This window comes from Agromyces sp. NPDC056965 (genome assembly GCF_042673425.1).
GTDB lineage: Bacteria > Actinomycetota > Actinomycetes > Actinomycetales > Microbacteriaceae > Agromyces.
In genome coordinates, this window is record NZ_JBHURI010000033.1 from 1 (window position 1) to 44,869 (window position 44,869).

General features: G+C 69.7%; 37 protein-coding genes. 8 read left to right on the plus strand and 29 right to left on the minus strand.

Features of this window, described 5'->3' with window-relative positions; translation table 11 throughout:
* Positions 1-21 precede the first annotated feature (21 nt).
* The 12 genes from ACFTQE_RS10225 to ACFTQE_RS10280 form a co-directional block, all read right to left on the minus strand.
* The gene (locus tag ACFTQE_RS10225) at positions 22-1,008 is read right to left on the minus strand and encodes an ABC transporter substrate-binding protein (RefSeq protein WP_376924957.1); all 987 of its coding nucleotides are present in this window, start codon (positions 1,006-1,008) and stop codon (positions 22-24) included.
* 302 nt (positions 1,009-1,310) lie between these two features.
* Positions 1,311-2,252: a type IV toxin-antitoxin system AbiEi family antitoxin domain-containing protein gene (locus ACFTQE_RS10230; protein WP_376924958.1), complete on the minus strand. Its 942-nt coding sequence runs from the start codon at positions 2,250-2,252 to the stop codon at positions 1,311-1,313.
* A gap of 168 nt (positions 2,253-2,420) precedes the next feature.
* Complete coding sequence (locus ACFTQE_RS10235; RefSeq protein ID WP_376924959.1) at positions 2,421-3,527, minus strand: LacI family DNA-binding transcriptional regulator; 1,107 nt, start codon at positions 3,525-3,527, stop codon at positions 2,421-2,423.
* Between the two features lie 12 nt (positions 3,528-3,539).
* Positions 3,540-5,063 (minus strand): L-arabinose isomerase, encoded by a 1,524-nt coding sequence (araA, locus tag ACFTQE_RS10240; protein WP_376924960.1) that lies wholly within the window; start codon positions 5,061-5,063, stop codon positions 3,540-3,542.
* 45 nt (positions 5,064-5,108) lie between these two features.
* On the minus strand, positions 5,109-6,725 hold the full coding sequence (locus ACFTQE_RS10245; RefSeq protein WP_376924961.1) for a xylulokinase: 1,617 nt from the start codon (positions 6,723-6,725) through the stop codon (positions 5,109-5,111).
* Positions 6,722-7,426, minus strand: a complete 705-nt coding sequence (locus ACFTQE_RS10250; RefSeq protein WP_376924962.1) for an L-ribulose-5-phosphate 4-epimerase — start codon at positions 7,424-7,426, stop codon at positions 6,722-6,724. Before ACFTQE_RS10250 ends, ACFTQE_RS10245 begins: the two co-directional genes overlap by 4 nt.
* A gap of 172 nt (positions 7,427-7,598) precedes the next feature.
* Positions 7,599-8,717, minus strand: coding sequence for a substrate-binding domain-containing protein (locus ACFTQE_RS10255; protein ID WP_376924963.1), 1,119 nt, complete (start codon positions 8,715-8,717; stop codon positions 7,599-7,601).
* 76 nt (positions 8,718-8,793) lie between these two features.
* On the minus strand, positions 8,794-10,149 hold the full coding sequence (mmsB, locus tag ACFTQE_RS10260; protein WP_376924964.1) for a multiple monosaccharide ABC transporter permease: 1,356 nt from the start codon (positions 10,147-10,149) through the stop codon (positions 8,794-8,796).
* Positions 10,146-11,690: a multiple monosaccharide ABC transporter ATP-binding protein gene (mmsA, locus tag ACFTQE_RS10265; protein WP_376924965.1), complete on the minus strand. Its 1,545-nt coding sequence runs from the start codon at positions 11,688-11,690 to the stop codon at positions 10,146-10,148. The genes mmsB and mmsA overlap by 4 nt, the downstream gene beginning before the upstream one ends.
* A 207-nt stretch (positions 11,691-11,897) precedes the next feature.
* Complete coding sequence (locus ACFTQE_RS10270; RefSeq protein WP_376924966.1) at positions 11,898-12,953, minus strand: LacI family DNA-binding transcriptional regulator; 1,056 nt, start codon at positions 12,951-12,953, stop codon at positions 11,898-11,900.
* A gap of 129 nt (positions 12,954-13,082) precedes the next feature.
* Positions 13,083-14,546 (minus strand): MFS transporter, encoded by a 1,464-nt coding sequence (locus ACFTQE_RS10275; RefSeq protein ID WP_376924967.1) that lies wholly within the window; start codon positions 14,544-14,546, stop codon positions 13,083-13,085.
* A gap of 60 nt (positions 14,547-14,606) precedes the next feature.
* Positions 14,607-15,437: an aldo/keto reductase gene (locus tag ACFTQE_RS10280; RefSeq protein ID WP_375837971.1), complete on the minus strand. Its 831-nt coding sequence runs from the start codon at positions 15,435-15,437 to the stop codon at positions 14,607-14,609.
* A 117-nt stretch (positions 15,438-15,554) separates the two neighbouring features.
* Here ACFTQE_RS10280 and ACFTQE_RS10285 point away from each other — a divergent pair, with 117 nt between their 5' ends.
* Positions 15,555-16,235: a LysE family translocator gene (locus tag ACFTQE_RS10285; RefSeq protein ID WP_376924968.1), complete on the plus strand. Its 681-nt coding sequence runs from the start codon at positions 15,555-15,557 to the stop codon at positions 16,233-16,235.
* Between the two features lie 47 nt (positions 16,236-16,282).
* Here ACFTQE_RS10285 and ACFTQE_RS10290 read toward each other — a convergent pair whose 3' ends face one another.
* The 5 genes from ACFTQE_RS10290 to ACFTQE_RS10310 all read right to left on the minus strand — a co-directional run bounded on the left by ACFTQE_RS10290 (position 16,283) and on the right by ACFTQE_RS10310 (position 22,217).
* Positions 16,283-17,227 (minus strand): cyclase family protein, encoded by a 945-nt coding sequence (locus tag ACFTQE_RS10290; RefSeq protein ID WP_376924969.1) that lies wholly within the window; start codon positions 17,225-17,227, stop codon positions 16,283-16,285.
* Entirely contained in the window at positions 17,224-18,615 is a 1,392-nt protein-coding gene (locus ACFTQE_RS10295) for an APC family permease (RefSeq protein WP_376924970.1), read from the minus strand. Before ACFTQE_RS10295 ends, ACFTQE_RS10290 begins: the two co-directional genes overlap by 4 nt.
* 76 nt (positions 18,616-18,691) lie before the next feature.
* On the minus strand, positions 18,692-19,483 hold the full coding sequence (locus ACFTQE_RS10300; RefSeq protein ID WP_376924971.1) for a slipin family protein: 792 nt from the start codon (positions 19,481-19,483) through the stop codon (positions 18,692-18,694).
* Between the two features lie 133 nt (positions 19,484-19,616).
* Positions 19,617-20,807: a cystathionine gamma-synthase gene (locus ACFTQE_RS10305; protein ID WP_376924972.1), complete on the minus strand. Its 1,191-nt coding sequence runs from the start codon at positions 20,805-20,807 to the stop codon at positions 19,617-19,619.
* Between the two features lie 42 nt (positions 20,808-20,849).
* The gene (locus ACFTQE_RS10310; RefSeq protein ID WP_376924973.1) at positions 20,850-22,217 is read right to left on the minus strand and encodes a cystathionine beta-synthase; all 1,368 of its coding nucleotides are present in this window, start codon (positions 22,215-22,217) and stop codon (positions 20,850-20,852) included.
* 251 nt (positions 22,218-22,468) lie between these two features.
* On the opposite strand from ACFTQE_RS10310, the gene ACFTQE_RS10315 reads away from it, so the two are divergent.
* The gene (locus ACFTQE_RS10315) at positions 22,469-23,152 is read left to right on the plus strand and encodes a DUF3105 domain-containing protein (RefSeq protein WP_376924974.1); all 684 of its coding nucleotides are present in this window, start codon (positions 22,469-22,471) and stop codon (positions 23,150-23,152) included.
* Positions 23,149-23,901, plus strand: coding sequence for a DUF305 domain-containing protein (locus tag ACFTQE_RS10320; RefSeq protein ID WP_376924975.1), 753 nt, complete (start codon positions 23,149-23,151; stop codon positions 23,899-23,901). Before ACFTQE_RS10315 ends, ACFTQE_RS10320 begins: the two co-directional genes overlap by 4 nt.
* 22 nt (positions 23,902-23,923) lie before the next feature.
* On the opposite strand, the gene ACFTQE_RS10325 is transcribed toward ACFTQE_RS10320, so the two are convergent.
* The 6 genes from ACFTQE_RS10325 to ACFTQE_RS10350 form a co-directional block, all read right to left on the minus strand.
* A complete protein-coding gene (locus tag ACFTQE_RS10325; RefSeq protein WP_376924976.1) occupies positions 23,924-25,348 on the minus strand; it encodes a mechanosensitive ion channel domain-containing protein in 1,425 nt (474 codons plus the stop codon).
* Positions 25,349-25,351: 3 nt separating this feature from the next.
* On the minus strand, positions 25,352-27,592 hold the full coding sequence (locus tag ACFTQE_RS10330) for an adenylate/guanylate cyclase domain-containing protein (protein WP_376924977.1): 2,241 nt from the start codon (positions 27,590-27,592) through the stop codon (positions 25,352-25,354).
* Between the two features lie 111 nt (positions 27,593-27,703).
* Positions 27,704-29,641 (minus strand): ABC transporter ATP-binding protein, encoded by a 1,938-nt coding sequence (locus ACFTQE_RS10335; protein WP_376924992.1) that lies wholly within the window; start codon positions 29,639-29,641, stop codon positions 27,704-27,706.
* Between the two features lie 114 nt (positions 29,642-29,755).
* Positions 29,756-30,745, minus strand: a complete 990-nt coding sequence (locus tag ACFTQE_RS10340; RefSeq protein WP_376924978.1) for a carbohydrate ABC transporter permease — start codon at positions 30,743-30,745, stop codon at positions 29,756-29,758.
* Positions 30,742-31,710 (minus strand): carbohydrate ABC transporter permease, encoded by a 969-nt coding sequence (locus ACFTQE_RS10345; RefSeq protein ID WP_376924979.1) that lies wholly within the window; start codon positions 31,708-31,710, stop codon positions 30,742-30,744. The genes ACFTQE_RS10340 and ACFTQE_RS10345 overlap by 4 nt, the downstream gene beginning before the upstream one ends.
* A gap of 116 nt (positions 31,711-31,826) precedes the next feature.
* On the minus strand, positions 31,827-33,185 hold the full coding sequence (locus ACFTQE_RS10350) for an ABC transporter substrate-binding protein (RefSeq protein WP_376924980.1): 1,359 nt from the start codon (positions 33,183-33,185) through the stop codon (positions 31,827-31,829).
* Between the two features lie 268 nt (positions 33,186-33,453).
* Between ACFTQE_RS10350 and ACFTQE_RS10355 the strand changes: the two genes are divergently transcribed.
* Complete coding sequence (locus tag ACFTQE_RS10355; RefSeq protein WP_376924981.1) at positions 33,454-34,476, plus strand: LacI family DNA-binding transcriptional regulator; 1,023 nt, start codon at positions 33,454-33,456, stop codon at positions 34,474-34,476.
* 60 nt (positions 34,477-34,536) lie between these two features.
* On the opposite strand, the gene ACFTQE_RS10360 is transcribed toward ACFTQE_RS10355, so the two are convergent.
* From ACFTQE_RS10360 to rplJ, 4 genes are all read right to left on the minus strand, one after another.
* On the minus strand, positions 34,537-35,814 hold the full coding sequence (locus ACFTQE_RS10360; RefSeq protein ID WP_376924982.1) for an MFS transporter: 1,278 nt from the start codon (positions 35,812-35,814) through the stop codon (positions 34,537-34,539).
* A complete protein-coding gene (locus tag ACFTQE_RS10365) occupies positions 35,811-36,284 on the minus strand; it encodes a MarR family winged helix-turn-helix transcriptional regulator (RefSeq protein ID WP_376924983.1) in 474 nt (157 codons plus the stop codon). Before ACFTQE_RS10365 ends, ACFTQE_RS10360 begins: the two co-directional genes overlap by 4 nt.
* Positions 36,285-36,435: 151 nt before the next feature.
* Positions 36,436-36,813 (minus strand): 50S ribosomal protein L7/L12, encoded by a 378-nt coding sequence (gene rplL / locus ACFTQE_RS10370; protein WP_376924984.1) that lies wholly within the window; start codon positions 36,811-36,813, stop codon positions 36,436-36,438.
* Between the two features lie 49 nt (positions 36,814-36,862).
* Positions 36,863-37,348 (minus strand): 50S ribosomal protein L10, encoded by a 486-nt coding sequence (gene rplJ / locus ACFTQE_RS10375; RefSeq protein ID WP_376924985.1) that lies wholly within the window; start codon positions 37,346-37,348, stop codon positions 36,863-36,865.
* 389 nt (positions 37,349-37,737) lie between these two features.
* Between rplJ and ACFTQE_RS10380 the strand changes: the two genes are divergently transcribed.
* Both ACFTQE_RS10380 and ACFTQE_RS10385 read left to right on the plus strand, forming a co-directional pair.
* Positions 37,738-39,483 carry an MDR family MFS transporter gene (locus ACFTQE_RS10380; protein ID WP_376924986.1) on the plus strand — a complete coding sequence of 582 codons (1,746 nt, stop codon included), beginning with the start codon at positions 37,738-37,740 and terminating at the stop codon, positions 39,481-39,483.
* A 1-nt stretch (position 39,484) separates the two neighbouring features.
* The gene (locus tag ACFTQE_RS10385; protein WP_376924987.1) at positions 39,485-39,937 is read left to right on the plus strand and encodes a MarR family winged helix-turn-helix transcriptional regulator; all 453 of its coding nucleotides are present in this window, start codon (positions 39,485-39,487) and stop codon (positions 39,935-39,937) included.
* 58 nt (positions 39,938-39,995) lie between these two features.
* On the opposite strand, the gene ACFTQE_RS10390 is transcribed toward ACFTQE_RS10385, so the two are convergent.
* A complete protein-coding gene (locus tag ACFTQE_RS10390; protein ID WP_376924988.1) occupies positions 39,996-41,630 on the minus strand; it encodes a sensor histidine kinase in 1,635 nt (544 codons plus the stop codon).
* Complete coding sequence (locus ACFTQE_RS10395; RefSeq protein ID WP_376924989.1) at positions 41,627-42,376, minus strand: response regulator transcription factor; 750 nt, start codon at positions 42,374-42,376, stop codon at positions 41,627-41,629. The genes ACFTQE_RS10390 and ACFTQE_RS10395 overlap by 4 nt, the downstream gene beginning before the upstream one ends.
* Before the next feature lie 212 nt (positions 42,377-42,588).
* Here ACFTQE_RS10395 and ACFTQE_RS10400 point away from each other — a divergent pair, with 212 nt between their 5' ends.
* Complete coding sequence (locus ACFTQE_RS10400; protein ID WP_376924990.1) at positions 42,589-44,091, plus strand: ABC transporter permease; 1,503 nt, start codon at positions 42,589-42,591, stop codon at positions 44,089-44,091.
* A 29-nt stretch (positions 44,092-44,120) separates the two neighbouring features.
* Entirely contained in the window at positions 44,121-44,789 is a 669-nt protein-coding gene (locus tag ACFTQE_RS10405; RefSeq protein WP_376924991.1) for an ABC transporter ATP-binding protein, read from the plus strand.
* Positions 44,790-44,869: the final 80 nt, after the last annotated feature.

The window sequence follows — 44,869 nt, forward strand, 5'->3', positions numbered from 1 at the left end:
GGCATCCGCTCGCTCGGGAACTCAGTACTGACGGTCGGGCAGTGCCTCGATGGCCTGCTCCTGGTCGAACGTCGTCTCCTCGGTGATGATGCGCTGCTCCACCGTGCCGCCGTCGTTCAGGGTGGTGATGATGTCGACGAGCTGCTTGCCGAGCAGGGGCGAGCACTCCACGATGAAGTTGATCTTGCCGTCGGCGAGGGCCTGCATGCCGTCCTTCACGGCGTCGACCGTGACGATCTTGATGTCTTGCCCGGGAACGAGCCCGGCCGCCTCGATCGCTTCGATCGCCCCGAGGCCCATGTCGTCGTTGTGGGCGTACACGAGGTCGATGTCGGGGTTCGACTTCAGCATCGCCTCCATGACCTGCTTGCCACCCGCACGGGTGAAGTCGCCGGTCTGGCTGGCCACGACCTCGAGGTTCGGGTTCTGGCGGATCGTGTCGGCGAAGCCCTCGGCACGGTCGATCGCCGGAGCGGCACCCGTCGTGCCCTCGAGCTGGACGATGTTGACCTTCTCGGCGGAGTCCTTGTACTCGTCGAGCACCCAGAGGCCGGCCTTCTTGCCCTCCTCGATGAAGTCGGAGCCGAGGAACGAGACGTACAGCGACGTGTCTTCGCTGTCGACGGCGCGGTCGGTCAGCACGACCGGGATGCCGGCGGCCTTGGCCTCGTTGAGCACCGCGTCCCAGCCGGTCTCGACGACGGGCGAGAAGGCGATGTAGTCGACGTCCTGCTGGATGTACGACCGGATCGCCTTGATCTGGTTCTCCTGCTTCTGCTGGGCATCGGAGAACTTGAGCTCGATGCCGGCTTCTTCGAACGACGCCTGGATGTCCTTGGTGTTGGCGGTGCGCCAGCCCGACTCGGCGCCGACCTGGGCGAAGCCGACGACGAGCTCGTCGAGCGCCTTGGGGCCCTCGGCCGCGCCGGTGCCGCCGTCGCCGCCCGCGCAACCGGCGAGTACGAGAGCGAGGGATGCCGCTGCGGCGATGCCGATCAGCTTCTTCATCGTGAACCTCCTTGTTCAGTGATCCGGCTGGATGTGCTGCGAGCTCCTGGTTGCCGGTCGGCCAGATCGTTCTGGCCGTGGTGAGATGTTAGCGCTCACTTGTGAGCGCTCACAAGTGGCGACTTCATAACGTATTGGTTACGGCGACGGCCACGCACCAGCTGACCGTCACGCCCGCGCCATGCGTCGGCGGCCGTGCGGTTGTGAGCGCTCATATCCGGGCACATTACCTGGTCGGGACCACTCGTATCGCACCGGACGCACGACATCCACGGTCCTGTGCGACATGAGTGGTCCCGACGTCAGCGCCGCGGGACGCCGAACTCGGTGAGCAGCCGATGCAGGTCGCGCGGCGACCATGCCGTCGACCAGCCCCATCGCACCATCCGCTCACCGCGGCGGCGGAGCGCATCCTCGCGGAGCTTCTCCTCGTAGACGACCTGCGCGGGGTCGAGCCCGCTGACCGAGCGACTGCGCGAGTACTTCAGGCGGCCGTCGAACTCGCCGATCAGGCGGATGCCCCGCCAGTAGAAGTCGACGAGCGCGAACGATCCCAGGATGTCGTCGAACCTCATCTGCAGCTCGGGCGCGATGAAGCCCAGTTCGTGGATGCGCACCCGGCTGACGGATTCGCCGGGGCTGCCCGAACGCCCATCGGCGAACTCGATGGCATGCGCTGCCTTCGCCCTGCCCCGCACCGGGTCGATGAGTTCGAGCTCGAGCTTCAGCGCGCCCCGCGTGACCCCGGGCCGCATCAGACCGGCGTCGAGCATCGGGACGGAGCACACCCACGGCTCACGGACGGCGACGTCGATGAGCGTCCGCAGCAACGAGGTGCATGCCACTCCGTCGATCGTCTCGGCCGTTGGCACGGGACCGGCGCGTCGCGCGACGACGTGCGCGGTGCGCCGACCTCCGTCGCGGTGCTGGGCGGCAGCCTCCACGTGCGTCGGCGAGCGGCCGAGCATCGGAAGGCGGTGCATGGCGGCAGCGGCGCGATGCGAGACCACGAGCGGATGCCGCGCGGCGTCGGCCGTCGCAACGACGAGCCGCCGGTAGCGGTCATCGGGACTGAGTGCCCGCCAGTCATCGTGCTTCGCGTAGACGCCGGAGCGCACGCGAACGAGTGCGCCCTGGCGCTCGAGGCGCTGCACCGCCGATGGATGCACCCCCAGCTCTCGCAGGTCACAGGCGCGGATGAGGCCGTCGCCGATCGCAGCGGCGAGTTCGAATCGTTCGTCCATGGCGCGATGATCGTGCGCTGCGGCCGCAGGGCGTGCGCGGATCTCGATCGGGTGGCCGGGGCGCGGTCGCCGGGGTGCTGTGGAGGACGGGTCGGGACCACCCGTGTCGCACCGGACGCACGACATCCACGGTCCTGTGCGATACGAGTGGTCCCGTACGCGAAGCGGTCAGCGGCGCGCCGGCGGCGCCGTGCTCGCCCGCACGACGAGCTCGGGGACGCGTGCCGTGCGATCCACGGCATCCGCCTCGCCGCGCAGCACCTCGAGCAGGGTCGCGACGACGTCACGTCCGAGCGCGTCGAAGTCCTGCCGCACGGTCGTGAGCGGCGGTGCGAAGTGGGCGGCCTCCGGCACGTCGTCGAACCCGATGACGCTGACGTCGTCGGGCACGCGAACGCCCAGCTCCCGATAGGCGTGCAGCAGGCCGAGCGACATCTGGTCGTTGGAGCTGAAGACGGCGGTCGCCTCGCGATCGTCGGCGAGGCGAAGACCGGCAGCGTACCCGGATGCCGCGAGCCAGTCGCCCTCGATCGGCTCCGGTGCCCGGAGCCCGTGTTCTCGCATGACGTCGCCCCAACCGCGACGTCGCTCGGCGGCATCCATCGATTCGGCCGGTCCGGCGAGGTGCCGGATCTCCCGGTGCCCGAGTTCGATCAGGTGGCCGGTCGCGAGTCGAGCTCCCTCGTACTGGTCCATCGACACGCGGTGCAGCGAGGGCGCCGGCTCCGACGCGACGACGACGAGCGGCACGCCCGCGTCGATGCCGCCGAGCACGGCGACGCCCTCGCGCTCGCCCGAGATGAGCACGATCGCCTCGACGCGCTGCAGCGCCAGGCGATGCACCGCCTGGCGCAGCACGTCGGCGTGGAGCGAGCGCATGCTCGCCTGGCTGACGGTGTAGCCGGCCTCGCGGGCGGCCTCGTTGAATCCGAGGGCGGCGTTCGATGGGCCGTAGTCGGGCCGACCGGCCTGGATCAGTCCGATGACGCCCGATCGTCGCTTCGCCATCGCGCGGGCCGCGGGAGACGGCGTGTAGTCGAGCTCGGCGATCGCCTGCTCGACGCGGAGCCGGGTCGACGCCGCGACCCCGCTCAGGTCGTTGAGCACCCGCGACACGGTCTGGTGCGAGACGCCGGCGCGACGCGCGACGTCGAACATCGTCGGCACCCCCGTGCCGGTCGGCGCGGCAGCGGCACCGGCGAGCACGCCGCCGCCGGGCGTTTCAGCGCCGTGCGCGCCCGTCGCCTCGTCGTCGCGCGATGCGTGCCCGCCCATGTGCCACCCCGATCAGAGGCCTTGCGCCAAGCGGTAGTAGGCCTGGTTCCAGCGTACTTCGCGCTGGAACCCGGGCAGCGTCGTCTCACCGTCGATGACGAGCAGCTCGGCCTTCGCCATCTCGGCGAAGTCGCGGAACACCTCGACGCCGACGGCGGTGGACATGACCGTGTGGTGCGCGGCGCCCGCCGTCAGCCAGGCGGCGGCGCTCGTGCGGAAGTCGGGGGCCGGCTTCCACACGGCACGCCCCACCGGCAGCTTCGGCAGCGGATGCCGCAGCTCGACGTTCTCGACTGCGTTGGCCGTGAGGCGGAACCGGTCGCGCAGGTCGGACAGCGCCACGACGACCGCGGGGCCCGGATCGGCCGTGAAGACGAGGCGCACGGGGTCGCCCTTGCCGCCGATGCCGAGGGGGTGGATCTCGAGCGTCGGCTTCGAGGTGGTGAGCGACGGTGAGACCTCGAGCATGTGCGCGCCGAGGATGAGTTCGTCGCCGGGCGTCATGTCGTAGGTGTAGTCCTCCATGAGCGAGGCACCGCCCGGAAGCCCCGCGCCCATGACGTTCGCCACGCGCACGAGGATCGCGGTCTTCCAGTCGCCCTCCGCGCCGAAACCGTACCCCTCGGCCATGAGCCGCTGCACCGCCAGGCCGGGCAGCTGCTTCAGCGCGCCGAGGTCTTCGAAGCTCGTCGTGAAGGCGCCGAAGCCGCCCTCCTCGAGGAATGAGCGGAGGCCCAGCTCGATCGCCGCGCCGTCGCGCAGCGACTCGTGCCGCTCACCGCCGGCGCGCAGCTCGGGAACGACCTCGTACAGCTCCTCGTACTCGGCGACGAGCGCGTCGACGTCGGCATCGGATGCCGCGGCCACCGCCTCGGCGAGCTCGTTGACGCCCCAGGTGTTGACCTGCACGCCGAAGCGCAGCTCGGCCTCGGTCTTGTCGCCCTCGGTCACCGCCACGTAGCGCATGTTGTCGCCGAACCGGGCGAGCCTCAGGCTGCGGGATGCCGCGAGGCCGGCGGCCGCACGCTGCCACGTGCCGAACTCGGCCTGCACGCGCGGGTCGCTCGCATGGCCGACGATCGTCTTGCGCGGCACGCCGAGGCGGGTCTGGATGTACCCGAACTCGCGGTCTCCGTGCGCCGCCTGGTTGAGGTTCATGAAGTCGAAGTCGATGTCGGCCCACGGCAGCTCGACGTTCGCCTGCGTGTGCAGGTGCGCGAGCGGCTTCTGCAGTGCATCGAGGCCCCCGATCCACATCTTCGCGGGACTGAACGTGTGCATCCACGCGACGAGACCGATGACGTGGTCGGCGGCATTCGCCTCGAGCGCCGTGCGCCGGATCGCGTCGGAGTCGGTGAGCACGGGCTTCCATACGAGCCTCACGGGCACAGCGGATGCCGCGGCGAGCGTCTCGACCACCTGTCGCGACTGCGCGGCGACCTGCGCGAGCGTCTCGGGTCCGTAGAGGTGCTGGCTGCCGGTGAGGAACCAGACCTCGTAACCGTCGAGCGAGGTGGCGAGCGGGGTGCGGGTCATGCGGGTCTCCTGGGTTCGAGGGGTGAGTGGATCGGGCCGCGCCGGTCAGAGCGCTTCGACGGCGGCGGCCTCCACGGCCAGGCCCGCCCGATAGCGGTCGAGGAAGACAGAGAAGCCCGCGACGTCGTCGGGCACCGGGGCGACGGTGTCGACCGCGGCGCCGGCGAACACGCGATCGCGCAGGTAGGTGCCGAGATCCTGGTCGGCGGCGGCCGACAGATAGGAGGCGAGCACGGCGATGCCCCACGCCCCGCCCTCCGACGCGGTCTCCGCGACGGTGACGGGCGTGTCGAGCGCCCCGGCGAGGAAGCGCTGCGCGACGCCCGCGGTGCGGAAGATCCCGCCGTGCGCGTACATCCGGTCGAGCTCGACGCCCTCCGCGGCGAGCACGCCCATGCCGAGCGCGAGGGTGCCGAAGACGCCGTAGAGCTGTGCGCGCATGAAGTTCGCGAGGGTCAGTCGACTGTCGGGCATGCGCACGATGAGCGGGCGGCCTTCGGAGAGGCCCGCGATGGGCTCACCCGCGAGGTGGTTGTATGCGAGCACGCCGCCCGCGTCGGCCTCGCCCTCGAGTGCCGAACGGAGGAGTGCGTCGTATGCGGCATCCGCACCGACCGGGGTGCCGGCCACGACGGCGAACTCGGAGAACAGGCCGACCCAGGCGGCGAGCTCGCTGGCGCCGTTGTTGCAGTGCACCATCGCGACCGGGTCGCCGGCGGGAGTGGCGACGAGGTCGAGCTCGTGGTGCGCGTGCGCGAGCGAGCGCTCGAGCACGACCATCGCGAAGATCGACGTGCCCGCGCTGACATTGCCGGTGCGGGGCGCCACCGAGTTCGTGGCGACCATGCCGGTGCCGGCATCGCCTTCGGGCGGACAGAACCGGGCACCCGGCCGCAGCGCCCCCGACGGATCGAGCAGCGCGGCCCCTGCCGCGGTGAGCGAGCCGGCGTCCTCCCCCGCCTGCAGCACCTCGGGCAGCAGTTCGGCGAGGCGCAGCCCGGGCGCGCGGTCGGTCACGAGCGCGTCGTACGCGGCGACGAGCCCTGCGTCGTAGTCGCCGGTCGCCGAGTCGATGGGGAACATCCCCGACGCATCGCCGATACCGAGCACCCTGCGCCCGGTCAGGCGCCAGTGCACGTACCCCGCGAGGGTCGTGACGAAGCCGAGGTCGGGAACGTGCGGCTCCCCGTCGAGGATCGCCTGGTGCAGGTGGGCGATCGACCATCGCAGCGGGATGTTGCGGTCGAACCGATGGCCGAGCTCGGCAGCGGCAGGGCCGGTCGAGGTGTTCCGCCACGTGCGGAACGGCACGAGCTGCTCGTCGTCCGCGTCGAACGCGAGGTAGCCGTGCATCATCGCCGAGACGCCGATCGCGCCGAACCCCTGCGGCGCCACGTCGTGGCGCCGCAGCGCGTCGGCGACGAGGTCGGCGTAGGCGGCCTGCAGCCCCGACCACACGTCGGCCAGCGAGTAGGTCCAGACGCGATCCTCGAACCGGTTCTCCCATTCGTGGCTGCCGACCGCGAGCACTTCGGTCGGATCCTCGCCGATGAGGCACGCCTTGATGCGCGTCGAGCCGAACTCGATGCCGAGCGACGTGCGCCCGTCGATGATCGCCGTGCGTGCGTCATCCGGATGCCGCGGAGTGCCGGAGGCCGTCACCGCTGCGCCTCCCCGGTCTGGCCGTACACGTTCTGGTACCGGTCGAAGAGCGAATCGATCGCATGCTGCGGCATCGGCACGAGCGGTCCTCCCTCGCGGGCGTAGTGCACGCTGCGGGCGACGTCCTCGAGCATGACGGCCGCCTTCACCGCGTCCGCGGCATCCGCGCCGATCGTGAACGGCCCGTGGTTGCGCATCAGCACCGCGCGCGACCGGTGGCCGCGCAGCGTCTCGACGATGCCGCGGCCGATGGAGTCGTCGCCGATGACCGCGAACGGGCCGACCGGGATCGGCCCGCCGAACTCGTCGGCCATCGCCGTGATGACGCACGGGATCTCCTCGCCGCGCGCCGCCCACGCGACGGCGAAGGTCGAGTGCGTATGCACGACTCCGCCGACCTCTGGCATGTTCCGGTACACGTAGGCGTGCGCCGCGGTGTCGCTCGACGGGCTCCGATCGGAACCGGGCGAGCCAGGGACCACCTCGCCGTCGAGGGTGCAGAGGATCATGTTGCCGGGTGCCAGGTCGTCGTAGGAGACGCCCGAGGGCTTGATCACGAAGAGCTCGGCGCCGGGCACGCGGCTCGAGACGTTGCCGCCCGTCCAGACGACGAGCCCGTTGCGGGCCAGCTCTGCGTGCAGCCTCACGACCTCGTCGCGCACGTGCGCGATCGCCGCCTCGACCTCGGGCTCGAACTCCATGTCGACTCCTTCGTCCGCCACGCTCCGTTAGCGCTAACGAAGCCATGTTAGCGCTAACGAAGCCCGACGCAACCCCGCTCGCCACGGCAGTGGAACGAGGCATCCGCTCGCCGTCGTGACACGACGAAGGCCCCCGCTCCCGAAGGAGCGAGGGCCGACGTGCCGTGGGTGACTAGCCCGCCGAGTTCACGATGTCGAGGAGGTTCGGGTTGTTGGCGTACGCCTCAGCCGCGTTCTCCTTCGTCACGATGACCGGAGCGAGCAGGTACGCGGGAACGACCTTCACGCCGTTGTCGTACTGCTCGGTGTCGTTGACCTCGACCTCTTCGCCCTTCTGGAGCTGCTGGATCATCTTGATCGTCTGCTCCACGAGGAGGGTGGTGTCCTTGTTGATCGTCGAGAACTGCTCGCCGGCCATGATCGACTTGACCGACTCGACCTCGGAGTCCTGACCGGTGACGGTCACCGTCGAGATGTCCTTGCCGGCCTGCTTCGTCGACGTGATGATCGCACGGGCGAGGTTGTCGTTCGGCGAGAGCACGCCGTCGATGTTCTTGTCGGCGTAGTTCGCGGCGAGCAGCGAGTCCATGCGGCTCTGGGCGTTCTCAGCTTCCCAGCCCTGGGTCGCGGTCTGGCCGATCTCGGTCTGGCCCGAGGCGACGACGAGCGTGCCGTCGTCGATCTTCGGCTGGAGGACCTCCATGGCGCCGTTGAAGAACACGGCCGAGTTGGCGTCGTCGGGCGAGCCCGAGAAGAGCTCGATGTTCCACGGAGCGCCGTGACCCGAGCGCTGCTCGAGGCCGTCGAGGAGTGCCTCACCCTGCAGCTGGCCGACCTTGAAGTTGTCGAACGCGACGTAGTAGTCGACGTTCGGCGTGTTCTCGATCAGGCGGTCGTAGGCGATGATCTTGACGCCGGCGTCAGCAGCCTGCTGCAGCTGCGTGCCGAGCTGCTTGCCGTCCTTCGCGCCGATGACGATGACCTTCGCACCGTTCGTCACCATCGCCGAGATCTGGTTCTGCTGCTCGGCGACCGTGTTCGAGGCGGGTGCGTACTGCACGTCGGCCTTGAAGCCAGCCTCGGACAGGCCGTCCTCGAAGAGGCCGCCGGCGAGAACCCAGTTCTCCGACGTCTTGTCGGGCAGCGCGACGCCGATCGTCGAGTCGGCCGCGAAGCCGGCCGCGCCGGTCTCGCCGCCGCCCGAGTCTCCACCTCGGTCGGAGGAGCAGCCGGCCAGCGCGAGGGCTGCGACCGCTGCGACCGCGGTGGCCGCAAGAGTGATTTTCTTCATTGATCTTTCACTTTCTCGATGGGAATTGCAGGACTTCTCGGATGGTGACGATTGGGCGCACGCCGCTCCGGGCGGCTCAGCGCCGAGTGAGGTCCTCAGGCTGCGAGGACACGTTGGACTGGCTCGTCGGCGCGATGGTGGGCGCCTCGTCGGGAGCCTGGGTCTCGAGGCGGGCCTTGCGGCGACCGGACCACAGGCCGACGATCGACGGGCGACCCTGGCGCTTGCTCCAGACGTCGACGCCGACGGCGAGCAGCAGCACGAGGCCCTTGATGATCTGCACCACGTCGGCGCCGGCGCCGATGAGCTGCAGGCCGTTGTTCAGGAAGGCCATCACGAGACCACCGACGATCGAGCCGATGACCGTGCCGATGCCGCCCGAGACCGCCGCGCCGCCGATGAAGACGGCCGCGATCGCGTCGAGCTCCCAGCCGTTGCCGTCCTGCGGGCCCGAGGCGGTGGCGCGTGCCACGTAGATCATGCCGGCGACGGAGGCGAGCACCGACATGTTCATCATCACGAAGAAGTCGACCCGGCGGTCCTTCACGCCCGAGAGCGTGGCGGCGAGGCGGTTGCCGCCGACCGCGTAGATGTGACGGCCGAAGATCGTGTTGCGCGTGATGAACGAGTAGAGGATGACCAGCACCACGAGGATGATGCCCGAGATCGGGAAGCTCGTGCCCGGTCGGCCGGTGGCGAAGAGCCACGCCGCCCACAGGATGACGCCCGCGAGCACGACGACCTTGACGACGCTCACCCAGACGGGCGCCGAGTCGGAGCCCATCTTCTTCTGCTGGCGACGCAGGTGGAGCTCGTTCCAGACGATCCACCCGGCGCCGACCACGCCGAGCAGCATCGTCAGCACGTTGAAGTTGAACGGCAGGGCGAGCTCGGGCAGGTATCCGGCGCCGATGATGCCGAACTCCTGCGGCACGGGCGTGGTGGTCGACTGCCCGATGAACTGGTTGCCGCCGCGGAAGATGAGCATGCCGGCCAGCGTCACGATGAACGCCGGCACGCCGATGACCGCGACCCAGAAGCCCTGCCAGGCGCCGATGGCGACGCCGACCGCGATGCCGAGCAGGATCGCGAGCGGCCACGGGAAGTTCCACTCCGCCATCGACTTCGCCACGATGATGCCCGTGAACGCCGCGACCGAGCCGACCGACAGGTCGATGTGGCCCATGATGATGACCATCACCATGCCGATCGCGAGGATCAGGATGTAGGAGTACTGGTTGACCACGTTGATCAGGTTCGTCGGCGAGAGGGTCAGGCCGTTCGTCCAGATCTGGAAGATCACGATGATGACGATGAGGCTGCCGAGGATGCCGAACTGGCGGAGGCTGGACTGGCCGCCTCCGAAGATCTTGCGGATGTCGGAGAGTCCGCCCTTCTTCTGGGCGGCCGGGTCGTTCGCCGTCGTGCTCATGCGTTCGCCTTCTTCTTGGCGGAGGTCATGCTGCGCATGAGCGCCTCCGGGTTCGCTTCGGATGCTGGGATGTTGTCGGTGATCTGGCCTTCGAACACCGTGTAGATGCGGTCGGCGATGCCGAGCAGTTCGGGCAGCTCGCTCGAGATGAGGATCACGCCCTTGCCCTGCGCAGCGAGCGACTGGATGATCGTGTAGATCTCGTACTTGGCGCCGACGTCGATGCCGCGGGTGGGTTCGTCGAGGATGAGCAGGTCGGGGTCGGTGAACATCCACTTCGCCAGCACGACCTTCTGCTGGTTGCCGCCCGAGAGCTTCGAGACGCCGGCATCGACGCTCGGCGTCTTGATGCGCAGCTGCTTGCGGTAGTCGTCGGCGATGCCGAACTCCCGCGAGTCGTCGACGACGCCGCGCTTGGCGATCTTCGAGAGCTTCGCCGAGACGATCGATCGCTTGATCGTGTCGAGCAGGTTCAGGCCGAGCTGCTTGCGGTCTTCGCTGACGTAGGCGAGGCCGTGCTCGATCGCCGACTCGACGTCCTTCAGCACGATCTCCTGGCCGTCCTTCACGATCGTGCCCGAGAGGTAGTTGCCGTAGCTGCGCCCGAAGATGCTCATCGCGAGCTCGGTGCGCCCGGCGCCCATGAGCCCGGCGAGGCCGACGATCTCGCCGCGTCGCACGTTGAGGCTCGACCCCTTGACGACGAGTCGCTCGGGCACCTGCGGGTGCTGGATCGTCCAGTCCTTCACCTCGAAGAAGACGTCACCGATGTGCGGCGTGCGGTCGGGGAAGCGGCTCTCGAGCGAGCGGCCGACCATGCCGCGGATGATGCGGTCCTCATCGACGCCGCCCGCGTGCACGTCGAGCGTCTCGATCGTGTGGCCGTCGCGGATGATCGTGATCTCGTCGGCGACGGCCTCGATCTCGTTGAGCTTGTGCGAGATCATGATCGACGCGATGCCCTTGCCCTTCAGGCCGCGGATCAGGTCGAGCAGGTGCTGCGAGTCGTCTTCGTTGAGGGCCGCCGTGGGCTCGTCGAGGATCAGGAGCTTCACGTCTTTGACGAGCGCCTTCGCGATCTCGACGAGCTGCTGCTTGCCGACGCCGAGGTGCTTGATCTGCGTGTCGGGGTCCTCGTCGAGGCCGACGCGGGCGAGCAGGTCGATGGCCCGGATCTTCGCCGCGCTCCAGTCGATGCGACCGCCGCGGTTGATCTCGTTGCCGAGGAAGATGTTCTCGGTGATCGAGAGCTCGGGGATCAGCGCGAGCTCCTGGTGGATGATCGCGATGCCGGCGTTCTCGCTCTGGCGGATGTCGCGGAACTGCACCTCCTCGCCGCGGAAGATGATCTGCCCGGTGTAGGTGCCGTGCGGGTAGACCCCCGAGAGCACCTTCATGAGGGTCGACTTGCCGGCGCCGTTCTCGCCGCAGATCGCGTGGATCTCGGCGGGCATCACCGTGAGCGAGACATCCGACAGCGCCTTGACGCCGGGGAACTCCTTGGTGATCGAGCGCATCTCGAGAATGGGCTGGGGGCTCATCGGATGCCTCCTGCGACGCTGCTGCGCCGGTCGTGCCGGCGCAGGGGCATGGTGGACACCGATCCCGACCTGCGGGAGTCCGCAAGGGGTGTCGTCGGCGACTGGTTCACGTGCGACCTCGATGTCATTCGTTCGGGGCGGTTCCTGTGTGCGGTCTCGTGTGACCGTTCACATCGAGACCAATGGTGCATCCGAGATGCGGCGCTGTCAAGCCGAGTCAGTCACGCTTAGATAACGGCGACGGCGATCGGATGCCGCAGCCGACGATCCGCGCACGACGAGCCGCGGCACGATCTCCTCGACCTCGAGCACCTCTCGCCCGTGCACCTGGTTCAGGAGCAGCGCCACCGCGCGGCGGCCGACCTCGCGGAAATCCTGGTGCACCGTCGTGAGCGGCGGCCACACGTGCTGCGCCACCGGGATGTCGTCGAACCCGACCACGCTGATGTCGCCGGGCACGTCGAGGCCGGCGTCGCGGAACGCGTGCATGAGGCCGATCGCCATCTGGTCGTTCGCCGCGAACACGGCGGTGAAGTCGAGGCTGCGGCTGAGCTCGCGCCCGGCGAAGTAGCCGAAGTCGGCGCTCCAGTCGCCGAGGATCGGCGGGTGCAGCGAGAGGTCGGCGTCGTCGATCGCGTCGAGGAATCCGCGCATGCGCGCCTCGGCCTCGATCCAGTCCTGCGGGCCGGCCAGGTGCACGATCTCGCGGTGCCCGAGGCTCACGAGGTGCTGCGTGGCGCGGCGCGCGCCCGTCACCTGGTCGACCGAGAGCGCGAGGTGATCGCTGCGCCCGGTGGACTGCAGGCTCACGAACGGCACGCCGATGGGCGCCGCGGCGAGCACGTCGAAGACCCGCACCTGCGGGGCGATGACGACGAGCCCCTCGATCGCCTGCAGCATCAGGTGCTCGAGCGCGTCGGTGATGGCCTCGGGCGTGACCGACGCCAGGTTCGCGGTGTTGACGTAGTACCCGTGCTCGCGCGCCGCGTCCTCGATCGAGGCGATGCTCGTCGCGGGGCCGTACTCCGAGCTCCGCGCCGCGAGCACCCCGATCGTGTGCGATCGGCTCGTGACGAGGGCGCGCGCCGCGCGGTTCGGCCGGTACTGCAGCGTCTCCATGGCCTGGAGCACGCGCTCCTTGGTCTCGGGCCGGATGCTCGGATGCTCGTTCAGCACCCGCGAGACGGTCTGGTGCGACACCTCGGCGAGGCGCGCGACATCGCGGATGCTGGGCGCCCGCCCTTTGGGAGTCTCAGGATTCACTGCCAACCCGTTCACCCCGATGTGCACGTTCACATCAGCGGCGCTTCCATTATGCATGCGGAGGTCGATTCCCGCGCCATCGAGACGTGTGACAGTCACATGGCGGGCATCCGCACGGCACCCAGCGGGTCAGCTCGCGGTCGACCCCTCGCCGAGCGGGCGCACGCGGCTCGCGAGCAGCACGGCCACGAGTGCGATCGCCACGGTCACGGCGAAGTCCGCGGCGAACATGCCGGAGCCGAGCGCGCTCGAGACGAGGGCCGTGACCGCGAGCGCGATGGCGGCGCCGAGCGACTCGGAGATCGTCAGCGCCGCACTGTTGAAGCCCTGTGCGGAGACGGGTGACAGCGCGAGCACCGCGACCGAGAACCGCGGGTACATGAAGCCCATGGCACCGCCCGCGAGGGTCCACGCCGTGAAGGCGATCGCCGGGGCGAGCGTGAAGAGGGCGACGACGAGCACGACCGCGAGCGAGATCGCGAGGAGGATCGTGCCGATCACGACGGCCTGCGTGTTCGACACCCGAGTGAGCCGGCCCTGCAGCCACGACGCGACCGCCCACGAGACGCCGGCACCGGTCAGCACCGCGCCGGCGAGGCTCGGCGAGAACTCGTAGCGCTCGATGAAGAGGTACGGCAGGTAGATCTCGCTGCCGAAGAAGGCGCCGGCCACGATGAGCTTCAGGAGCACCGTCGCGGGCATGCCGCGGGCGGCGCGCAGGGTGCCCTGCGGCAGCAGGGGCCGGGCGGCGAAGGCGGCCAGCGCGATCGCGGCGATCGCGACGACCCAGCGCCACGGGTCGCCGAGTTCCTTCGAGAGCGACACCCCGAGAGCCGCGGCCGCGGTGAGCACGGCCCAGCCCACGCGGCTGATGCTCCACTCCACCGAGGGGTCGCCCTGCACCTGGTCGCGCACGCGCAGCACGGGCGGCAGCATCATGGCTGCGGCCGGCACGACGAGCGCGATGACGCCGAGGAAGACCCAGTGCCAGCTGATCGTCTCGGCGACGACGCCGGCGAGCGCGGGGCCGATGATCGACGGGATCACCCAGGCGGCGGCGAAGCCCGCGAACACCCGGGCCCGAAGGTCGGCCGGGTAGACGCGGCCGACGATCACGTAGAGCGGCACGATGACGGCGGCGCCCGAGAGCCCGTGCACGAACCGGCCGACGATGAACACCTCCATGTTCACCGCGGTGCCGGCGATCACGAGTCCGACGACGAACAGCGCGGCCGACACGAGCAGCGACGGCAGCGGACCGGAACGGTCGGTCCAGTTGCCGGCGATGACCATGCCGATGATGCCCGCCGCGAGCGGCACCGCGAAGGCCAGGGCGAAGAGCGACTCGCCGTCGAGCTGTTCGGCCACGAGCGGCATGATCGTCGTGACGGCCATGGCCTCGAACGCGGCGAGGAAGATGAGCGAGAACATGCCGATCGAGAGCCACCGGTAGGGCTTCGACAGCGGCCCCGATGCGGGCACCGGCGCGACCGGCGCAGCAGCGGATGCCTCGGCGCGCGGCGTGTTCGAGACGGTCGTCGACTCGTGATCGGTCGAGGGCGGCGCGGGCGTCGGAGCGGTGGGTTCGGTCACCCTGTCGAGCCTACGACTTCAAGCGGACTTGAACTCAAGCGGATGCCGCGGCGCCGGAGCTCAGAACTCCTCGTGCGTGTCGGGGTCGCCGCCCCAGATGCGACCGCGCGACAACGCGGAGATGGCATCGACCTCTTCGGTCGTGAGCGAGAACCCGAAGACGTCGAGGTTCTCGCGGCGGCGCGCGGCATCCGACGACTTCGGAATCGGCACCGCCTCGAGTTCGACGTGCCAGCGCAGCACCGCTTGCGCCGGCGTGACACCGTGGGCTGCGGCGACCTCCGCGACGACCGGCTCCTGCAGCAGTTCGGTGCGCTTCGCGAGCGGACTCCAGCTCATGGTGCGGATGTCGTGCTCGTCGTGGAAGGCGCGCAGCTCCTCTTGCGGGAAGTAGGGGTGCAGTTCCACCTGGTTCACGACCGGCACGATGCCCGTGGTGTCGATGAGCCGGGTCAGCATCTCCTGCGTGAAGTTCGAGACGCCGATCGAACGCACGAGCCCCTTCTCGCGCAGCGAGATCATCGCCCGCCAGCTGTCGAGGTACTTGCCGAGGCGCGGCAGCGGCCAATGGATGAGATAGAGGTCGACCCAGTCGAGGTCGAGGCGCACCCGCGACTGCTCGAAGCTCGCGATCGTCTCGTCGAAGCCATGGTGCTTGCCCGGCAGCTTCGTGGCGATCACGAGGTCGCTGCGGTCGACGTCGGTTCGACGGATCGCCTCGCCCACGGCCTCTTCGTTGCCGTAGTTGAAGGCCGTGTCGATGAGTCGGTAGCCGTCGGCGATGCCCGCCGTGATCGCGTCGATGCCCACCTGGTCGTCGAGCCCGTACGTGCCGAGTCCGATCGCGGGAATCGTGTTGCCGTCGCGGAGTGCGTACGCGGGTGCGATCATCTGTCCATCCTCACGCACGCGGGCGCCGGAAGCCAGAAGCGACGCCCCCCGGCTCCGGACTTTGTTCCGCACCCGCCCATGTCATAGCTTGGGCCGGGAGACCGCGCGTCGAAGGAGATGCCCGAAGAATCCGAACACGAAGGGGCCCAATTGATCTCGCTCGCCGCCGCCTCGGGCATCGCGCTCGTCGAGCTGGGCATGGCGCTCACGCCCGGCCCCAACATGGTCTACCTGGTCTCCCGCAGCATCAGCCAGGGCTGGCGCGCCGGCATGATGTCGCTGGCCGGCACCGCCGTCGGATTCGCCGTGTACATGACGATGGCGAACCTCGGGCTCGCCGCGGTCTTCATCATCGTCCCCTGGCTCTACACCGCGCTGAAGGTCGCGGGTGCGGCCTACCTGATCTGGATGGCGTACCGGACGCTCCGCCCAGGCGGCATGTCGCTGTTCGAGACACGGGACCTGCCCCGTGATTCCGGCGGCAAGCTCTTCCGCATGGGACTCGTGACGAACCTCCTGAATCCGAAGGCGGCGCTCATGTACCTGGCGCTGATACCCCAGTTCATCGATCACGGCGCCGGTGACATCGTCGCTCAGGGATTCCAGCTGGGAGCCATCCAGATCGCGGTGGCGGTGGCCGTGAACGGGGCGATCATCCTCGCGGCGGGCTCGGTCGCGGTGTTCCTCCAGCGCAGGCCCACGTGGATCCGGTGGCAACGGTGGGTCACCGGAACCCTGCTCGGCGCGGTCGGCGTGAAGCTCGCGATCGATGCACCGGCGCCGGCGGTGACCACCTAGTCGGCTTGCGCCCGCTGCCGGTGGCCGCGCACCGGCGCGGCTCCGCGTCAGCCGGCGGCCGGAACCTCGGCGAACGCGCGCACCGGGAAGGTGCCGAATCCGGCGACCCGCGGCGGCACCGCCGTGAAGCGGGCGCCGCGCACCGGCACCTCGTCGAGCGCCGTGAGGTGCTCGACGACGTGGATGCCCGCCGCGAGCAGGATGGAGTGCGCCGGACGCTCGCCGGCCGACTCGGCGTCGTCGATGTTGAGCGAGTCGATGCCGACGATCGCGACGCCGGCGTCGGCGAGGTGCCGGGCGCCCGCCTCGGTGAGGAACGGCGCGCCGTGCAGGTACTCCGGGCGCCCGAAGTGACGGCTCCAGTCCGTGTGCAGCAGCACCGCAGTGCCCGCGAGCTGGCGATCGAAGAAGACCTCTGCGGGGATGCCGCGCTCCGCGGCATCCGTCAGCCTGAAGACCTCGGCCGGGATGCCGACGAGCGTCTCGAGCGACAGGCTCGCGAGGTCGCCGCCGTCGGCGTAGCGGTGGAACGGGCTGTCGAGGTAGGTGCCGGTGTTGCCCGCCAGGTGGATGACGTCGATCTCGAACTCGGTGCCGGGCGCGTAGTGCTCGCGGGACGCCTCGCGCGTGAGATGCGGCGTGATCACCGGCGCCGGGATGCCCGGGTAGGTCACGAGCCCCTCGCTGATCACGTGGCTGAGATCGACGAGGCGCCCGCGCTGCGCGTCGCCTGACGCAGCGGATGCCTCGGCGGCCGCGCCCGTCTCGGCGCCCACGCCCCGCGAGCCCTTGTGCGCCTCCTCGACGATCTCGAGGTTCGAGAGCTCGACGCTGCCGACGAGGGCGAGCCCGAGATGGCGCACGAGCAGCTCGCCGATCTCGGCCTCGGTGAGCTGCTGCGACGGCAGGTCGAGCCGGAACGCCTCGGCGCGCAGCCCTCCCCCGTTGACGAAGGCGATGTCGGCGTCGAAATGGGCGCGGTACTCGGTCATGCGGTCTCCTCGGCGGCGGCGGGGCGGGCGGTCGTCGCTGCGATCTGGCGGGCCCTGCGGGCGCGCACTCGGCGCACGATCGTCACGAGCACGGCGGCTGCGGCGAGCACGAGCGGCACGATGAGGTTCGCCCACGCGAGCACGAGGAGCCCAACGGTCATGATCGTCGCGACGACGGCGAGCCACCACCCGAACGACCAGCGCCGCAGCAGCAGCGTCGCGGCGAGCATGCCCACCGCATAGATCGCGACCATGTTGCTCGTGTGGATCAGGATGAACCCCGTGAGGTCGAGGTCGTTCAGGAGCATGAGGCCGAAGTAGCCGATGATCAGCACGCCGGTGAGGGCGAGCGCCCGGCGGGGCACCTCGCCGTCGGCTGCACCCTTCGCGAAGAACCGGGGCAGGTCGCCGTCACGGCCGAGCGCGGCGCCGAGCTTGCCGAACGCCGGAAGGTAGGCGTTCATCACGCCGAGCGTGACGATCGCCGCGACGATCGCGACGAGCACCGGGCCGATGCCGGGGGCGGTCGTCTCGACGAGGTCGAGCAGCGGTACTTGGCCCTCGCCCGCCCGGTCGCCGAGCACCGCGACGGTGACGAACTGCAGTGCGAGGTAGCCGGCACCGACCACGACGACGGCGATGCCGGTCGCGAGCGGGATGATCTTGCGCGGGTTCTTGAACTCGCCGGCGATGTGGGTGCCGACCTCCCACCCGGCGAAGGCCCAGACGAAGAGGCTGATCGCGACGCCCACCCCGCCCCAGCCGTTCGGCAGGAACGGCGTGAAGTTGGATGCCTCGGCGGCCGGGAACGTGACGGCGACGACACCGACGACCACGGAGATGAGCAGTCCCGTGAGCACGAACTGCACCCACCCGGCGACCCGCACGCCGAACCAGTTGACGATGAACGGGGGCACGAAGACCGCGAAGCCGATGATCGGCACCGCCGAGCGGTCGATGCCGAGCACCGCGACGACGTACTCGCCGCCGAGCACGGCGAGCACCGGGGCGCCGATGCAGACGCCGAAGTAGAACCAGTAGCCGGCCATGCGCGCCGCCGTGTCGCCGAGCGCGCGCCGCGCGTAGCTCGCGACGCCTCCCGCGTCGGGGTAGCGCGAGGCGAGCGCGGCGAAGGTGCCGGCGAGCGGGATCGACAGCACGAGCACCACGGCGACGGCGACGATCGAGGCCGGGCCCGCGGCCGAGGCGGCGAGGCCGGGCAGCACGAGGATGCCGGTGCCGAGCACGCTCGCGATGTAGAGGGCCGTGCCCTGCACGAGGCCGAGGCTGCCGCGGTGCGCCCCGGAATCGGCGGTCGGCGCGCTGCCGGATGCCGCGTGCACGGCGGATGCTGCGCCGGGGGCCACGGCGGTCTGGTTCGAAGTCACCCGCTCATTCTGGAGCATCCCACCGACGCGCGCCGCTGGCAGGAATGACACACTTCATCGAAATACTGCCAGCCGCTCAACCGTGTCGAACCTGGGCGACCGCCGCCTCCCGATCGATGAAGTTCGTGAGGTCGCCGATCGACGCCATGAGCGGCGCCGGGAAGAGGACGAGCGTGTTCTTGTCGACCCCCACCTCGACGAGCGTCTGCAGCGTTCGCAGCTGCAGCGCGAGCGGGTGCGACATCATCGTGTCGCTCGCGACGCCGAGCTGCACGGCCGCCATCGACTCGCCCTCGGCGGCGATGATCTTCGCGCGCTTCTCGCGCTCGGCCTCCGCCTGCTTCGCCATGGCGCGCTTCATCGAGTCGGGCAGCAGGATGTCCTTCAGCTCGACGAGCGTGACCTCCACGCCCCAGTCGAGCGTCGTGACATCCAGGATCTCGCGGATGTTCGCGTTGAGCGCCGCGGTGTCGGCGAGCGTCTCGTCGAGGTGGTGCTGGCCGACGACCCGGCGCAGCGTGGTCTGTGCGATCTGGTCGATCGCCGACTTCACGTTCTCGATCGCGATCACCGACTTCACCGCGTCGGCCACCCGGTAGTACGCGACCGCCGAGACCCCGACCGTGACGTTGTCCTTGGTGATGATGCCCTGCGACTGGATCGGCAGCGTGACGATGCGCAGCGACACCTTCGTCATCACGTCGACGATCGGGATGATGAACCGGATGCCCGGTTCGCGCACGCTGTGCAATCGGCCGAAGCGCAGCACCACGCCGCGCTCGTACTGCTTCACGATCTTCACCGACATGAAGAAGAGGACGATCGCGAGGATGCCGACGATGACCAAGGTGATCCAGAGCCAGACCATGAGAGCTCATCTCCCGAGGCGGCGGTTCGTGTCGCTCGCCTGCTCCCATTCTCCCACCGCGAGACCGTGAGCTCGCCGCGAACCCCGCGAAGCACGGCCGCCGACGCGAGGCCCGCGACGCGCACGGATGCCGCTACAGGCGGGCGAGCGCCCCGTCGATGTCGGCGAGCAGGTCGGCGACGTCCTCGATGCCGACCGACAGGCGCACGATCGACTCGGGCACCTCGGCATCGGTGCCCTTCACCGAGGCGTGCGTCATCTCGGAGGGGTAGTTGACGAGCGACTCGACACCGCCGAGCGACTCGGCGAGCTGGAAGAGCTCGGTCGACTCGGCGAACCGACGCGCGGCGTCGCCGCCGCCTGCGAGCGAGATCGAGAGCATGCCGCCGAAGCCCGACATCTGCCGGGCGGCGAGCTCGTGGCCGGGGTGCGACTCGAGGCCCGGGTAGTACACGCGCTCGATGCCCGCGTGCTCGTCGAGACGCCGGGCGATCGCCATGGCGTTGCTGCTGTGGCGGTCCATGCGCACCCCGAGCGTCTTGATGCCGCGAGAGGTGAGGAACGCGTCGAACGGGCCCGAGACGGCGCCCGCCGCGAACTGCGTGAACGTCACGCGCTCGGCGAGGTCGGCGAGTTCGGGGCGGGGCGATCCGCCGCGCGCGTCGAGTCCGGCGGCGAACACGAGCGCCCCGCCGACGACGTCGGAGTGCCCGCCGAGGTACTTCGTGGTCGAGTGCACGACCACGTCGGCACCGAGGGCGAGCGGCTGCTGCAGCGCCGGCGAGGCGAAGGTGTTGTCGACGACCACGAGCACTCCCGCGGCGCGGCCGAGCTCGGCGAGCGCCGCGACATCCGAGATCTTCATGAGGGGGTTCGACGGCGTCTCGATCCAGAGCACCTTCGTCGACGGCTCGATCGCGGCGCGCACGGCGTCGAGGTCGCTCGTGTCGACGGTCGTGTGGCGCACGCCCCAGGCACCGTGCACGCGCCGGATGAGCCGGTGCGTGCCGCCGTAGACGTCGTTGCCGATGACGACGTGGTCGCCGGGCGTCAGCACGGTGCGCAGGAGCGCGTCCTCGGCGGCGAGGCCCGAGGCGAACGACAGGCCGAGCTCACCGCCCTCGAGCGCGGCGAGCTGGGTCTGGAGCGCGGTGCGCGTGGGGTTGCCGCCGCGCGAGTACTCGTAGCCGCCGCGAAGGCCCCCGATTCCGTCTTGCACATACGTGGAGGTCTGGTAGATCGGCGGGATGACGGCGCCGGTGGTGGGGTCGAACTCCTGCCCCGCGTGGATCGCGAGGGTGTCGAAGCGTGCCTGGTCGTGCATGTCGGAACTCCTGAAGTGCGTGATGAAGGTGTGCGAGGCCGGTCAGGCCGAGAGGTAGGCGAGCAGGTCGGTGCGGGTGACCACGCCGAGCGCCTTGCCGCCGTCGGTGACGAGCACCGCGGGCGTCGTCGAGAAGGTCGAGCGAGCGGATGCCACGGGCTCGTTGACCCCGATGAGCGGCAGCGGCTCCCCCACGACGCTCGAGACCTTGTCGGTGAGCTTGGCCTGCCCCGAGAAGACGAGGTCGAGCAGCGCCTCCTCATGCAGCGCCCCCAGCACCTCGCCGAGCACGACGGGCGGCTCGGCGGTCAGCACGAGCAGCTGCGAGACGCCGGTCTCGGTCATGCGGTCGATCGCCTCGCGCACCGTGTCGTTCGGGTGCACGTAGACGAGGGGCGCCGTGCGGTCGGCCTTCGCCGCGAGCAGCTCGGCGATCGTGTGGCCGGCCGGGGCGTTCGAGAAGCCGTAGGCGCGCATCCACTTGTCGTTGAAGATCTTGCCGAGGTAGCCGCGACCGCCGTCGGGCAGCAGCACCACGAACACGTCGTCGGGGCCGGCGGAGGCCGCGGCCTTCAGCGCCGCGACCACGGCCATGCCGCTCGACCCGCCCACCAGGATTCCCTCTTCGCGGGCGAGGCGCCGGGTCATCTCGAACGACTCCGCGTCGGAGACGGCGATGATCTCGTGCGGCACCGCGGGGTCGTACGCCGTCGGCCAGAAGTCCTCGCCGACGCCCTCGACGAGGTAGGGCCGGCCGGTGCCGCCCGAGTAGACCGACCCCTCGGGGTCGGCGCCGATGATGCGGACGCGATCTTCGGACACCTCACGCAGATAGCGGCCGGTGCCGGTGATCGTGCCGCCGGTGCCGACGCCCGCGACGAAGTGCGTGACCGTGCCCTCGGTGTCGCGCCAGATCTCGGGGCCCGTCGTCTCGTAGTGCGAGCGCGGCCCGTTGGGGTTGGAGTACTGGTCGGGCTTGAACGCGCCGGGGATCTCGCGGGCGAGCCGATCGGAGACGCCGTAGTACGACTCGGGGCTGTCGGGCGCGACGGCGGTCGGCGTCACGACGACCTCGGCACCGTAGGCGGTGAGCACGTTGCGCTTGTCTTCGCCGACCTTGTCGGGGCAGACGAAGATGCACTTGTAGCCGCGCTGCTGGGCGATGAGCGCGAGGCCGACGCCCGTGTTGCCCGAGGTCGGCTCCACGATCGTGCCGCCCGGCTTCAGCTTGCCCTCGCGCTCGGCGGCGTCGATGATGCGACCCGCGATGCGGTCCTTCGAGGAGCCGCCCGGGTTCAGGTACTCGAGCTTCACGAGCACCGTGGCCTCCGTCACACCATCGGTGACGTGGTGGAGCTTCACGAGCGGGGTGTCGCCGACGAGATCGACGATGGTGTCTGCGTACTTCATGGTGAGGTCCTTGCTGTCGGCTCGTTCAGCCCGGTCGGCGAACGGGGGCGGCGAACGATCGTGCGTGCGTGCTGGGGTCGGTCTTGTCGGCGTCAGCGACAACACAGCGAGAGGATCACGAGGCCACTCTATCCGGTCGGCGGACCGTGGCGAAGAGGGCCCGGCGGATGCCGCGATCCGGCGTTCTCCCAGCCTGAACGCGCACCCCGTTCATATGATTGAAGCGACAACCATGCGAGAGAGGCCTACGTGTGAGCGCGACCCCGCCCGTTCCCCCCAAGGTGAAGCAGCAGAACTCCATCAAGCAGCAGCGCGCCGCTGAACGCGAGCGCAAGCTCGCCGAGTTCCGGAAGCGCGAGGCGAAGGCCAAGCGCAACCGCCGCATCGCCATCTGGTCGGCGGTCGTCGGCGGTGTCGCCGTGATCGGCATCATCGTCACGGCCATCGTGCTGACCCCGCAGCCCGTCTCGTACGGCGCCGGCGGCGACGGCACGAAGATCGAGGGCGTCGAGACCTTCGACAACGGCGCCGGTCACGTCGAGGGCGTCGTCGACTACGCGCAGACCCCGCCCGCCGGCGGCGAGCACAACCAGGTATGGCTGAACTGCGGCGTCTACGAGCAGCCGGTGCCGAACGAGAACGCCGTGCACTCGCTCGAGCACGGGGCGATCTGGGTCACCTACGACCCCGAGCTGCCCGCCGCAGAGCTCGAGGCGCTGAAGGCGTACCTGCCGTCGACGTACGTCGTGCTCTCGCCCTTCGAGGGGCTGCCCTCCCCGATCGTGCTGAGCGGCTGGAACTCGCAGCTCGCCCTCGACAGCGCCGACGACGAGCGCATCCAGGCGTTCTTCGAGGAGTACTGGAAGAGCCAGAACGTGCCCGAACCCGGCGCCCTCTGCACGGGCGCCTACGACGCACCCGGCAAGGTGTCGTGACCCCAGGCACCGAGAGCCCCACCGCCGACGCCGTGATCGACGCCGGCGACGTGGCCGACCCGTCGGCCTCCCCCGCGCCCGCGCGGCGCCGGGGCGGCCGGGCGGCCGTCATCGCCGTGGCATCCGTCGCCCTCATCGTCGTGGCCGCCGTGGCGTTCTCGATCGGGCGCCTGTCGACGCTCGCCGAGCCGACGCCGACGACGACGAGCGCCGAGGCCGGGTTCGCCCGCGACATGCAGGTGCACCACCTGCAGGGGGTCGAGCTCGCGATGATCGTGCGCGATGCGACCGACGACGACGAGGTGCGACTGCTCGGCTACGACATCGCGACCACGCAGGCGCAGCAGGCCGGCCAGATGTACGGATGGCTCGCCGAGTGGGGCCTCTCGCAGGCGGGCTCCGAGCCGTCGATGACCTGGATGACCCGCCCCGCTCTCGACGGTGCCGCCGGTCACGACGACCACGCGGCATCCGACCCCGGCGCCCACGTGCCCGGCGCGCCCATGCCGGGGCTCGCGACACCGGCTCAGGTGGACGAGCTGCGCGGCCTCACGGGGGTCGACGCCGAGCGCCGCTTCCTCGAGCTCATGATCGCCCACCACCAAGGCGCCGTCGAGATGGCCGACGCGGTGCTCGCGCGCTCGACGAACGGCGTCGTCGTCGCGCTCGCCCAGTCGATCGTCGACAGCCAGACCTCGGAGATCGAGCTCATGACCGGGATGCTCGCCGAGCGCACTCCACTCGGATAGCCGCACTGCCGGCCGGCGGCGCTCAGCGACCGCCGAGCGCGCCGCGCACGATCCCGGCCGCGGCGAGCGCATCGGATGCCGCGCGCCGACGATTCTCGATCGCCTGGCCGATGTCGCGCGCGACCGCCGGGTTCGACCGCACGATCTCGTCGATGACCGCGAGGGGCATGACGAGGATCGTGGTGACCTCGGCCGCGACGGCGCGCACGAACGACGGCTCGCGGGTGAGCACCGTCTGCCCGACCGATTCGCCGACCTCGGCGGAACCGGAGTCGATCGCGCCGCGGTCGGTGACGATCGACAGCGCGAGACGGCCGTCGACCACGACTCGCAGCACGTCGGGCACGCGGTCGGGCTGCTGCACGATCTCCCCGGTGCCGTACCGCTCGAGGTGGCACGACGGGGCGAGCCGCTCCCGATCGTCGGCGTTGAGCCGGAAGGCGGGCGCGATGAGCTCGAGCGCCGAGTCGAGCCGCGCGGGTTCAGCGACCGGGTCCGTCGAGTCGCCGTCGAGCGAGAGGCCGCGCCGCCGCGCCGCGTACCAGAGCCAGGCGAGCAGGAGGGACACCGCGTCATCCGCCGCCGCCGGACCGGAGACCGGCACCTCGACCTCGTACTTCGCCGCGCCCAGGTAGCGGGCAGCGGGCTGTTCGCCCGCCGCGGCCATCGGCAGTCCGCGCGCCACGTCGACGACGAGCTCGATGACCTCGTGCGGCGGATCGTCGGTCGAGAAGGTCACCGTCGCCATCGCGCGGTGCAGCTCGGTCGGCAGGCTGAGGTTCGTGAACGAGGCGTTCGCGAGCGAGGCGTTCGGCACGATCTGCACGCCCGCCCCGGTGTCGATGTGCACGGCGCGCCAGTTCACCTCGATGACGCGGCCGCGCACGCTGCCCGTGTCGAGCCAGTCGCCGAGCTTGAACGGCTGCTCGAAGAGCAGCAGGAGGCCCGAGATGATGCCGCCCACCGCGTTCTGCAGCGCGAGGCCGATGACGATCGACGTCACGCCGAGCGCGGCGATGAGCCCGCCGACATCCGCGTCCCACACCCAGGAGAAGAGGATCGCGAGGCCGACGACGATGAGCACGAGCCGGCCCAGGTCGACGAAGATCGACGGGATGCGCTCGCGCCAGCTGCCGGGCTTCGCATTGGCGAAGAGGGCGACGTTGAGGGCGCTCAGCACCAGGAGGATCACGAGGAAGCCGAGCACCGTGGCGACGACCCTGGCCCACACCTGCTCGGCGGGCGACTGGATCGCGAAGATCAGGAGGCCGAAGAGCGCACCGACCGGCACCACCCAGTTGCGGAGCAGTCGCACCGGCCCCGCTGCGGCGCTGCCCCGGCGGGTCAGCCAGCCGAGCACCTCGGTGAGCACCACGAGCAGCACCGGCACGCCGACCGCGAGCACGATGCCCCAGACCAGCCAGCCCTCGCCGAACAGCTCCTCCACGGGCTACTCCACCCGCCACACGGTCTCGGCGCCGTCGGCGGTCTCGATCGTGCCGGCCGAGACGATGCGAACGCCGTCCTGCAGGCGGTCCTTCACCGCCTGGCTCACGTAGATGCCCGGTCGGCCGTCGACGCTGCGAACCCGGTAGGCGAGGTTCACGGCGTCGCCCCACAGGTCGTAGGCGAGGCTCGTGCGGCCGACGAGTCCGCTCGTCACGGTGCCGGTCGCGATGCCGGCACGCAGTTCGATCGATGCGTCGTTCGAGGCGTTGAACCGTGCGATGACCGTGCGCAGCTCATTCGCGAACTCGACCGCGCGCCGCACGTTGTCGACCCGCGGCACGATGAGGCCCGAGCTCGCGAGGTAGCCCCCGCGGAGGGTGCGCACCTTCTCGACCCCGGTCCGCTCGGCGGCCTCGTCGAAGCCGCGCATGAGCGAGTTGAGCTGCGCGAGTTCGTCGTCGCTCGACAGCGATTCCGTGAAGTCGTCGAAGCCGATGAGCTCCGCGAAGATGACCGAGACGTCCTGGTGCACCTCGGCGATCGTCTCCTCGCCCTCTTGGTAGCGCTTCGCGACGGCTTCGGGCATGAGCGTGTGCAGCAGGCGCTCGTTCTCGGCGCGTTGCTCGTCGATGAGCTCCTGCTTGATGCGCAGGCTCGAGCTCATGTCGTTGAAGGCGTTGCCGAGGTCGCCGAACTCGTCGCGCGAACCGGCGGGCACCTGCACGGTGAGATCGCCGCCGGCGACACGGCGCACCGCCTCGGAGAGACGCCGGACCGGCCGGGTGAAGACCTGGGCGAGCAGCATCGAGAGCACGCTCACCGCGAGCAGGATCGCGAGCGTCGAGATCACGAGGTTGCGCGTGAAGTCGGCGACCGGGGCGAACGCCTCCTCGGTGTCGATGCGCGCCACCGCGACCCAGTTGAGTCCGTCGATGTCGACCGGGGTGTACGCCGTGATGTTGTCGCGGCCCAGGTAGCCCCTCGAGATCGTGGTGCCCGACTTGCCCTGCTGGGCCAGCCGGACCGAGTCCGTCGTGACGGGTTGCAGCAGCACCGTGCCGCCGACCCGCACCTCGCGCTCGGCGAGATCGGACGGCGTGCCGTTCGCCACCGCGAGCTTCTCGTACGCCTCGGGATCCTCGATGAGCAGGCGCGAGTTGCTGCGCATCAGGTCGTCGCTGCCCACGATGTAGACCTCGCCGGTGTCGCCGAGCCCCTGTTCCTTCCAGCGCTCGTCACCCGTGAGCACGTTGTTGATGAGGTCGATGGGGATCTGCACCGCCAGAGCGCCGGTGATCCGCTCCGTGTTGCCGACGGGCGAGACCACCCAGATGGCGGGCACGTTCAGCGACGGGATGTACCGCTCGTAGTCGGTCGTCGCGAGCGCGTCGACGGAGTTCGTAGCCATCACGTCCCGATACGCCGCAGCGAGCTGCGAGTCCTTCAGCGGCCCCGTCATGATGTTCATGCCGAGATCGGGGCCGGAGTACGCGGTGTAGACGACGTTGCCCTCGGTGTCGAGCATGAGCACGTCGTCGTAGCCCGAGGCGTCGATGATGCGCTGGAAGTAGTCGCCGTACCGCTCACGCGCCGCCGACCACGCGCTGCCGTCGCCGGCATCGCCTGCCGCGAGCGCGGCATCGAAGTCGAGTTCGCCGCCGGGGAACCGGTACACCTTCGAGGTGTACTGGTACTGCAGGTACTGGCCCGCGGTGGATTCGGGGATGAAGGCGCCCGCAGCGTAGGTGCCGCCGGCGCGCTCCGCGAGGGCGGGATTGAACTCGTCGGCGTAGTACGCCTCGAGCTCGCCTCGCTGCGCCTCGGTGAGCGGGCGAGACTGCGCCTCCTCGAACGCGGCGTTCAGCGCGATCGACGAGTTCTGCGCACTGAGGTTGCGCGAGTCGAGGGTGACGCCCGTCTGTACCCCTTCGAAGACCCGCTCGAGCTCGCCCGTTCGCAGCTCGCGGATCGTGGTCAGCTGGTCGACCGCGGCGGCACGCAGCGATTCACGCCCGCTGACGAAGCCGATGACGCCGACGATGACCGACGAGACGAGGCTCACACCGAGCAGCATGATGAGCAGCTTCGACTGGATGCTGAGCCCGACCCGGCGCCGCTTGGAAGCGCGCGGCTTCGGGTCGCGCGGCGCACGGCGCGGCCCCGATGGAGTGACCGGCGGCGGTGCTGCGGCGCTGTCTTCAGCGGATGCCTCGGGCGGCGCCCCACGTTCCGTCGTCGTCACGTCGCCCCTCTCGGCCCCCCGGCAAGATGTTCCACACTCTAGTGGCGAGGGGTGCACCGGCCGCAAGGGCTCCGACCCAAGTCGTGTCCCCCGAATCGGCGCTCCAGGTGCTCAGGGCTCGAGCACCGACCGTTCCTCCTGCTGCCGGTAGAGCGATGCGTAGACGCCCTCGGCGTCGACGAGTTCGGCATGCGTGCCCTGCTCGACGATGCGCCCGGCGACGACGACGAAGATGACGTCGGCCGAGACCACGGTCGAGAGGCGGTGGGCGATCGCGATGGTCGTGCGCCCGCGGGCGGCGTCGTCGAGGGCCTGCTGCACGACGCGCTCGGAGATCGTGTCGAGCGCGCTCGTCGCCTCGTCGAGCACGAGCACGGCCGGGTCCTTCAGCAGCACGCGCGCGATCGCGATGCGCTGCTTCTCGCCGCCCGAGAGCCGATAGCCGCGTTCGCCGACGACCGTGTCGTAGCCGTCGGGGAACGAGGCGATCGTCTCGTGGATGTTCGCCGCCCGCGCCGCCGCCTCGAGTTCGGCGTCCGTGGCATCCGGCCTCGCGTACCGCAGGTTCTCGCCGATCGTGGCGTGGAAGAGGTAGGTCTCCTGGCTCACGATGCCGATGTGGGAGATGAGCGACTCCTGGTCGAGATCTCGGACGTCGACCCCCGCGAAGCGCACGACACCTCCGGATGCCTCGTACAGCCGCGGCACGAGGTACGACACCGTCGTCTTGCCGGCACCCGACGGCCCGACGAACGCGGCGAACTGCCCGGGCTCGATCGTGAAGCTCACCGCGTCGAGCGTCGGTCGCGACTCGTCGTCGGCATCGGGGTAGCGGAACGACACCTCATCGAACTCGACGCGTCCGAGCTCGGGGCCGAGCGGCACCTCGCGGGCATCGGCCGTGTCGGTGATCGCCGGCTTCAGGTCGAGGTACTCGAAGATGCGCGCGAAGAGGGCGCTCGAGGTCTGCAGGTCGAGGGCCACCCGCATGAGCCCCATCAGGGGGAACAGCAGGCGCGCCTGCACGGTCGTGAACGCGACGATCGTGCCCGCCGTGACATCCGCCGCGCCGCCGGCGATGAGCCACCCGGCGACCAGGTAGACGATCGCGGGGATCGACGACATGAAGATGTTGACCATCGCGAAGAACCACTGGCCCGTCATCTGCTGCTTGACCTGCAGGTGGATCTGGTTCCGGTTCTCGTCGGCGTAGCGCTCGATCTCGCTCTTCTGCCGCGTGAAGCTCTTCGACAGCAGGATGCCGGAGACGCTCAACGTCTCCTGCGTGATCGCCGTCATCTCCGAGAGCGATTCCTGCGTCCTGCCCGCGATGCGCGCCCGCACCTGGCCGACCCTGCGCTGCGCGATGACCATGAACGGCATGAGCACGAGCGCGATGATCGTCAGCTGCCAGTTCAGGATCAGCATCGCGATGAACGCCGAGATCACGGTGACGGTGTTGCCGAGCACGCTCGACACGGTGTTCGTCAGCACGCCCGCGACGCCGCCGACGTCGTTCTGCAGCCGCGACTGGATGACACCAGTCTTCGTGCGCGTGAAGAAGCTCAGCTCCATCGCCTGCAGGTGCGTGAAGAGCCGCACGCGCAGGGCGCCCATGACGTTGTTGCCGATCGTCGCGGTGAGCCATGTCTGCCAGACACCGAGCAGCGCCGAGACGACGAAGACGGCGATCATCGCGATGACGAGCCACATCAGCACCGGCAGGTTCGGGCCGGACACCTCGCCGTTCGCATCGACCGGGAACAGTCCGTCGTCGAACGCGCGCTGGGTCAGGAGCGGCGGGATGATGGCGAGCGCCGCGCCGATGAGCACGAGCACGATCGTCGTGACGAGCGCGGCCTTGTGCGGGGCGAACAGCTCGGCGATGCGACCGAGCAGGTTCGGCACCTGCGGCGCCTCGGCGTTCGCGGCTCGCTGCGCCGCCTCGTCGGCGGCGAACACCCGGCGGGAACCGCCGCCGCCACTGCCGCCCGCGCCGCGACCACCGCCGCCACCGCCTCCGCCGCCGCGTGGGCCTCCCCCGTGCATGCTCATGGCATCACCCTATGCCGGGCCCTCGCAGGCGAGCCCGGCGTTCGCCGCGAGCAGAGCAGAGCGGATGCCGCCGGCCCTGGCCTGCGGCATCCGCTCTCGTCGTTTCGTCTACCCCTTGGTCGAGCCCGCGAGCAGGCCGCGCACGAAGTAGCGCTGCAACCCGAAGAAGACGCCGAGCGGGATCACGATCGAGATGAACGCGGCCGCCGTGAGCCGTTGCCAGTCCTGGCCTCGCGTGCCGACCATCTCGGCCAGCCGCTGCGTGAGTGGAGCGACGTCTTGCGTGCCGCCGGAGAAGATCAGCGCGACGAGCAGGTCGTTCCACACCCAGATGAACTGGAAAATCGCGAACGATGCGAGCGCCGGGGTCGCGAGCGGCAGCACGATGCGGAAGAAGATCTGGCCGTGCGTCGCGCCGTCGACCCGCGCCGCCTCGATGACGTCGGACGGGATCTCGGAGATGAAGTTGTGCAGCAGGAAGATCGCGAGCGGAAGCGCGAACATCGAGTGCGCGAGCCACAGGGGCAGATAGTTCTGCTCGGGGATGATCGGCACCATGTCGTGCAACCACGCCTGCATCGGCCGCAGCCACGTCGAGAAGATCTGCAGCAGCGGCACGAGGGCCATCTGCAACGGGATGATCTGCAGCGCGAACACGAAGATGAAGAGCCAGTTGACCCACTTGAAGCGGATCCACGCGAACGCGTAGGCGGCCATCGATGCGAAGACGAGCGGGATCAGCGTCGCGACCAGCGCGATGGCGATCGAGTTCACGATGTACGCGCCGAGCTGCGGTGACGACGACGATGTCGAGAACAGCACGTCGCGATAGTTGTCGAGCGTGAAGCCCGGGTTCTGGAAGATCGTCCACCAGCCGGTGGTGCGGATCAGCTCCGCCGGCCGGAACGACGAGACGAGCAACCCGAAGGTCGGGATGGTCCAGAGCACCGCGATGATGAGGGAGATGATCGTCGCGGTGCGCGAGGTCAGCCGCTTCTTCACCCGCCCCGTCTTCGTGCCGTACTCAGTGCGCTCGGCGGCTTCGATCGAACCGAGGTTCTCGCCGACCGGGAGGTCGGCGGGGGCGACGCTGCTCATCGGATCTCCCTCTGCTTGCGGAGCACATTGACGTTGTAGATGACGATCGGGAGCACGAGCACGAAGAGGATCAGGGCGAGGGCCGACCCGCGCCCGACCTCGCTCGCTCGGAACGCCTGGGTGTACATCTCGTTGGCGATGACGCTCGTGTTGAAGTTTCCGGCGGTCATGGTGCGGACGATGTCGAAGACCTTCAGCGTGGCGATCGAGATCGTCGTGAGCACCACGACGAGCGCGCCGCGGATGCCGGGCACCGTCACGTTCATGAAGCGCTGCCAGCCGTTGGTGCCGTCGAGCTGGGCCGCCTCGATCTGCTCGGTGGGCACGCCCTTGATGGCCGCGCTCAGGAGCACCATGGCGAAGCCGGTCTGGATCCAGATCATGATGACGATCAGCAGGAAGGTGTTGATCGGGTCGGTCTGCAGCCATTGCACGGGTTCGCCGCCGGCGGCGGTCACGATCGCGTTCAGCAGGCCGATCTGCTCCCGGTCGCCCGAGCGGTACTCGTAGACGAACTTCCAGATGACGCTCGCCCCGACGAAGGAGATGGCGATCGGCATGAAGAGGATCACCTTGTAGTACCGCTCGCCCCGCGACCGGTCGATGAACACGGCGTAGGCGAGGCCGATCGCGGTCGAGAGCGTCGGCACGAGCAGCACCCAGATGATCGTGTTGATCAGCGTGCGGATGGCCGCGGGTTGCGTGAAGGTCCAGACGAAGTTGTCGAGCGTCCAGTCACCGCTCGAGTCCTGGAATGCGAGCAGGCTCGTGCGGATCGCGGGGTAGACGAGCCCGACGACGATGAAGAGCATCGCGGGCAGCAGGAACAGCCCGAGCTGCCAGTAGTCGCGGCCCTTCTTCGGTGCCTTGTCGATGAAGAAGATGAGGAGGCCGACCACCGCGGCGAACACCGCGAGCCCCATCACCACCTGCAGCAGCTTGCCGAGCAGATCGGCGGTGGTCATCGTGCCTCCCAATGTTCGTCATTGAAATCGGAGTGGTCGTCGAAGGCGGGTGACGGAGGGCGGGGATTTCGCATCCCCGCCCTCCGATCATGCTCCTCGCACCCGAGTCGCGCCAGCTAGCTCTTCGGCCAGCTCGACTCGATGGTGTCGAGCACCTGTGCGGTGTCTTCACCCGTGACCCAGGCGACGATGCCCTTCCAGAAGGAGTCGGCACCCACGGCGCCGGGCATCAGGTCGGATCCGTCGAAGCGGAACGTGGTCTCGGGGTCCTGCAGGATCTCGATCGACTGCGTGAGCAGCTCACTCGAGGCGACCTGCGGGTCGAGGCCCTTGTTCGCGCTGATGACACCGCCGAGGCTCACGCGGTTGTTCGCCCAGGTGTCGCTGGAGAGGTAGGCGCGGAACGCCTCGACCTCTTCGGCGTCGCGGAATGCGACCGGGAACTCGCCGCCGCCGGTCACCGACAGCGGGTCGTCGGCGTTGACGGGCGGGAGCAGGAAGGCGAACACGCTGCCGTCGGAGGCGACGGTGTTCTCGTCGCCGCCCTCGGGGTTCCAGAAGGTCTCGTAGAACGAGGCCTGGTGGTGCAGCGAGCACGTTCCGTCGAGGATCGGCAGACCGGCCGTCTGGAACGCCTCGGTGACCTGCGTCGACACGTCTCCGATGCCGCCGTTGACCATGTCGTCGTTCTTCAGGTACGCCCCGACCGCGTCGAAGGCCTCGGCCACCTGCGGGTCGTTGAACGGGATCTCGTGCGTGACCCACTGGTCGTACACATCGGCACCGTGCAGGCGCAGCATGTAGTCCTCGACCCAGTCGGTGCCCGGCCAACCCGTGGCGTCACCCGACTCGAGGCCGACGCACCAGGGCTTGTGGTCGCCCTCGGCCGCGATCGTCTCGGAGAGCTCGGTCAGCTCGTCGAGGGTCTTGGGGATCTCGTACCCCTTCTCTTCGAACTCGGCCGGCGAGTACCAGACGTAGCCCTTGATGCTCGCCATGAGCGGGGCGGCGTAGAAGGTGTCTTCGTAGGTGCCGTACTGCTTCCAGTCTTCGGACCACCACTCGTCGACGTTGGCCTCGACGGCCTCGGAGGCCGGGATCAGCCAGCCGCCGGCCGCGAGTCGGCCGAGGAGGCCGGGCTGCGGCACGATGCCGACGTCGGGGGCGTTGCCGCCCTCGGCGAGCACGGCGATCTGCGCCTCGAACTCGCTCGAGCCCTGGTAGTCGACCTCGATGCCGGTGCAGGTCTCGAAGTCGGCCCACGACTCGCTGAGGCGGTCGGCCTCGAGGTCGAGGATGGTGCCGGCGACCGAGACCGACTTGCCGTCGAACGTGCCGTACTGCTCGTAGTCGGCGCAGTCGACGTCGGCGGCGTCTTGCTCCGCGACGTCTCCGGTGCAGCCCGTGAGGGCGAGTCCAACCGCCGCGGCCGCCACCACGGGGGCCATCCAACGGCGATGCCGTCTGATTCTCATGTCATCTCCTCGTCGAGTGAATGTGGTGCAGGCGAAGCCGGGAACCGGTTCCAGCCTCAACGCTAGAACACCCGCCGCCCTCCTCACAAGGGATGGGAGGTCACGGTTCGGCCACTCCCCCGCGTCGCCGCGCGAACTGGCGGAGAGCGCTCCCATCCCAACGCCGCCGCGGAGCCCTCCGCGCCCATCTCATGCCGGAAACGGTTCCACAAACGCCGGAACGGGCAGTACACTCTGGCTCGGAGCAGCCCGACGAGGGGAGGCGTGCATGGCCGCGATCGGCGATGTCGCACGCCTCGCGGGCGTCTCGAAGGCCACGGCCTCCCGAGCGCTCACCGGCAACGGCTACGTCGCTGAGGAGACCCGCCGTCGCGTCGAGTCGGCTGCCGCCGAGATCGGGTACATCGCCTCCCCCGACGCCGCGAGCCTCGTCACGGGGCGCACCAAGAACGTCGGGGTGGTCATCCCGTTCGTCAACCGCTGGTTCTTCGGCGAGGTGCTCGAGGGCATCGAGCGATCGCTCCTCGCGGCCGGCTACGACCTGACGCTCTACAACCTCTCCGACAGCGGCCCCGATCGGGCCCGCGTGTTCGAGTTCTTCCTCGCCCGCAAGCGGGTCGACGCGGTCATCGCGGTGGGCGTCGACCTCGCCGAGCACGAGGTCGCCGCACTCGATCGCCGCGACAAGCCGCTCGTGTGCCTCGGCGGCACGGGCGGCTCGGCCGCCCGGCTCTCGATCGACGACCGGGCCATCGGCCAGCTCGCGACCGAGCACCTGCTGCACCTCGGCCACACCCGGATCGCGCACCTCGCGGGCGTCGGCGCGAGCGCGCAGCCCGACACGGTGCAGGGTCGGCGCCGGCACGGGTTCCTCGAGGCGATGGGCGCGGCCGGTCACGCCCCCTCGGCCGGCGACGTCGTCGAGGCCGAGATGACCATGCCGGGCGGGTATCGCGCCGCACTGCAACTGCTCGGGCACCCCGGTCCGCGGCCGACCGCGGTGTTCGCGGCATCCGACGAAGTCGCGTTCGGCGCCATCCGCGCCGCCGAACGACTCGGCATCGCGGTGCCGAGGGAGCTCTCGATCGTCGGCGTCGACGGGCACGAGTACGCCGAGATGTTCGACCTCACGACCATCGAGCAGTACCCGGGCGAGCAGGGGCGCTCAGCCGTCGAGGTCGTGCTGCGCCTGCTCGGGGAGGGCGCCGTCGCCGACCCCCTCCCCGATTCCGGCGCCCCCATGCCGACCCGCCTCGTGGTGCGCGCGAGCTCGACGGCCGCCCCGCGCTGAGCACGAAGCCGACGCCGCGGCGCAGCGGCGACGCGGCGCCCAGGCGACGGTCGCTTGCGATCAGGCGGCGTCGCCGATGCCGATCGCCTCGGCCTCACCCGCCGGGGTCTCGGCCACGCCGTCGGCGGAGGCGAGCTTCGATCGCCCGATGACGACGATCGCCGCGGCGATGAGCACGGCGATCGCGCCGGCGATGAACGGGCTCGACGGCGACACCGTCGCGGCGAGCACCGTCGCAGCGGGCGGGGCGATCGCCCCGCCGAGGAAGCGCACACCCGAGTAGGCGCTCGACGCGACGGAGCGGGGCAGGTCGGTCGCATCCATCACGCACTCGGTGAGCACGGTGTTCAGGATGCCGAGCAGGAGTCCGCCGATGACGACGCACACGATGACCGCGACGGCCGAGCCGATGAAGGCGGCGAGGGCGAGCAGGTCGAGGGCGAGCAGGGGCAGCACGAACCAGAGCACCCGGGTGCGGCGCATGCGCGCGGTCAGCAGCGGCGCGACCCAGACCGAGGTGACGGCGACCGCGACGCCCCATCCGAAGAACACGAAGCCGAGCGCGATGGCACTGTGGATGCCGAGCGGCACGAGGGCGAACGGGGTGTACGCGAGGAGCACGAAGAAGCCCATGTTGTAGAACAGCGCCGCCGCGGCGAGGATGCCGAGTGCCGGTCGGGCGAGCGCTCGGAAGGGAGCCGAGAGCTTCGTGGGCACCGGCTTCTCCGTGCCATCCGATCGCAGCAGGGTGACGATCGCGATGAAGCCGACGGCCATGAGCACCGCCGTGCCGAAGAACGGGCCGCGCCAGCTCCACGATCCGAGCAGGCCGCCGACGAGCGGGCCGATCGCGAGGCCCAGGCCGAGGGCCGCCTCGTAGAGGATGATCGCCGAGCTGCTGCCGCCGGCCGCAGCGCCGACGATCGTCGCGAGCGCGGTCGAGATGAAGAGCGCGTTGCCGAGGCCCCACCCGGCACGGAAGCCGATGATCGACTCGACGTCGCCCGAGAGGCCGGCGAGCGTGGCGAACACGACGATCACGCCGAGGCCGATGAGCAGGGTTCGCTTGGCGCCGATGCGGCTCGAGATCCAGCTCGTGAAGAACATCGCGATGCCCGTGATCACGAGGTAGCTCGTGAAGAGCAGCTCGGTCTCGGTCGGCGTCGCCTCGAGGTCGGCGGCGATCGCGGGGAGGATCGGGTCGACGAGGCCGATGCCCATGAACGCGACGACGCACGAGAACGCGACGGCCCAGACGGCCTTGGGCTGCTTGAGGATCGAGGCTCCGGATGCCGCGTGGCCGGCCTGTGCCGGAACCGCCCTGGTGTCGACGCTCATGCGACGCCCTCGGCGCCCGCAGCGGCCTCCACCAGTGCGGCGCGAGACCGCTCGAGTCGCGTGCGCACGATCTCGACCGCCGTCGCGAGCGTCTGCAGCTCGTCGTCGTCGAGGTCGGCGAACGTCGGGGCGAGGGAGTTCGCCAGTTCGCTCCGCCAGGCGTCGAGCGCGGCGAGCCCGCGGGGATCGGCCGAGATGAGCATCGCCCGTGCATCGTCCCGGTCGACGATGCGGCGGATCCATCCCCGGTCGTCGAGCGCGTGCACGAGCTTGGTCATCGTCGGCTGGGTGACGCGGCTGACCTTCGCGAGCTCGCCGAGCCGCATCGGGCCGAGGTCTCGCAGCACGCTGAGGGTGCGCCAGACGGCGGGCGATTCGGTGTTGCCCGTCACCGTCGCGGCGAGCCGGGTGAGTCGGTGGTTCACGGAGACGAGGTCTCCGATCACGGTGGGGAGGTCGAGCTGGGTCATGCCACCAGTATACATAGCTTGGCTATGGAACTGGCTGGCCGGGTTCGCCGCGAACGACGGATGCCCCGTGGCTCATGCGAGCCACGGGGCATCCGTGTGAATCAGGTGACGCGAGTCACCTCAAGTTCGAGCCCCCTCTCGAGGGCACGGATTACTTGAGGGTGACGGTAGCGCCGGCTTCCTCGAGGGCAGCCTTCGCCTTGTCGGCGGTCTCCTTGTTCGCGCCCTCGAGCACGGCCTTGGGAGCACCGTCGACGACGGCCTTGGCCTCGCCGAGGCCGAGCGAGGTGAGCTCGCGGACGGTCTTGATGACCTGGATCTTCTTGTCGCCGGCAGCCTCGAGGATGACGTCGAAGGAGTCCTTCTCCTCAACCTCTTCAGCAGCAGCGCCAGCGCCACCGGCAACGGCGACGGGAGCGGCAGCGGTGACTTCGAACTTCTCCTCGAACGCCTTCACGAACTCGCTGAGCTCGACAAGCGTCAGGCCGGCAAACTGCTCGAGCAGCTCTTCGGTGGTGAGCTTCGCCATGATGTATCTCCTAGATTTTTCGGGGTTGTAGAACGAGAACGTCGGGCGCTTACGCGGCCGCGGTCTCCAGCTTTTCGCGAAGCGCGTCGATGGTGGCGGCAGCCTTGCCCATCGTCGCCTTCATCATTCCCGCTGCCTTCGCAAGCAGAACCTCGCGGCTCTCGAGCGAGGCGTACTTGTTGACCTCGTCGGCGTTGAGGGCCTTGCCCTCGAAGACGCCGCCCTTGATCACAAGATTCGGGTTTGCCTTGGCGAAGTCACGAACGGCCTTGGCGGTGGCGACGAAGTCGCCGTGCACGAAGGCGACGGCGGACGGGCCGACGAGGTCGGCATCCAGCGTCGTGATCCCCGCGTTGTTCGCGGCGATCTTGGTCAGCGTGTTCTTCACCACGGCGTAGTTCGCGTCCTGACGGATGTTGCCGCGCAGCTGCTTGAGCTGGGCAACCGTCAGGCCGCGGTATTCGGTCAGCAGAACGGCAGTCGAGCTCTCGAACAGGTTCGTGAGTTCGGCAACCGAGGCTTCCTTGTTCGCCATGGCCACTCCTTGTGTACTCAACATGCATCGCGGTGGCGGTGCACGGCTTCGGATCGCGGCTCACGTGACGAGGTCTGCGGGCAGCAAAAAGGCTCCGGCGCAGTTGCGCGGAGCCTGGCCCGATTGCATCGGAAAGTCTTCGTCACACCTGCGCGGGCCCTTGCTTTCGCAAGACTTCGGTCGACCCACATCTCTGCGGGCACGACGACCAGCGGTCTTCGGCTCCGTACAGGCTAACGGATGTCGCGCGCTCCGCCAAATCGGCGGCGTGCGACATCCGCTCGATCATTTTCGCACGGCGGGAATAGTTGACCAATGTCCAAGGTTGACTCAATGCAACCAATTATATATAGTTGTCGAATATCAACTTGTATGACGTAAGGAAACACGTGACTTCTGTGGCAGACCAGCCCACGACCGGCTCGGTGCCGGCCGCGCCGGCGCAACGCACCCCGCGCGAGGTGATCGTCGCGATCTCCGGCCTCGTCGTGGCGATGTTCGTCGCCGTCATCTCCGGCACGGTCGTCTCGACCTCGATGCCGCTCATCATCGCCGACCTCGGCGGCGACCAGACCGCCTACACCTGGGTCATCACCGCGAGCCTGCTCGCCATGGCCGTCTCCACCCCGATCTGGGGCAAGCTCGCCGACCTCGTGAACCGCAAGGTGCTGCTCATCTCGGCGATCAGCCTGTTCGTCGTCGGCACGGCGATCGCCGGCTTCGCCCAGGACACCACGACCCTCATCGCCGTGCGCGTGATCCAGGGCCTCGGCGCGGGCGGCCTCATGTCGCTCGTCATGATCCTCATCGCCGTCATCATCTCGCCGCGCGAGCGCGGCAAGTACATGGGCTTCGTCGGCGGCATCATGGCCGTCGCGACCATCGGCGGCCCGCTGCTCGGCGGCGTCGTGACCGACGCCTGGGGCTGGCGCGCCAACTTCTTCCTCCCGGTGCCGCTCGCGATCATCGCGCTCATCGTGATCCAGCGCACGCTGCACCTGCCCCCCATGCCGAAGCGCCCCGTGAAGATCGACTACCTCGGCATCGCGCTGCTCACGGTCGGCGTCTCGCTGCTGCTCATCTGGGTCTCCCTCGGCGGGAGCGAGTTCGAGTGGGACTCGATGACGAGCTACGTCATGATCGGCGTCTCCGCTGCGGCCATCATCGGCTTCGTCATCACCGAGTTCTTCGTCGCGGAGCCGATCGTTCCGATGACGCTCTTCAAGAACCGCACGTTCACGCTCTCGGTCATCGCCTCGGTCTCGATCGGCGTCGCCATGTTCGCGACCAGCGTCTTCCTCGCGCAGTACTTCCAGCTCGCGCGCGGCGCCACCCCGACCGAGTCGGGCCTCATGACGATCCCCATGATCGTCGGCCAGATGGGCGCCTCGATCCTCATCGGCGCACTCATCAGCAAGTTCGGCAAGTGGAAGCGCTTCATGGTGCTCGGGTCGCTGCTCGTCATCGTCGGCAGCTACCTCATGACGACCCTCGACTACGACACCGACTACCTCTGGGTCAGCGTCTACATGGTCGTGCTCGGCGCAGGCCTCGGCATGGTCATGCAGAACCTCACGCTCGTCGTGCAGAACGACACCCCCGCCTCGCAGCTCGGTGCCGCGAGCTCGAACGTGAACTTCTTCCGCACGATCGCGGGCACCATCGGCGTCACCATCATGGGCTCGCTGCTCGCCACGCAGGTCACGACGCACATCACCTCGGGCCTGAAGGGCTTCACGCCCACCTCGCCCGAGGAGGTCGAGGCGCTGAAGGGCCTCGCCGGCGGCGGCATCCCCCACGTGTCGCAGCTGCCCGACGGCATCCGCGTGATCATCGAGAACGCCTACGGCAACGGCATCGCCGATGTCTTCTGGCTGGCCGTGCCGCTCGCGGTGCTGAGCGTGATCGCGATCGCGTTCCTGCCGAACAAGGCGCTCTCGACCAAGACCTCGGCCGAGCAGCTGAAGGAGGAGTTCGAGCAGGTCGCGATCGACCTCGCCGAAGCCGAGATCGGCGCACCGGTCACGTCGTCGATGCAGCTCGTCGACGGGGAAGCCGCAACCGAGGGCACCGCGAAGACGACCGCCGGGTCGCGCGGTGCCGCCGACGCCTCCTCCACAGGCGGCGACCGATAACATGACCATCGTGACCGAGGCATCCCCAGCCCTCGATGAGGCCATCGCCGAAGTCGAGGAGCAGATGAGCGTGCTCTTCAGCCGGGCCCGCCTCATCTGGAAGGAGGCGGCGCAGCAGGTCCACCCCGACCTGCAGCCCGCGGCCTACAAGCTGCTCTCGACGATCGTGCGACACGGCTCCGCCAACGCGCACGTGCTCGCGGAGATGTTCGAGATGGACAAGTCCGTGGTGAGCCGCCAGGTGCGCATGCTCGAGGAGCTCGGACTCGTCGAGACCCGCGCCGACGAGCGCGACGGGCGCGTGCGCGTGCTCGTGGCGACGCCGGTCGCCGAGGAGCGGGTCCGCGAGGTGCGCGATCGCAACCAGCAGCGGTTGCGGAGCGTGCTGCTCGACCGGCCCGAAGCCGAGCTGCGCGGCTTCGCGCAACTGCTCCGGAGCATCGCCGAGGCCTGAGCCCAGGTCACCGATCACGAGCGAGGCCCGCACCCCCAGGGGTGCGGGCCTTCGTTCGTCAACGGGTCGGGGCGCTCCCCGCGTCGGACGCCGGGGCGAGCGGGAGCGCGACGACGAACGCCGTGCGACCGGGTTCGCTCGTCACCGACACCTCGCCGTCGTGCGCCTCGACCACGGCCTTCACGATCGCGAGCCCGAGGCCGGTGCTGCCGGCGATGCGCGAACGCGACGAATCGCCCCTGGCGAAGCGCTCGAAGAGCGAGTCGGCCAGCGCGGGCGGAATGCCGGGGCCGTCGTCCTCGACGATCAGCACCACGTCGTCGCCGCGGCGCTCGAGCGAGGCCACCACGGACGTGCCGTCGGGCGTGTGCACGCGGGCGTTCGCGAGCAAGTTCGTCACGACCTGCCGCAGGCGCGGCTCATCGCCGACGACGACGGTCGCGCCGTCCGGAAGGCGCACCTCCCAGTCGTGACCCGGTCCGGCCGCCTGCGCGTCGCCGACCGCCTCGACGACCACTCGGCTGAGGTCGACGGGCAGCGCCGAGAGCTCGCGACCCTCGTCGAGCCGCGCGAGCAGCAGCAGGTCCTCGACGAGCTCGGTCATGCGCACGGATTCGCTCTCGATGCGGCCGATCGCGTGCACGACGTCGGGCGGCAGCTCGCCGCCGTGCAGCCTCGTGAGTTCGGCGTAGCCGCGGATCGAGGCGAGCGGCGTGCGCAGTTCGTGACTCGCGTCGGCGACGAAGCGGCGTACCTTCTGCTCGCTCTCCTCGCGGGCGGACAGGGCGGATGCCACGTGCCCGAGCATCCGGTTGAACGCGCCGCCGAGTCGGCCGACCTCGGTGCGTTCGTCGTCATCGGCGACCCGCTCCGCGAGCGCGACGTCGCCGCGGTCGAGGGGCAGCTCCGAGACGCGCTGCGCGGTCGCCGTGACCTCCGCGAGCGGACTGAGCGCGCGCCGCACGACGACCGAGCCGAGGGCGAGGGCGAGCACGAGTCCCGATGCCGCGACGATCGCCACGGTGAGCGCGAGTTGCGTGGACTGGGCGTTGACGTCGGCGAGCGGCAGCGCGAGCACGGAGCGCACCTGCGGCTGCGACTGCGTCTCCACGGCGAGCGCGCGGTACTCCCCCATGCCGCCCGCCGTGATGGTGTGCGGCCGCCCGTCGGGCGGCACCGCGGCGAACGCCCGCGTGGCACCGCCGCTGGGTTCGAGCAGTTCCCCGGTCTCCGAGATGTAGACCCCGACCACCGTGTCGCCCGCGACGAGCACGCCGACGGTGCCGACCGGTTGGCCCGGCACGCGGAGGAACTCGAGCACGGTCGCCCTCGGGTCGGCGGGGAAGCCCGGCGGCGCCACATCGGTCGCCCGTGAGGCGGTGTCGCGCAGGCTCGCGTCGAGTCGGTCGACCGAGGTCGAGTGGAAGACGAGCACCGTCACGACGCCGATCGCGGCGCTCACCGCGACGAGCAGGGCGGCGACGATGACGAGGAGCCGGCGGCGGAGCGTCCAGGGCAGCCGCGGTCGGCGAGCGTCCGTCGACGGCGCGGCGGCGAGGCGATCGAGATCGTCGAGGTCGTCGACCCGCTCGGCATCGTCGAGCTCCCAGTCGACGTCGTCGACCGCCGGCGTCGCGCCGGTCGCGTTCGCCCGGGCGGACGCCGCGTAGCCGGGATCGCCGGGCCGCGTCATCCGGCGGCCTTCAGCATGTAGCCCGCGCCGCGCACGGTGTGGATCATCGGCTCACGACCCGCATCGACCTTCTTGCGCAGGTACGAGATGTAGAGCTCGACGACCGACTCCTTGCCGCCGAAGTCGTAGCTCCAGACACGGTCGAGGATCTGCGCCTTCGAGAGCACGCGACGGGGGTTGCGCATGAGGAAGCGCAGCAGCTCGAACTCGGTGGCGGTCAGCTCGATCGGCGTGCCGCCGCGGGTGACCTCGTAGGAGTCCTCGTCGAGCGTGAGGTCGCCGACGACGAGCACCGGGTCCTTCGCCTGGGCGAGCGTGAGCGTCGAGCGACGGATGAGTCCGCGGAGCCGCGCCACGACCTCTTCGAGGCTGAAGGGCTTCGTGACGTAGTCGTCGCCGCCCGCGGTGAGGCCGGCGATGCGGTCGTCGAGCGAGTCCTTGGCGGTGAGGAAGAGCACGGGCGTCTCGGTGCCGTCGGCACGAACGCGCTGCAGCACCTCGAGGCCGTCGATGTCGGGGAGCATGATGTCGAGCACGATCGCGTCGGGACGGAACTCGCGGGCGATCTTCACCGCCGACTGACCGTCGCTCGCGGTGCGCACGTCCCAGCCCTCGTACTTGAGGGCCATCTTGAGCAGCTCGGTGAGCGAGTGCTCGTCGTCGACCACGAGCACGCGCACCATCGAGCCGTCGCCCTTCGCGATGGCGGGGGCGCGGTGCGGGGTCGCTGGGGCGTTGCTGCTCATGTCTCCAGTATCCGCGCCGAGCTATGCGTTTCCTATGACTTCGTCGAGTGGATGCTGCGCGGCATGGACGAGTGGATGCTGCCCGGCATGGACGACTGGATGCTGCGCGGCATGGACGACTCATAGGCCGGCCATCGTCCGCCCACAGCCCTCGCCCCTACCGTCTCGATCGGCGCTCGCTCCGAGCGTCTCCCCCGACCTCTGAGGAAAACATGTTCTTCACCTACCTCCGGCGCGAACTCGCCGGGCGCCGCAGGCAGACCGCGATCATCGCGATCGGCATGGCGCTCGCGATCGCGCTCGTCATGATCGTGAACTCGGTCTCCACCGGCGTGCGCGACGCCCAGGCCGCCGTGCTCGAATCCGTCTACGGCGTCGGGACCGACCTCACGGTGTCGCAGGCTCCGACGCCGCCCGCGGAGGGCGAGGGCGGCGGTCCGCGGTTCGAGTTCGGCGCCGACGCGGGCACCACGACCGACGGCTCGACGGAGATCAGCCAGTCGCGCCTCTCCGCGGGATTCGGCGGGACCACCTTCGACCAGGACGCCCTGGCGTCGATCGAGGGGCTCGACGGCGTGGCCGCGGCATCGGCCACCCTCTCGCTCACGAACACGACGTTCGACGGCGAGCTGCCCGAGTTCCGACAGTCCACCGACAGCACCGACCAGATGCCCTCCGACGGCGAACAGCCCGCGGCCCCGCCGCAGGGCGGCTTCGACGGCGCCGGCGGCAGCGCCTTCGACGTCGACAGCTTCACCGTGCTCGGCCTCGACCCTGCGTCGGCCGCCGTCGGCCCCCTCTCGGCGGTCGAGCTGGCCGATGGGCGCGGGCTCGAGGCATCCGACACCGGTGAGGCCGTTGCCGTGATCGACGCGAGCTACGCTACGAGCGCCGAGCTCGCCGTCGGCGACACGATCGACGTCGGGGGTACGGAGTTCGAGATCGTCGGCACCGTCTCGTCGACCTCCGCCGAGGCGGCGACCGCCGCGAACGTCTACCTCCCCCTCGACCTCGCGCAGTCGATCTCGGGCGAGGAGGGCATGATCTCGAGCATCTCGGTGCAGGCCGAATCCGCCGACGGCATCGACGCGGTGCAGGCCGAGATCGAGGAGGCGCTGCCGGACGCCACGGTGTCGACGCAGTCCGACCTCGCCGCCTCCGTGTCGGGCTCCCTGGCGAGCGCGTCGAGCCTCATCTCGAACCTCGGGCTCTGGGTCTCGCTCGCGGTGCTCGTCGCGGCGTTCCTGATCGCCATCCTCTTCACCATCCAGGGCGTCACCCGCCGCACCCGCGAGTTCGGAACCCTGAAGGCGATCGGCTGGTCGAACGGCCGCATCGTCGGCCAGGTCGCCGGCGAGTCGCTCGTGCAGGGTCTCATCGGCGGCGCCGTCGGCCTCGTGCTCGGCCTCGCCGGGATCTGGGCGGTGAACCTCATCGCCCCGACGATCGGCGGCAGCGCCGGCTCCGAAGTGGTCGCGGGCGGCCCCGGCGGCGGCGACATGGCCATTCGGGGCGGCGGCCCGGGCGGCGGCTTCGCCGGCGCGGTGCAATCGGCCGCGTCATCCGCGGAGGTCGTGCTGCACGCCCCCGTCACCGTCGGCGTCATCGTGATCGCCATCGGACTCGCGATCCTCGGCGGCCTCGTCGCCGGCGCGTTCGGCGGATGGCGGGCCGCGAAGCTGCGCCCCGCCGAAGCCCTCCGCAGCGTCGCATGACGACCGAACCCCCCACGAAAGGAACCAGCATGTACACGCTCGAACACGTCTCGAAGACCTACGCGCAGTCCAAGCGCCGCGTCACCGCCCTGGAGGACGTCTCGCTGACGATCCCGAAGGGGCAGCTCGTCGCGATCCAGGGGCCGACCGGCGGCGGCAAGTCGACCCTCCTGCAGATGCTCGGCGCACTCGACCGGCCGAGCGCCGGGCGCGTCGCACTCGGCGAGGCCGAGCTGTCGCACCTGCCGGATCGGAAGCTCGCCGGCATCCGGGCGAAGGAGATCGGGTTCGTCTTCCAGGGGTTCAACCTGATTCCCACGCTCACCGCGCTCGAGAACGTCGAGACGGCGCTCGAGCCGCTCGGGGCGCCGGCCGAGGAGCGGCGTCGGCGTGCGACCGAAGCGCTCGAGTCGGTGGGTCTCGGCGACCGCGGCGGCCACGTTCCGAGCGAGCTGTCGGGCGGCCAGCAGCAGCGCGTGGCGATCGCACGGGCGCTCGTGAAGGAGCCCGACGTGCTGCTCGCCGACGAGCCGACCGGCAACCTCGACGAGCAGACCCGCGACGACATCATGGACCTGCTCCAGGGGCTCTGGCGCGACCGTGGCCTCACGCTCATCGTCGTGACGCACGACTCGGCGGTCGCGAAGCGGGCCGAACGTCGCCTGCACATCAGGAACGGGACCGTGACCGAGCGCTGAGAACGGAACGAGGACCGACGCACGAGACCCAGTAGGCACTGGTGCCGACCAGCGCACAGCACGCGAGCGCAGGCCGAACG

Bases quoted from the DNA above. Each gene is read 5' to 3' on its own strand.
- ACFTQE_RS10385 (WP_376924987.1), top strand. From the start codon at position 39,485: ATGACCATCGTGACCGAGGCATCCCCAGCCCTCGATGAGGCCATCGCC.
- ACFTQE_RS10230 (WP_376924958.1), bottom strand. From the start codon at position 2,252: ATGGACGAACGATTCGAACTCGCCGCTGCGATCGGCGACGGCCTCATC.
- araA (WP_376924960.1), bottom strand. From the start codon at position 5,063: ATGACCCGCACCCCGCTCGCCACCTCGCTCGACGGTTACGAGGTCTGG.
- ACFTQE_RS10345 (WP_376924979.1), bottom strand. From the start codon at position 31,710: ATGACCACCGCCGATCTGCTCGGCAAGCTGCTGCAGGTGGTGATGGGG.
- ACFTQE_RS10300 (WP_376924971.1), bottom strand. From the start codon at position 19,483: ATGGTCTGGCTCTGGATCACCTTGGTCATCGTCGGCATCCTCGCGATC.
- ACFTQE_RS10225 (WP_376924957.1), bottom strand. From the start codon at position 1,008: ATGAAGAAGCTGATCGGCATCGCCGCAGCGGCATCCCTCGCTCTCGTA.
- ACFTQE_RS10335 (WP_376924992.1), bottom strand. From the start codon at position 29,641: ATGCACGGGGGAGGCCCACGCGGCGGCGGAGGCGGTGGCGGCGGTGGT.
- ACFTQE_RS10285 (WP_376924968.1), top strand. From the start codon at position 15,555: ATGCCCGAAGAATCCGAACACGAAGGGGCCCAATTGATCTCGCTCGCC.
- ACFTQE_RS10390 (WP_376924988.1), bottom strand. From the start codon at position 41,630: ATGACGCGGCCCGGCGATCCCGGCTACGCGGCGTCCGCCCGGGCGAAC.
- mmsA (WP_376924965.1), bottom strand. From the start codon at position 11,690: ATGAGCCCCCAGCCCATTCTCGAGATGCGCTCGATCACCAAGGAGTTC.
- ACFTQE_RS10280 (WP_375837971.1), bottom strand. From the start codon at position 15,437: ATGATCGCACCCGCGTACGCACTCCGCGACGGCAACACGATTCCCGCG.
- ACFTQE_RS10235 (WP_376924959.1), bottom strand. From the start codon at position 3,527: ATGGGCGGGCACGCATCGCGCGACGACGAGGCGACGGGCGCGCACGGC.
- ACFTQE_RS10340 (WP_376924978.1), bottom strand. From the start codon at position 30,745: ATGAGCAGCGTCGCCCCCGCCGACCTCCCGGTCGGCGAGAACCTCGGT.
- ACFTQE_RS10255 (WP_376924963.1), bottom strand. From the start codon at position 8,717: ATGAAGAAAATCACTCTTGCGGCCACCGCGGTCGCAGCGGTCGCAGCC.
- rplL (WP_376924984.1), bottom strand. From the start codon at position 36,813: ATGGCGAAGCTCACCACCGAAGAGCTGCTCGAGCAGTTTGCCGGCCTG.
- ACFTQE_RS10395 (WP_376924989.1), bottom strand. From the start codon at position 42,376: ATGAGCAGCAACGCCCCAGCGACCCCGCACCGCGCCCCCGCCATCGCG.
- rplJ (WP_376924985.1), bottom strand. From the start codon at position 37,348: ATGGCGAACAAGGAAGCCTCGGTTGCCGAACTCACGAACCTGTTCGAG.
- ACFTQE_RS10360 (WP_376924982.1), bottom strand. From the start codon at position 35,814: ATGAGCGTCGACACCAGGGCGGTTCCGGCACAGGCCGGCCACGCGGCA.
- mmsB (WP_376924964.1), bottom strand. From the start codon at position 10,149: ATGAGCACGACGGCGAACGACCCGGCCGCCCAGAAGAAGGGCGGACTC.
- ACFTQE_RS10310 (WP_376924973.1), bottom strand. From the start codon at position 22,217: ATGAAGTACGCAGACACCATCGTCGATCTCGTCGGCGACACCCCGCTC.
- ACFTQE_RS10290 (WP_376924969.1), bottom strand. From the start codon at position 17,227: ATGACCGAGTACCGCGCCCATTTCGACGCCGACATCGCCTTCGTCAAC.
- ACFTQE_RS10400 (WP_376924990.1), top strand. From the start codon at position 42,589: ATGTTCTTCACCTACCTCCGGCGCGAACTCGCCGGGCGCCGCAGGCAG.
- ACFTQE_RS10355 (WP_376924981.1), top strand. From the start codon at position 33,454: ATGGCCGCGATCGGCGATGTCGCACGCCTCGCGGGCGTCTCGAAGGCC.
- ACFTQE_RS10250 (WP_376924962.1), bottom strand. From the start codon at position 7,426: ATGGAGTTCGAGCCCGAGGTCGAGGCGGCGATCGCGCACGTGCGCGAC.
- ACFTQE_RS10305 (WP_376924972.1), bottom strand. From the start codon at position 20,807: ATGCACGACCAGGCACGCTTCGACACCCTCGCGATCCACGCGGGGCAG.
- ACFTQE_RS10405 (WP_376924991.1), top strand. From the start codon at position 44,121: ATGTACACGCTCGAACACGTCTCGAAGACCTACGCGCAGTCCAAGCGC.
- ACFTQE_RS10365 (WP_376924983.1), bottom strand. From the start codon at position 36,284: ATGACCCAGCTCGACCTCCCCACCGTGATCGGAGACCTCGTCTCCGTG.
- ACFTQE_RS10350 (WP_376924980.1), bottom strand. From the start codon at position 33,185: ATGAGAATCAGACGGCATCGCCGTTGGATGGCCCCCGTGGTGGCGGCC.